The 56,956-nt window shown below is 71.7% G+C and carries 51 protein-coding genes and 1 pseudogene (2 of these 52 running past the window's edge); 33 read left to right on the plus strand and 19 right to left on the minus strand.

The window, feature by feature from the left end:
• The 3 genes in view from E9998_RS00850 to E9998_RS00860 are tightly spaced (at most 57 nt apart) and all read left to right on the plus strand, a layout consistent with a single transcriptional unit that may run on beyond the window.
• Positions 1–55, plus strand: partial view of a carboxypeptidase regulatory-like domain-containing protein gene (locus tag E9998_RS00850; protein WP_136527811.1) — the 3' portion only. 476 nt of this gene lie to the left of the window's left edge; the window shows 55 of its 531 coding nt (coding positions 477–531); the start codon falls outside the window, past its left edge; it ends in the stop codon at positions 53–55.
• Between the two features lie 10 nt (positions 56–65).
• Positions 66–2,579, plus strand: a complete 2,514-nt coding sequence (locus E9998_RS00855) for a CHAT domain-containing protein (RefSeq protein WP_136527812.1) — start codon at positions 66–68, stop codon at positions 2,577–2,579.
• Positions 2,580–2,636: 57 nt separating this feature from the next.
• Positions 2,637–3,857, plus strand: a complete 1,221-nt coding sequence (locus E9998_RS00860) for an MFS transporter (protein ID WP_136527813.1) — start codon at positions 2,637–2,639, stop codon at positions 3,855–3,857.
• A gap of 2 nt (positions 3,858–3,859) precedes the next feature.
• Here the strand turns inward: E9998_RS00860 and E9998_RS00865 are convergent, their stop codons facing one another.
• On the minus strand, positions 3,860–4,231 hold the full coding sequence (locus E9998_RS00865; RefSeq protein ID WP_136527814.1) for a MerR family transcriptional regulator: 372 nt from the start codon (positions 4,229–4,231) through the stop codon (positions 3,860–3,862).
• 56 nt (positions 4,232–4,287) lie between these two features.
• Here E9998_RS00865 and E9998_RS00870 point away from each other — a divergent pair, with 56 nt between their 5' ends.
• Together E9998_RS00870 and E9998_RS00875 are read left to right on the plus strand one after the other, a co-directional pair.
• Positions 4,288–5,403, plus strand: coding sequence for an alkene reductase (locus E9998_RS00870; protein WP_136527815.1), 1,116 nt, complete (start codon positions 4,288–4,290; stop codon positions 5,401–5,403).
• 9 nt (positions 5,404–5,412) lie between these two features.
• Positions 5,413–5,841, plus strand: a complete 429-nt coding sequence (locus tag E9998_RS00875) for a protein-tyrosine phosphatase family protein (RefSeq protein ID WP_136527816.1) — start codon at positions 5,413–5,415, stop codon at positions 5,839–5,841.
• Here E9998_RS00875 and E9998_RS00880 read toward each other — a convergent pair.
• Positions 5,838–6,965 (minus strand): Fic family protein, encoded by a 1,128-nt coding sequence (locus E9998_RS00880; protein WP_204745177.1) that lies wholly within the window; start codon positions 6,963–6,965, stop codon positions 5,838–5,840. The two genes, E9998_RS00875 and E9998_RS00880, sit on opposite strands and share 4 nt — an antisense overlap.
• A 309-nt stretch (positions 6,966–7,274) precedes the next feature.
• On the opposite strand from E9998_RS00880, the gene E9998_RS00885 reads away from it, so the two are divergent.
• The 9 genes from E9998_RS00885 (at position 7,275) to E9998_RS00925 (ending at position 17,090) form a co-directional block, all read left to right on the plus strand.
• Positions 7,275–8,000 carry a DUF4129 domain-containing protein gene (locus tag E9998_RS00885; RefSeq protein ID WP_136527817.1) on the plus strand — a complete coding sequence of 242 codons (726 nt, stop codon included), beginning with the start codon at positions 7,275–7,277 and terminating at the stop codon, positions 7,998–8,000.
• A complete protein-coding gene (locus tag E9998_RS00890) occupies positions 7,997–8,509 on the plus strand; it encodes a hypothetical protein (protein ID WP_136527818.1) in 513 nt (170 codons plus the stop codon). Before E9998_RS00885 ends, E9998_RS00890 begins: the two co-directional genes overlap by 4 nt.
• Positions 8,506–9,507 (plus strand): AAA family ATPase, encoded by a 1,002-nt coding sequence (locus tag E9998_RS00895; protein WP_136527819.1) that lies wholly within the window; start codon positions 8,506–8,508, stop codon positions 9,505–9,507. The genes E9998_RS00890 and E9998_RS00895 overlap by 4 nt, the downstream gene beginning before the upstream one ends.
• Positions 9,504–10,895 carry a DUF58 domain-containing protein gene (locus E9998_RS00900; RefSeq protein WP_136527820.1) on the plus strand — a complete coding sequence of 464 codons (1,392 nt, stop codon included), beginning with the start codon at positions 9,504–9,506 and terminating at the stop codon, positions 10,893–10,895. The genes E9998_RS00895 and E9998_RS00900 overlap by 4 nt, the downstream gene beginning before the upstream one ends.
• Positions 10,896–10,923: 28 nt before the next feature.
• A complete protein-coding gene (locus E9998_RS26630) occupies positions 10,924–11,550 on the plus strand; it encodes a hypothetical protein (RefSeq protein WP_136527821.1) in 627 nt (208 codons plus the stop codon).
• A 20-nt stretch (positions 11,551–11,570) separates the two neighbouring features.
• Complete coding sequence (locus E9998_RS00910; RefSeq protein WP_136527822.1) at positions 11,571–12,947, plus strand: NAD(P)/FAD-dependent oxidoreductase; 1,377 nt, start codon at positions 11,571–11,573, stop codon at positions 12,945–12,947.
• A 73-nt stretch (positions 12,948–13,020) separates the two neighbouring features.
• Entirely contained in the window at positions 13,021–13,710 is a 690-nt protein-coding gene (gene mtrA, locus E9998_RS00915) for an MtrAB system response regulator MtrA (RefSeq protein WP_030155693.1), read from the plus strand.
• Positions 13,711–13,756: 46 nt separating this feature from the next.
• Positions 13,757–15,382: an MtrAB system histidine kinase MtrB gene (mtrB, locus tag E9998_RS00920; RefSeq protein ID WP_204745178.1), complete on the plus strand. Its 1,626-nt coding sequence runs from the start codon at positions 13,757–13,759 to the stop codon at positions 15,380–15,382.
• The gene (locus E9998_RS00925; protein WP_136527823.1) at positions 15,366–17,090 is read left to right on the plus strand and encodes an LpqB family beta-propeller domain-containing protein; all 1,725 of its coding nucleotides are present in this window, start codon (positions 15,366–15,368) and stop codon (positions 17,088–17,090) included. The genes mtrB and E9998_RS00925 overlap by 17 nt, the downstream gene beginning before the upstream one ends.
• Positions 17,091–17,195: 105 nt before the next feature.
• Here the strand turns inward: E9998_RS00925 and E9998_RS00930 are convergent, their stop codons facing one another.
• Together E9998_RS00930 and E9998_RS00935 are read right to left on the minus strand one after the other, a co-directional pair.
• The gene (locus E9998_RS00930) at positions 17,196–17,423 is read right to left on the minus strand and encodes a DUF3107 domain-containing protein (RefSeq protein ID WP_136527824.1); all 228 of its coding nucleotides are present in this window, start codon (positions 17,421–17,423) and stop codon (positions 17,196–17,198) included.
• Positions 17,424–17,535: 112 nt separating this feature from the next.
• Positions 17,536–18,162 (minus strand): TetR/AcrR family transcriptional regulator, encoded by a 627-nt coding sequence (locus E9998_RS00935; RefSeq protein WP_136527825.1) that lies wholly within the window; start codon positions 18,160–18,162, stop codon positions 17,536–17,538.
• A gap of 176 nt (positions 18,163–18,338) precedes the next feature.
• Here E9998_RS00935 and E9998_RS00940 point away from each other — a divergent pair, with 176 nt between their 5' ends.
• The 5 genes from E9998_RS00940 to E9998_RS00960 all read left to right on the plus strand — a co-directional run bounded on the left by E9998_RS00940 (position 18,339) and on the right by E9998_RS00960 (position 24,601).
• On the plus strand, positions 18,339–20,363 hold the full coding sequence (locus tag E9998_RS00940) for a hypothetical protein (RefSeq protein WP_136527826.1): 2,025 nt from the start codon (positions 18,339–18,341) through the stop codon (positions 20,361–20,363).
• Positions 20,364–20,368: 5 nt separating this feature from the next.
• Positions 20,369–21,358 (plus strand): alpha/beta fold hydrolase, encoded by a 990-nt coding sequence (locus E9998_RS00945; protein ID WP_136527827.1) that lies wholly within the window; start codon positions 20,369–20,371, stop codon positions 21,356–21,358.
• A gap of 69 nt (positions 21,359–21,427) precedes the next feature.
• The gene (locus E9998_RS00950; RefSeq protein ID WP_136527828.1) at positions 21,428–22,267 is read left to right on the plus strand and encodes a DUF3152 domain-containing protein; all 840 of its coding nucleotides are present in this window, start codon (positions 21,428–21,430) and stop codon (positions 22,265–22,267) included.
• Between the two features lie 99 nt (positions 22,268–22,366).
• Positions 22,367–23,545, plus strand: a complete 1,179-nt coding sequence (gene moeZ, locus E9998_RS00955; RefSeq protein ID WP_136527829.1) for an adenylyltransferase/sulfurtransferase MoeZ — start codon at positions 22,367–22,369, stop codon at positions 23,543–23,545.
• A 153-nt stretch (positions 23,546–23,698) separates the two neighbouring features.
• Positions 23,699–24,601, plus strand: a complete 903-nt coding sequence (locus E9998_RS00960) for a serine hydrolase (protein ID WP_136527830.1) — start codon at positions 23,699–23,701, stop codon at positions 24,599–24,601.
• Positions 24,602–24,794: 193 nt separating this feature from the next.
• Here E9998_RS00960 and ahcY read toward each other — a convergent pair whose 3' ends face one another.
• The gene (ahcY, locus tag E9998_RS00965; RefSeq protein WP_136527831.1) at positions 24,795–26,258 is read right to left on the minus strand and encodes an adenosylhomocysteinase; all 1,464 of its coding nucleotides are present in this window, start codon (positions 26,256–26,258) and stop codon (positions 24,795–24,797) included.
• Positions 26,259–26,749: 491 nt separating this feature from the next.
• Here ahcY and E9998_RS00970 point away from each other — a divergent pair, with 491 nt between their 5' ends.
• Positions 26,750–27,778: a GNAT family N-acetyltransferase gene (locus E9998_RS00970; RefSeq protein WP_158299659.1), complete on the plus strand. Its 1,029-nt coding sequence runs from the start codon at positions 26,750–26,752 to the stop codon at positions 27,776–27,778.
• A 104-nt stretch (positions 27,779–27,882) separates the two neighbouring features.
• Positions 27,883–28,908 (plus strand): GNAT family N-acetyltransferase, encoded by a 1,026-nt coding sequence (locus E9998_RS00975; protein WP_158299660.1) that lies wholly within the window; start codon positions 27,883–27,885, stop codon positions 28,906–28,908.
• 57 nt (positions 28,909–28,965) lie between these two features.
• On the opposite strand, the gene manA is transcribed toward E9998_RS00975, so the two are convergent.
• The 5 genes from manA to E9998_RS01000 form a co-directional block, all read right to left on the minus strand.
• Entirely contained in the window at positions 28,966–30,132 is a 1,167-nt protein-coding gene (manA, locus tag E9998_RS00980; protein ID WP_136527834.1) for a mannose-6-phosphate isomerase, class I, read from the minus strand.
• Between the two features lie 176 nt (positions 30,133–30,308).
• Positions 30,309–31,502, minus strand: coding sequence for an SIS domain-containing protein (locus tag E9998_RS00985; RefSeq protein ID WP_136527835.1), 1,194 nt, complete (start codon positions 31,500–31,502; stop codon positions 30,309–30,311).
• Between the two features lie 123 nt (positions 31,503–31,625).
• Complete coding sequence (locus tag E9998_RS00990) at positions 31,626–31,808, minus strand: Trm112 family protein (RefSeq protein ID WP_136527836.1); 183 nt, start codon at positions 31,806–31,808, stop codon at positions 31,626–31,628.
• Positions 31,809–31,811: 3 nt separating this feature from the next.
• A complete protein-coding gene (locus E9998_RS00995) occupies positions 31,812–33,191 on the minus strand; it encodes a phosphomannomutase/phosphoglucomutase (RefSeq protein WP_192907023.1) in 1,380 nt (459 codons plus the stop codon).
• Between the two features lie 80 nt (positions 33,192–33,271).
• A complete protein-coding gene (locus E9998_RS01000; RefSeq protein ID WP_136527837.1) occupies positions 33,272–33,739 on the minus strand; it encodes a DUF3499 domain-containing protein in 468 nt (155 codons plus the stop codon).
• Between the two features lie 164 nt (positions 33,740–33,903).
• Between E9998_RS01000 and E9998_RS01005 the strand changes: the two genes are divergently transcribed.
• A complete protein-coding gene (locus E9998_RS01005; protein WP_136527838.1) occupies positions 33,904–34,335 on the plus strand; it encodes a metallopeptidase family protein in 432 nt (143 codons plus the stop codon).
• A 331-nt stretch (positions 34,336–34,666) separates the two neighbouring features.
• Here E9998_RS01005 and E9998_RS26925 read toward each other — a convergent pair.
• The 3 genes and pseudogenes from E9998_RS26925 to E9998_RS01020 all read right to left on the minus strand — a co-directional run.
• A pseudogene (locus E9998_RS26925) lies at positions 34,667–34,918 on the minus strand (WhiB family transcriptional regulator); the annotation flags it as partial.
• 353 nt (positions 34,919–35,271) lie between these two features.
• Positions 35,272–35,790, minus strand: coding sequence for a hypothetical protein (locus tag E9998_RS01015; protein ID WP_136527839.1), 519 nt, complete (start codon positions 35,788–35,790; stop codon positions 35,272–35,274).
• Between the two features lie 8 nt (positions 35,791–35,798).
• The gene (locus E9998_RS01020; protein WP_136527840.1) at positions 35,799–36,881 is read right to left on the minus strand and encodes a mannose-1-phosphate guanylyltransferase; all 1,083 of its coding nucleotides are present in this window, start codon (positions 36,879–36,881) and stop codon (positions 35,799–35,801) included.
• 317 nt (positions 36,882–37,198) lie between these two features.
• Between E9998_RS01020 and E9998_RS01025 the strand changes: the two genes are divergently transcribed.
• The gene (locus E9998_RS01025) at positions 37,199–37,606 is read left to right on the plus strand and encodes a hypothetical protein (RefSeq protein ID WP_136527841.1); all 408 of its coding nucleotides are present in this window, start codon (positions 37,199–37,201) and stop codon (positions 37,604–37,606) included.
• 188 nt (positions 37,607–37,794) lie between these two features.
• On the plus strand, positions 37,795–38,175 hold the full coding sequence (locus E9998_RS01030) for a hypothetical protein (RefSeq protein ID WP_136527842.1): 381 nt from the start codon (positions 37,795–37,797) through the stop codon (positions 38,173–38,175).
• Between the two features lie 46 nt (positions 38,176–38,221).
• On the opposite strand, the gene nucS is transcribed toward E9998_RS01030, so the two are convergent.
• Complete coding sequence (gene nucS / locus E9998_RS01035) at positions 38,222–38,887, minus strand: endonuclease NucS (protein ID WP_136527843.1); 666 nt, start codon at positions 38,885–38,887, stop codon at positions 38,222–38,224.
• A 134-nt stretch (positions 38,888–39,021) separates the two neighbouring features.
• On the opposite strand from nucS, the gene E9998_RS01040 reads away from it, so the two are divergent.
• A complete protein-coding gene (locus tag E9998_RS01040; RefSeq protein WP_192907024.1) occupies positions 39,022–39,345 on the plus strand; it encodes a cupin domain-containing protein in 324 nt (107 codons plus the stop codon).
• Positions 39,346–39,350: 5 nt separating this feature from the next.
• Here E9998_RS01040 and E9998_RS01045 read toward each other — a convergent pair whose 3' ends face one another.
• Positions 39,351–41,030 carry a glycoside hydrolase family 2 protein gene (locus E9998_RS01045; RefSeq protein ID WP_136527845.1) on the minus strand — a complete coding sequence of 560 codons (1,680 nt, stop codon included), beginning with the start codon at positions 41,028–41,030 and terminating at the stop codon, positions 39,351–39,353.
• Positions 41,031–41,375: 345 nt separating this feature from the next.
• On the opposite strand from E9998_RS01045, the gene E9998_RS01050 reads away from it, so the two are divergent.
• The gene (locus tag E9998_RS01050) at positions 41,376–42,488 is read left to right on the plus strand and encodes a polysaccharide deacetylase family protein (protein WP_158299661.1); all 1,113 of its coding nucleotides are present in this window, start codon (positions 41,376–41,378) and stop codon (positions 42,486–42,488) included.
• Positions 42,489–42,523: 35 nt separating this feature from the next.
• Here the strand turns inward: E9998_RS01050 and E9998_RS01055 are convergent, their stop codons facing one another.
• Positions 42,524–43,231 carry an ArsR/SmtB family transcription factor gene (locus tag E9998_RS01055; protein ID WP_136527847.1) on the minus strand — a complete coding sequence of 236 codons (708 nt, stop codon included), beginning with the start codon at positions 43,229–43,231 and terminating at the stop codon, positions 42,524–42,526.
• A 63-nt stretch (positions 43,232–43,294) separates the two neighbouring features.
• On the opposite strand from E9998_RS01055, the gene E9998_RS01060 reads away from it, so the two are divergent.
• On the plus strand, positions 43,295–44,062 hold the full coding sequence (locus E9998_RS01060) for a hypothetical protein (protein WP_192907025.1): 768 nt from the start codon (positions 43,295–43,297) through the stop codon (positions 44,060–44,062).
• Positions 44,059–44,838: an isocitrate lyase/PEP mutase family protein gene (locus tag E9998_RS01065; protein ID WP_136527848.1), complete on the plus strand. Its 780-nt coding sequence runs from the start codon at positions 44,059–44,061 to the stop codon at positions 44,836–44,838. The genes E9998_RS01060 and E9998_RS01065 overlap by 4 nt, the downstream gene beginning before the upstream one ends.
• Here E9998_RS01065 and E9998_RS01070 read toward each other — a convergent pair.
• Complete coding sequence (locus E9998_RS01070; protein ID WP_136527849.1) at positions 44,835–45,572, minus strand: SDR family oxidoreductase; 738 nt, start codon at positions 45,570–45,572, stop codon at positions 44,835–44,837. The genes E9998_RS01065 and E9998_RS01070 overlap by 4 nt on opposite strands.
• A 137-nt stretch (positions 45,573–45,709) precedes the next feature.
• Between E9998_RS01070 and E9998_RS01075 the strand changes: the two genes are divergently transcribed.
• Both E9998_RS01075 and E9998_RS01080 read left to right on the plus strand, forming a co-directional pair.
• A complete protein-coding gene (locus E9998_RS01075) occupies positions 45,710–48,985 on the plus strand; it encodes a DUF4132 domain-containing protein (protein ID WP_136527850.1) in 3,276 nt (1,091 codons plus the stop codon).
• Positions 48,986–49,149: 164 nt separating this feature from the next.
• A complete protein-coding gene (locus tag E9998_RS01080; protein WP_136527851.1) occupies positions 49,150–51,393 on the plus strand; it encodes a hypothetical protein in 2,244 nt (747 codons plus the stop codon).
• A gap of 21 nt (positions 51,394–51,414) precedes the next feature.
• On the opposite strand, the gene E9998_RS01085 is transcribed toward E9998_RS01080, so the two are convergent.
• Positions 51,415–52,344, minus strand: a complete 930-nt coding sequence (locus E9998_RS01085; protein WP_136527852.1) for an aldo/keto reductase — start codon at positions 52,342–52,344, stop codon at positions 51,415–51,417.
• A 2-nt stretch (positions 52,345–52,346) separates the two neighbouring features.
• Positions 52,347–53,591 carry an ROK family transcriptional regulator gene (locus E9998_RS01090; protein ID WP_136527853.1) on the minus strand — a complete coding sequence of 415 codons (1,245 nt, stop codon included), beginning with the start codon at positions 53,589–53,591 and terminating at the stop codon, positions 52,347–52,349.
• A 106-nt stretch (positions 53,592–53,697) separates the two neighbouring features.
• Here E9998_RS01090 and E9998_RS01095 point away from each other — a divergent pair, with 106 nt between their 5' ends.
• The 3 genes in view from E9998_RS01095 to E9998_RS01105 are tightly spaced (each overlapping or abutting the next) and all read left to right on the plus strand, a layout consistent with a single transcriptional unit that may run on beyond the window.
• Positions 53,698–54,795, plus strand: coding sequence for a Gfo/Idh/MocA family protein (locus E9998_RS01095; protein ID WP_136527854.1), 1,098 nt, complete (start codon positions 53,698–53,700; stop codon positions 54,793–54,795).
• Positions 54,792–56,291, plus strand: coding sequence for a sugar ABC transporter ATP-binding protein (locus tag E9998_RS01100; RefSeq protein WP_136527855.1), 1,500 nt, complete (start codon positions 54,792–54,794; stop codon positions 56,289–56,291). The genes E9998_RS01095 and E9998_RS01100 overlap by 4 nt, the downstream gene beginning before the upstream one ends.
• Positions 56,288–56,956 carry the 5' portion of an ABC transporter permease gene (locus E9998_RS01105; protein WP_136527856.1) on the plus strand. 372 nt of this gene lie beyond the right edge of the window, so only the first 669 of its 1,041 coding nucleotides appear in the window; it begins with the start codon at positions 56,288–56,290; its stop codon lies off the right edge, out of view. Before E9998_RS01100 ends, E9998_RS01105 begins: the two co-directional genes overlap by 4 nt.

The following is a 56,956-nucleotide window of genomic DNA, read 5'->3' on the forward strand; positions in this document are numbered from 1 at the left end:
GCTACAGCGGAATGGGCTCCCGGCGGTCGTCGTGACTCCGGCGGTTCGGCTGTAGCATATGAAGAATGCTCCAACGCGCTTGGCGACTCTTCTCACGCGGGTACCGCCTCCAGGCGCGGTGGCGCATCGCCGAAGCCGCCGAGGTTTTCGACCAGGCGCTTCGACTGCTCGACTGGAGCCCTGACGCACCGCCCCGACGCGGCACCGCCACGGCGCGACTCACCGCTCGAATCCTCATTTCGCGCGCGCTGACCCTGACGTACTCCGGCGAGGCCCCAGCGGGAATGGTGCTCCTCGACCGGGTAGACCGATTCGTGGACGAACAGGACCGAGGCCTGCTCACGCATCAACGGGCCATAATCCTTCAGCAGAACGGCAGGCTGCTGGAGGCGCTCGACTGCTTCGACCAGGCTGAACCGCTGCTCGCGGCCAACGGGCCCGACTGGTCGTATGCGGGCTTGTTCCTCAACCGGGCCAATACCCTTCGAGACCTGGGTGCACTCGGCAAGGGGCTGGAGAACGCCCGCAGGGCACGCGAGCTGTTCGCGCAGCTCGGACGCCGCCTCAACCAGGTGAAGGCGCAGCACGTCGAGGCGCTCCTACTGCTCGACCTCGGCGATGTGACGAAGGCGCTCGCGGCCTTCGAAGAGGTCCGGGCCGAATATCGCGAGCACGCTCCTGAACTCGAAGTCTTCGTCAACAGCGCCAACGCCGACGCGATGGCCTATGTCGGCATGTACCGACAGGCGATCGCGCACTGGGCAGAGGTCATCGCCGCGACCCGTCTCTCGGGAGACCTCCGGCAGGCGGCACTCGGCGAGTTCTGGCGCGCGGCGACCGCGTTCGAGGACAAGCGGATCGAGCAGGCCGCCGAATGGGCCGAACAGGCCATGGACTCGCTGTACCGGCAGGGCAACGAACCCATGGCCTTTCTCGCGCGCCTGCTCATCCTCCAGGGCGAGTTCGACACGGAGACCGAGGGCTCCGACTTCGCCGGCAAGGTCTCCCGGTTGTGCGACGCGCTGGAGCAGCGAGGCTGGTACCTCCGGCTCAACCAGGCCCGGATTCTCGCGTCCCGGGCCCGGATCCGCGTCGGCGACCTCGACGGCGTCGAAGCCGATCTCGGCGTCGAGCAGAACGGCCCCGGTTACGAAGTGCTCGCGGACGGGCTCGCTCGCCACCTCGCAAAGGCGGAGTTGGCCTCGGCGCAAGGCCGCGACCCGATGTCGGAGCTGCGCGCCGGCCTCGACCTGCTGGACGAGTACCGGGTCACCTTCGGGTCGGTCGAGTTCCAGGCGGGCGTGTCCGCGCTCGGCGTGCAGCTCTCGGCCCAGGGCGTGATCCGGGCGGTCGACAACGGCGATCCCGCCGAGATGCTGTGGTGGGCGGAGCGATCGCGGGCCCAGTCGCTGCGCATCCCGCCGGTGAAGTCCTCGTCCGACCCTGACGCGCGCGAGGCTCTAGGACGGCTTCGCCAAGCGCGCCAGGAACTCTGGGACCTACAGCTCGAAGGCGAGTCCGTGACCGACGCGCTCGACCGGGTGCGCCGCCTCGAAGCGGAGATCCGCGATCACGACCGCGCCACCCCCGGCCCCGGTGCGCAGGCCGAACGGATCTCCCCTGAGGCGATCCATGAACTGGCGTCCGCGCACGACACCGCGGTCGTGAACCTCTTCAGCGTGGGCGGGAAACTGCGGGCGGTGCTCGCGGGCGGCGACGGCCTGCGGCATACCGAGCTGCTGCCGTTCACCGAGGCCATCGAACTCGAACGGCGCCTCGGCGCGGACCTCGATGCGCTCGGGCGCACCTACAAGCTCCCGTCGAGGCTGCGGCTCAGCGTCGAGAGCTCGTTCCGCCGCAACGCCACCGCGCTCGCGGACGGCGCCTGGGGCGCCATCGCCGACTACGTCGGCGACCGGCAACTGGTGATCGTGCCGCACAGCCGCTTGGCCTGGGTGCCGTGGCCGATGCTGCCGCCGCTGCGAGGGCGGCCGCTCACCGTCTCACCTTCCGCCGAAGCGTGGTGGCGCGCCATGCAGCGGCCGCACGCGACGGGTCCGGCGATCATCGCGGCAGGGCCCGGACTCGTCCGGGCCGATGCCGAGATCGAAGCGGTCGCCGACTTCTACTCCGGCGCACAGCTCGTGCTGGCCGAGAAGTCCGATCCCGAGGCCGTGCTCCGCGCCCTCGACGGCGCCTCGGTGGCCCATCTCGCCGCGCACGGACACCATGAGCCCGACAACGTCCTGTTCTCCCGCTTGGACTTCGGGCTCGGGCCGCTGAACGCCTACGAGCTCCTCGGGCTCGACCAGCCGCCGAGCCACGTCGTCCTGTCCTCATGCGACCTCGGACGCTCCACCGTCGAGGTCGGCAACGAGACCCTCGGCTTCACCGCGGCGCTGCTCCACGCCGGCACCTCGACCGTGGTGTCGAGCCTGGCGAAAGTGCCCGACGACATGGCCGCCGAGATGATGGTCGAGTACCACCAGCGCTGCGTCGCCGGGGCCACGCCCGCCGAAGCCCTTGCCGCCGTAGGCGAGCACCGGCCGTGGCACCCGTTCGTCGCGTTCGGGGCCTAAGCTCGGGTACTCACCCCGAGAAAGGCCCGCCCATGAACGCCACCCCCGGCTGATCCCGTGTTCCGCAACGCCGACCACCGCCTCCTGTTCACCTCCGTCGCCGCGAGCCAGGTCGGGCTCCAGGTCGCCTACTTCTCGCTCTCGATCATCGCCGTCGTCGTCCTCGAACTGAGCGAGGCGCAGATCGGGCTCCTGTACGCCATGGACCAGATCGCCCTGGTCCTCTTCGGCCTGCTGGTCGGCGTCTGGGTGGACCGGTTGCGGGACAAGCCGATCATCGTCGTCAGCGAGACCCTCAGGGCCGCGGTGATGCTCACCGTGCCGATCGCGTGGGCGTTCGACGCGCTCACCGTCTGGCACGTGTTCGCCGCGATGTTCCTGCTCGGCCTGACCTCCGTGTTCTTCGACGTCGCGCAGGTCAGCTTCGTGCCCAGGCTGATCGACAACAAGAGCCTCACCAAGGGGAACTCGCGCATCCAGGGGATCAGGTCGGCCTCCGACACCGCCGGGCCGCTCGGGGCCGGGCCGCTGGTCGCGGTGCTGACGGCACCGGTGGCTATCGTCGCCTCGGTGGCGTCGTTCGCGGTGTCGGCCTTCGCGGTCGCGCGCATCCGCTACCGCGAGGAGGAGCCGGTGCGGCCCGAGAAGCCGCACCTGGGCGCCGAGATCGCGGCGGGGTTCAAGTTCATCTTCGGCGACGCGATCCTGCGGAACGTGGCCCTCGCGAGCGCCTGGTGCAACCTCTCGGTGGGGGCGTTCCAGGCGATGCTCATGGTCTTCCTCATCCGGGAGGCCGGGCAGTCGAGCCAGGTGGCCGGGTTCGTCCTGGCCGGTTCGGGCGTCGGCGGGATCCTCGGAGCGATGCTCGTCGGGCGGGTCTCGGCGAGGTTCGGGGTCGGGCCGGTCGCGATCGGGGCGCTCATGGTCTCGGGCCCGGGGATGGCGGTCGTGGCCGCGTCGGGCCCCGGCCTGGGCGCGGTGACGGCGTTCGCCGGACAGGTGCTGTTCGTCGCGGCGGTCGTGGTGTTCAACGTGAACGTCGTGAGCTACCGCCAGGCGGTGACCGAGGACGACATGCAGGGCCGCGTCGGCGCGACGCAGCGCGTGGTGTGCTGGGCGGCGCTGGCGGCCGGGTCGATCCTCGGCGGGCTCGCGGGGGAGTGGCTGGGGGCGCGGGCGGTGCTGGTGATCGCCGCGGTGATGCTCACCGCCGGATGCCTGCCGCTGCTGCGGACGCCGCTGCGGCGGTTGAAGGCCATCCCGGTGGAGGCCGCCTGACCTCAGGCCCGGTCGCCGGGGAGGCGAGCGGTGTCGATGACCTCGTCGAGGATCGCGCGGGTGCGGACCAGGTCGGCGATGGAGCGGTCGATGCGGTCGCGTTCGGCCTTGAGGTCGCGGGCGAGGGACTCGGTGGCGTGCTCGTTGGGGCCGCCGTCGAGGTCGTGCATGCACGGGAGGATGCCGTCGATGGTGCGGCTGTTGAGGCCCGCGGCGTAGAGGACCTGGATGCGCACGACCCGGTCGACGGCGCGTTCGGGATACTCGCGGTGGCCGCCGGGGGTGCGCTCGGCGGCGAGGAGGCCCTGCTCCTCGTAGTAGCGCAGGGAGCGCTCGCTGACGCCGGTGCGCCGGGCGAGTTCGCCGATCCTCATGAGCCGCCTCACAATCCATTGAACCTGACATCGGTGTCAGGTTCTACGGTAGCGCCATGACGAACACGACGGCCACGAGCCTCTTCGAACCCGCCCGCATCGGTGCCCTCGACCTTGCCAACCGCCTGGTCATGGCCCCCATGAGCCGCAACCGGGCACGGCCCGGGGGCGTGCCGACCCCGATCATGGCCGAGTACTACGCGCAGCGCGCCACCGCCGGGCTCATCGTGGCGGAGGCGAGCAGTCCCAGCCGCGTCGGCTACACCTACCCCGACATCCCCGGGATCTTCGACGACGCCCAGGTGGCCGGCTGGCGCCGCGTCACCGGCGCGGTCGCCGCCGCCGGGGGCCGGATGTTCCTCCAGATCGAGCACGGCGGGCGCATCGGCCACCCCGACAACAACGGCGGCCTGGTGCCGGTGGCGCCCTCCCCGATCGCGCTGCCCGGCGGCATCCACACCCCGACCGGGCACCGGGACGCGCCCGTGCCGCGCGAACTGACCATCGCGGACCTGCACGCCACCAGGGACGACTTCACCGCCGCGGCCCGCAACGCGATCCGCGCCGGCGCCGACGGCGTCGAGGTCCACGCCGCCAACGGCTACCTCCTCAACCAGTTCCTCGCCACGAGCACCAACCGCCGCATCGACGCCTACGGCGGCTCGGTCGCGGGCCGCGTCAGGTTCGTCGCCGAAGTGGCCGAGGCGGTGGCCGCCGCCGTCGGACCCGAGCGGACCGGCCTGCGGATCTCGCCGACCAACGCCATCAACGGCATCCACATGGACGACCCCGAGCGGCTCTTCCCGGCCCTGCTCGACGCGCTCGCCCCGATCGGCCTCGCCTACCTCCACATCGCCTACGCCGAGACCGCCTCGCCGCTCTTCGCGGACCTGCGCCGCCTCTGGCCGAGCGCCCTCATCGCGAACCCGAGCGCGGGCGACGGCCGCCCCTTCCACCCCGACGGCGGCCTGGCCGCCGCCGAACGGGCCCTGACCGCCGGCGCCGACCTCGTCGCCCTCGGGCGCCCGTTCATCGCCAACCCCGACCTGGCCGAGCGCCTGCGCACCGGCGCCCCGATCAACCCGATCCGCGAGGACGCGCCCCTGTACGGCGGCGTCGACGCACGCGGCTACACCGACTACCCGACCCTCGGAAAGGTTGCGGCGCAGTAGGGTCGAACCATGACCGACACCTGGGACCCGGCCGCGCCGGGCGTGATGCGCCTCCCCTCCGGGCGCCTCGTGCGCGGCCGCCCCCTCGCCCGCCCGCTCCCCGAGGGCCCCGCCCCCCAGTTCGCGCTCTACCTCCTCGGGAAGGAGCCCCCTGCGGTGCCTTGGGAGTCGGAGTGGATCCGCTGGCCGGACTTCCGCCTGCCGTCGGACAAGGGCGCGTTCCCCGCCGCCCTCGCCCGCGCCCTCGACCGCACCACCGCCGAACGCGTCGAATTCGCCTGCCACGGCGGCAACGGCCGCACCGGCACCGCCCTCGCCTGCCTGGCGATCCTCGACGGCCTCCCCGCCCCCGAAGCCCTCGCCTACGTCCGCACCAACTACGCTCGCACCGCGGTCGAAACCCCCGGCCAAAAGCGCTTCATCAAACGCTTCGGCTAGCGGCGACCGGTTCGATTCGTTCGGTCGCCCGTCTGCAAGAGCACTTCCATGACCGCCGACGCCTGGTATTGGTGACGGTATCTGCCGGTGAGCTTTTCCAGTACGCCCAGACTGACCAGCTGGGCCACAGCGTTGGCGACGCCCTGCGGGGTGGCTTTGTTGAGGCGTTTCGCCAGTGACGGAACGGTGAACCTCGGATACCCGATGAGGCTGCCGGTGATATCGCGGGTCAGGCCGCTCCGGGGGAACGCCTCCTGGACCAGATCCAGGTATTCGCGCTGAAGACCGAGCAGATCCTCCACTCGGAGCCGTGTGTCATCGGCCGCGGCCTCCAACCCGGAACTGAAGAGCCGGATCCAGGAGTCCCAGTCGCCTTTCGCCGAGACGTTGTAGAGACCTTCCTGGTATTCGTCGCGATGCGCTTCGAACCACGGCGAGACGCTCAGCAGTGGAAGCCGCAGAGCGCCATCGGTGATGAGCTGGAGAACGATCAGCATGCGTCCGATACGGCCGTTGCCGTCGGAGAAGGGGTGCAGCGTCTCGAACTGATAGTGGGCCATCGCCGCAGAGACCACCGGGTCGCGGTCGGCCCCGTCTCGGATCCAGTCGAGCAAGTCCTGGACGGCCGCACGCAACTCGATGCCCGGGGGCATGGGGATGAAGCGAGCCGATTCGATCGAAGAGCCGCCGTTGCCGATGGCGACCTGAACCGTCCTCAGACGACCTGGATCCCTCCGTTCGGACGCAGTGCCTATCACCAACGTCCGCTGTGATTCCTCCAGCAGGCTGAGCGTGATCGCATGCCCGTCGCTTATCAGCTCGAACGCGTGCTCAGCTGCGTAGACGTAGTTGAGCACTTCGACCAGGGCGGTCCCCATCGGGCCTGATTCATCCTCGCCGTCATCCTCAGCGAGTACCCGTTCCAACGGGGCGAACGTGCCTTCGAGGGCCGAGGTGCTCTGCGCCTCGCGGCGGAGGGTGGGCCTGCGCAGCAGTGCTGGGTTGGGGATCTGCAACGATGACTGGTCGAGGCGCCCGAGCGCCAGGTTCGCCCGGCCCACCGCCTGCCATGTGGTCTGGTGAAGATCCGCGGTGGCGGTCAGAGGTTCGGGGACGAACGCCATGTGTTGAATATCCTGCCGGTTCGTCCGTCCGTTCCCTATATTGGCGTCAAGTGTCCGGTCGGGCTTTGCGCGAATTCTTCGAGGTCCACATCTCAAATTCTAGGCGCGAGAGTTGAGATGTTGCGGAGCATCTCAACTCGGCTTGGCGTGTTCGCCAACATCTCAATTTTCGATGCCGAGATTTGAGATCTTCACGCTCGGAGTCCTGCATGCGCACCTGCGCCACGCGGGGTGGTAGGCGGTTTCTGGGCGGTTGGCATATGGTGGTGTCGCGCACCACCCCTCGCACCGCTCGCATTGAGGATCCCCATGACGCTTCCCGAACCGGCTCGGCGCGGGCCATCGAAGAGGTGGCTGCCCGTCATCGTGGTCGCGGCCGCGCTGCTCGTGGTGGGAATCGCCGCGCAGGGCGCGGGCGTCAGCTGGCGCGAGGCCGAACTCCCCGACGCGCCCGGCGAGCAGGAGTCAATGCCGCTGGAGTTCGAGAGCCCGATGGAGGAACTGCCCACGGGCGAACCGCGGGACACCGTCGAGGACGGATTCACCCTGCCGCCCTGGGTCTCCTGGCTCGTCCTCGGCCTGCTCATCGGCGTCCCGGCCTGCTTCGTGCTGCTGTTCCTGGTGCGCCGACTCGTCGACTGGCTCATGTTCGCCCCGCGGGTGAGCGGGGTCGCCGAACCCGAGACGCTGCACCTCCACCGCGACTTCGCGATCGTGGAGGACGCCGTCACCGCCGCGCTCGCCGAGATGGACCTCGGCGCCGACCCGCGCTCGGCCATCATCGCCTGTTGGGTGCACTTCGAGCAGGCCGCCGGCGCCGTCGGGATCGAACGCGAGAGCTCCGACACCCCCGCCGACCTCGTCAGGCGCCTCCTCGAACGCCATCAACTCGACGGCGAGGCGCTCCGGCGCCTCTCCGAGTCCTACCTGCGCGCCCGCTACTCCCCACGCGAAGTCGACGAGAGCGACCGCGACCAGGCCCGCGACGCGCTCCTGGCGCTCCGGTCCCAGCTCGGCGTCCGGGAGGGACGATGAAGGCGTTCCTCGCCCCGTTCGGGGCCCTCAAGCTCTGGCCCGCCATCGGCGCGGTCGCCCTCGCGCTCGGCTTCTGGGGCGTCGCGCGGCTCTCCGGCGTCGACTTCGCCGTCTGGCAGCTCATCGCGCTCGCGCTGGCGGCGCTCGCGGCGAACTCGGTCGTGAACGGGATGCGCGCCGACACCGTCCAGGCCCCCGAGCTGCGGGTGCGCACCGTGAACGACCCGAGTTGGCGGCCGTTCGTGGAGGTCAACCGCTGGGAGGACCGGCTCATCTTCGCCGAGGCCAAGCCCGGGCGCTTCGAGGAGTCCAAGGCCAGGCGCCACCTCGTGGAGATCGCCTCCGAGCGGCTTCGGCTGCGCCGCGGCCTCTCCCTGACCGACCATCCCGACCAGTGCCGGGAGGTCCTCGGCGAGCGCACCTTCGCGTTCCTGACCGGGCCCGCCCCCGACTGCCCCACCCCGCGCCAGCTCGACGAACACCTGCAAGCGATCGAGGAGATCTCATGACCGACGACACCCCGACCATCAGCCTCGACCAGGTCGCGCACCACGCCGGGGCGGTCCTCAAGTCCGTCCAGTCGGTCATCGTCGGCAAGGACGAGCCGCTGCGCCTGGTCCTCGCGGGCATCCTCGCGGGCGGCCACATCCTCCTCGAAGACCTCCCCGGCCTCGGCAAGACCCTCACCGCCCGCTGCTTCGCCCAGAGCCTCGGCCTCGACTTCCGGCGCCTCCAGTTCACCCCCGACCTGCTGCCCGCCGACGTCACCGGCTCCTTCCTCTACAACCAGAAGACCGGCGAGTTCGTCTACCGCAAGGGCCCGGTCCACACCAACCTCCTGCTCGCCGACGAGATCAACCGGACGCCGCCCAAGACCCAGTCCGCGCTCCTGGAAGCCATGCAGGAGCGCCAGGTCTCCGTCGAGGGCGAGACCCACCTCCTCCCCGAGCCGTTCACCGTCCTCGCCACCTCCAACCCCGTCGAGTTCGAGGGCACCTACCAGCTCCCCGAGGCGCAGCTCGACCGCTTCCTCCTGCGCGTCTCCTTCGGCTACCCGACCCCCGACGAGGAGTGGGAGGTCCTCCAGCGCCGCATCGCCCGCCGCGTCGAGCAGGTCGACCTCGCCCCCGTCATCGACGCGCCCACGCTCGTCGCCATGCAGCGGGCGCTGGAGAGCGTCACCGTCGAGGACTCGGTGGGCCGCTACATGGTCGCCATCACCGCCGCGACCCGCGGCCACGCCCAGGTCCAGGTCGGCGCCTCCCCGCGCGGGTCGCTCGCGCTGCTCCTGGCCTCGCGGGCCCTCGCCGTCCTCTCCGGGCGCGACTTCGTGACCCCTGACGACGTCAAGGGCGTCGCCGGCGCCGCCCTCGCCCACCGCATCACCCTCAAGCCCGAGCTGTGGATGCGCCGCATCGACCCGGCCGTCGTCGTCGCCGACATCTGCCGCGGCGTCGAGGCGCCCCAGACCGCCCAGGCCCCCACCTACGCCGTCCGGCCCCAATGACCCTCGCAGGCGACCCCGCGCTGAGCCTGCGCACCGACAACGCCAGGCCCGTCCGCCGCGCCGAGACCGAACCGCCCGTCACCTGGCGCCGCACCATGGCCTTGACGAGGGCCGTCGCCCTCGTCGCCGTGTGCCTCCTCGCGGCCGTCGCCGTCGGACGCGTCGACCTCGTGGTCCTGGCCGCGCCCTTCGCGATCGGCACCGCGCTCCTCCTCCAGCGCCGACCCGTCCGCCCGCCCGAGGCCCGCCTCGTCGCCCTCGACGACGAGACCTGCGCCGAAGGCGCGACCGCCGCCGCGAGCATCGTCGTCGCCAACCCCGAACCGGTCCCGATCACCACGCTCGTCACCGCCACCGCCGACCCCTGGATCGCCCTGCACACCGGCAAGGGCGACTTCGCCGAGGCGCTCGGCCCCGGCGTCGCCCGCGAGATGCGCGTCGCCGGACGCGCCCGCCGCTGGGGCGGCCACCACCTCGGGCCCGTCCACGTCCGGTCCATCGCCTGCGGCGGCCTCCTGGAGACCACCGTGCAGCGCCTGCCGGGCACCACCGTGTGGGTCCTGCCCGTCCCCGACTGGTTCGACTCCGCCGAATCCCTGCCGTTCGCCGACGGCGTCACCGGCGTCCACCGCTCCCGCCGCGGCGGCGACTCCGGCGAACTCGCCGAAGTGCGCCTCTACCAGCCCGGCGACCGGCTCCGGCGCATCGACTGGCGCACCTCCATGCGCACCAGGGACCTCTACGTCAACGCGACGCTGTCCGAACGCGACACCGACGTCACCCTCATCCTCGACCTCCAGGTCGAGGCCGGGGTCTCCGGCGGCGTCGCGCCCGCCGAAGGCGAACCGGCCGTGCCCGGCGAGGGCACCCCCTCCGTCGCCGACCTCACCGTCCGCGCCGCCGGGGCCGTCGCCTCCCACTACGCCCTCCAAGGCGACCGCGTCGCCTGCATCGAGTTCGGCGCCCGCGGCCGTCGGATGCGGGCCGGAGCCGGGCGCCGTCACGCCGCCGCGACCCTCCGCTGGCTCGCCTCCATCGAGATCCCCAACGACCCGCTGCCGCCCTCGCCCGAGATGGTCCGCCGCCAGATCGCCGGCCAGCGCAGCCTCAACGTCGTCTTCACGCCCCTGCTCACCGACCGCGCCCTCCAGCTCATCGCCGGCCTCGCCCGCGCCGGGCGGCCCGTCCTGTGCGTCGACACCCCCCCCCCGCACGTCGCCCCGCCCGCCCGCACCCATTGGACGCCCTACGCCGAGCGCCTGTGGCGCCTCTCGCGAGCCAACACGATCATGGAACTGCGCGACCTCGGCGTCGCCGTCGAACCCTGGCAGGGCTCGGCCTCCCTGGACAACGTCCTCGCCGAACTCAACCGGAGGCGCTACCGATGAGCCCCTGCACGACCTCTGCGAGCCGCAGATGAGCGACACCCGGCGCGGCCTCGTCCGGGCCCTCTCCGACGGCGCCCGCGAACGCCTCAAAGCCGGCCGCAGCGGCAGCGTCAGCTGGGCCCGCAGCGTCGCGGCCGCGCCCGTCCTGCTGCGCGCCACCGTCGCCCTGTCCCTGTTCGTCGCCGCCGAACTCGCCGTCCCCGCCGAGTGGGCCGCCTCCGGCCCCTACCTCGTGCCCGCCGTCCTCGTCTCCCTCGCCGCGGCCCTCCTGCCCGCCGGGATCGCCCCGCTCATCGCGATCCTGTTCGTCCTCGCCGCCCGCATCGTCAGCGGCGCCCTCGAACGCGCCGACGACGGCGCCGACCCCTCCCTGTGGACGACCGCCGCCCTCGCCTGCCTGCTCTACACCGCCCACGCCACGGCCGCCGTGGCGCAGCGCTTCCGGACGACTACCGCAATGGACGGTGAGATCATCCTCACCTGGGCGCGCCATCTGGGCCTCGTCCTCGCGTCGACAGTGGTCATCGCCGCGACCCTGGCCCTGTTCACCGCGTATTTCACCGGTCTGACCGCCGCCGTCGCGGTCGCCGCCGGGATCGTGGCCGCAGTCACGGTGATCTACGTCCTCGCGCGTTCGCTACACAAGGACCCCTGAGCAGGGCCAGAATTGAACACGTGAAACGTATTGTCGTGATAGGTGCCGGTCACGTCGGTTTTTACGTTGCCGAACGCTTGAGCAAGCTGCTGAAAGGCGACATCAAGCGCGGCCAAGTTGAACTGATGGTCATCGACCCCAACCAGCACATGACCTACCAGCCGTTCCTGCCCGAGGCGGCTGCCGGATCCATCTCCCCGCGACACGGTGTTGTGCCGCTCCGACAGGCCCTCAAGCACTGCACCATCCTCACCGGTGCCGTCACCGAGATCAAGCACGCCGAGCGCACGCTCACCGTGCAGCCTTTCGTCGGTCCCGCCCGCGAGGTCGAGTACGACGAGGTCATCGTCGCCCCCGGCTCCGTTTCCAGGCCGCTCCCCATCCCCGGCCTCGCCGACACCGCCATCGGCATCAAGTCGATGGGCGAGGCGATCTGGCTGCGCAACCACGTGCTCCAGCGCTTCGACATCGCCGCGACCACCGAGGACCCGGACGTGCGCCGCAAGGCGCTCACCTTCCTCACCGTCGGCGGCGGCTTCGCCGGCGCCGAGACCCTCGGCGAACTCGAAGACCTCACGGCGAACATCGTCAAGAACTACCCGATGCTCGACGCCTCCGAGATCAAGTGGTACCTCGTCGAGTACGCCAACAAGATCCTCCCCGAGGTCGGCCCCGAGATGGGCGCCTACGCCGCCCGCGAGCTCACCAAGCGCGGCGTCGACATCCGCCTCGGCACGACCCTGAAGTCCTGCGAGGGCGGCCACGTCGTCCTCACCGACGGCGAGGAGTTCGACTCCGACACCATCATCTGGACCGCCGGCGTCATGCCCCACCCGCTGCTCAAGCAGACCGACCTGCCGATCGGCCCCCGCGGCCACCTCGAATGCAACACGAGGCTCCAGGTCGCCAGCGGCGTCGAGGCCGGAAAGGACACCGTCGGCGAGGTCGTCGAAGGCGCCTGGGGCGCGGGCGACTCCACCCAGGTCCCCGACACCTCGGACTTCCCGATGGACTGGTGCACGCCCTCGGCGCAGCACGCCGTCCGACAGGCGAAGATCCTCGCCGACAACGTCTACGCCGAGCACGTCGGCCGCACGCTCACGCCGTACAAGCACAAGTACATCGGCTCGGTCGCCGGCCTCGGCCTGTACAAGGGCGTCGCCAACACCTACGGCTTCAAGGCCAAGGGCCTCCTCGCCTGGCTCATGCACCGCGGCTACCACCTGTCGCGCGTGCCCGGGACCGGCCGCAAGGGCCGCGTCCTCGCCGACTGGATCGTCGGCTTCTTCACCAAGCGCGAGATGGTCCAGCTCGGCGAGATCCAGGCCGGACGCGAACCGTTCGAAGCCATCGCCGCAGGCACCGACCCCGCACGGGCGGTCAAGTCCGTCGGATAGTCGTTACAGTTGGAGCACCACGGGTAGACACCCGTGGTGCTTCAGCCTTTAGCGAGGTGGAAAACTGGTGTCCATGAGAGCACGTGTACTCGTCGTTGACGACGACCCGGCGCTGGCGGAGATGCTTGGCATCATCCTCCGGACCGAAGGATTCACCCCCACGTTCGTCACCGACGGGGAGAAGGCCCTCGCCGCGTTCAAGGAGCACCGTCCCGACATCGTGCTGCTCGACCTCATGCTGCCCGGCATGAGCGGCATAGACGTCGCCAAGGCCATCCGAGGCGAGTCCGGCGTCCCCATCGTCATGCTCACCGCCAAGTCCGACACCGTGGACATCGTGCTCGGCCTCGAATCGGGCGCCGACGACTACATAGTGAAGCCCTTCAAGCCCAAGGAGCTGGTCGCCCGCATCCGCGCGCGCCTGCGCCGCGGCGACGACGTCACCCCCGAGCGCCTGGAGATCGGCAAGCCCGGCCTTCAGGTCCAGATCGACGTCCCCGCCCACCAGGTCACCCTCAACGGCGCCGAGGTCAAGCTGACCCCGCTGGAGTTCGACCTGCTCGTGGCCCTCGCCCGCAAGCCCCGCCAGGTCTTCACCCGGCAGGTGCTCCTGGAGCAGGTCTGGGGCTACCGCCACTCGGCCGACACCCGGCTGGTGAACGTGCACGTCCAGCGCCTGCGCGCCAAGATCGAGCCCGACCCCGAGCGCCCGCAGCTCATCCAGACCGTCCGCGGCGTCGGGTACAAGGCCGGCCTGGGCTAGTGCGCTAGTGGAGAAGGGCGACGGGGACCGGCCTCGAACGAGGCCGGTGTGGCTCAGGCGGCTCGGGCTGGGCGCCGCGCGCCTCGGCGGGCGCCTCTCGCGGCCCCTGGTCGACCGCTTCCGCGCCTCGCTCCAGCTGCGCGTCGTCTCCTCCACCCTCATCGCCTCCACGGTCCTCGTCCTCATCTTCAGCTTCGTCGTGGCCGGCTCGGTCACCTCGGGCCTGCTCTCCGAGGGCCGGGACACGGCCGTGGAGGAGACCACGAACGCGGTCGAGCGCGCCGCCGACCAGCTCTCCCCGTACGGCTCCTCGACCGACACGCGCCTGGGCGCGACCATGCAGCGGATCGTCAACGAGCTCGTCGAGGACCCGGTGTACGCGCCGGTCATCATGCTCCGCACCGTCGACGACGAGATCACCAAGACCAACCCGGTCGTCACCGAGGCCGAGCCCTCCGCCGCGCTCCAGTCCGCGGTCGGCGACCGCAAGGTCGCCATCGAGTACGCGGACTTCGCGCTCGACGGCGAGGAGTCCAAGCCCTACCTCGTGGTCGGCTCCTTCATCGACCTCAACATCGACTACGAGCTGTACGCGTTCTACCCGCTCGACTCCCAGCAGGACACGATCGGCCTGCTGCGCACGAACCTCGCGCTCGCCGGGGTCGCCCTCGTGCTCCTCCTCGGCGTCATCGCCGCCCTGGTCACCCGCCTGGTGGTGACGCCGGTGCGCGAGGCCGCCCGCACCTCGCAGCGCCTCGCCGCGGGCCTGCTCCACGAGCGCATGGAGGTGCGCGGCTCCGACGACCTCGCGCGGCTCGCCGGGTCGTTCAACCTCATGGCCGAGAACCTCCAGAGCCAGATCGGGCGCCTGGAGGAGATGTCGATGATGCAGCGGCGCTTCACCTCCGACGTCTCGCACGAGCTGCGGACCCCGCTCGCGACCATGCGCATGGCCGCCGACCTGCTCTACGACAACCGCGACGACTTCGACCCGGTCGCCAAGCGCTCCACCGAGCTGCTCCAGCACGAGATCGACCGCTTCGAGGACCTGCTCCAGGAACTCCTTGAGATCTCCCGCTTCGACTCGGGGTTCGCCTCGCTCGAAGTCGACGCCGTGGACGTCGGCCGCATCGCCGACGACGTCGTGGAGGGCCTCTCCCACCTCGCGGGCGAATGCGGCGTCGCCGTCACCGTCGCCAAGCCCGCGCGCCGCGTCATCGCCGAGGTCGACCCCCGCCGCGTCCAGCGCATCCTGCGCAACCTCGTCGCCAACGCCATCGAGCACGCCGAGGGCGGGCCCGTGGAGGTCACCGTTGCCGAGGGCGACACGGCGATGGCCGTCGCCGTCCGCGACCACGGCGTGGGCCTCAAACCCGGCCACGCCGACCGCGTCTTCGACCGGTTCTGGCGCGCCGACCCCTCCCGCAACCGCAAGACCGGTGGCACCGGCCTGGGCCTGGCGATCAGCCTGGAGGACGCGAAGCTCCACTCCGGCACGCTCCAGGCGACCGGCGCCCCCGGCGAGGGCACGCTCTTCGTGCTCACGCTCCCGCTCCAGTCCGGCAACCGCGTCATCACCTCGCCGATCCCGCTGCGCCTCGACCGGCCCGCGACCACCGCGCCCGCCGCGGCGCCCGACGACCAGGAGGCCCCGCATGCGCCGCAGGACTAGCCTCGCCGCCGCCGCTGCCTTCAGCGTGACCTGGGCCCTCGCCGCGTGCGGGATCCCCTCCGGCAAGTCCCCGGAGGTCATCGGCGACGCCCCTTCCGATTTCGACGCGGCCTCGGGCACGACCCCCGAGGAGTTCCTGCCGACCAACGACGCCGGCGAGACCGTCCAGAACTACCTCAAGGCCGCCGCGGGCGACGCCGAGGGCCGCAACGACCGCCTCCTCGCCTTCACCGAGGCCGAGCAGGAGTTCTCCGACGCCTCCTCCGGGATGGACCTGCTCGCCGACAAGTCGATCACCCTCGAATCCGAGGACTCGGTCTCGGCCGTGCTCGAAGTCACCGGCTCGATCGTTGGCCGGTACCTCCCCGACGGCTCCGTCCTCATGCACTCGGTCCCCCGCCAGTACGCCGAGAAGTTCATCCTCGAGCGCGAGGGCTTCTCCGAGGCCTGGGCGATCACCGAGAAGCCCGAGCAGGTCGTTCTCGACTACTCCTACTTCACGCAGTCGTACGAGCGGGCGCCCCTGTACTTCCAGGCGGGCCTCAAGGACCTGCTCGTGCCCGACCTCCGCTGGATCTACCGCGACCTCGAACCCGAGGCCGAGCGGCTGCTGCTGCTCGGCTGGCTCATCCAGGGGCCCTCGGACTTCACCTCCTTCTCCGCCCGCAACGCGATCCCCGAGGGCGCCTCCGCGAAGTCGCCGAACGTCGACGGCACCGTCCAGGTCGAGTTCGCGATCGGCGAGGAGCTCGACGGCGACACGGTCGAGGCCATCGCCGCCCAGGTCGCCTGGAGCCTCGGCCTGGAGAGCGAGTTCGCGCTCGTCATCGACGGCGAGAACGTGCGCGAAGGCTCGCTCGGCGACTGGCGCGACTGGAACGCCATCCCCAACGAGCTCCGGCTCCAGCAGAACGGTTACTTCATCGCCGACGAGCGGGTCTGGGAGTACACGACGGACCAGCAGGTCACCGACACCTCGACCGACCACCTCTGGGTCGGGTTCGGCGTCGACGGTCTCCGGCAGGTCGCGGTCGACGCCGGCGGGCAGATCGCCGCGATCGTCGCGGGCCCCGACGGGGACGTGCTCCAGGTCGGCGCCGTCGGCACCACCACCCGCGAGGTCACCGCCGAACTCGGCGGCGACCTCAGCGACCCGCAGTGGCTCGGCGCCGACGCGGTCCTGGTCATCGACGGCGGCATGCCCAAGGCCGTCTACCTCAACTCCGGATCGGTCCAGGAGCTCTCGGTCGGCACCGACGTCACCTCGATCGCGATCGCCGCCGACGGCCGCCGCCTCGCCTACGTCGAGGACGGCCTCGCCTGGGTCGCCGCGGTCAGCGTCGACGCCGACGGCAACATCCAGGCCAGCGCCCCCAAGCAGATCGGCCTGGACATCACCGAGGTCGCCGACGTGGCCTGGAGCTCCGAGAACTACCTGTGGATCGCCGGGCAGCGCGACAACGAGAAGCTCTTCCGCGTCGCCCTCGACAACTCCCGCACCGAGGTCCAGGACGGCATCGGCGGCCTCGTGATCGACCAGATCGCCGCCAACCCGGCCGACCCCGTCGAGTCGACCCTCAACCGCGGCGAACCGGTCCTCGTGGTCTCCGGCGGCATCCTCTACCGGGTGCAGAACGTCGGCCTCGACGCCGTCGTCGCCGACGACCAGCAGGTCCAGGCCACCGCGCCCTTCATGGTCCTGCAATAGCCGAAAGGCCCGGAGCGATGCTCCGGGCCTCGAAACGCAGCAGCTACGTAAGCTCAGGCGTCGACAGTGCTGCGCTTCAGTTCACGGCCCGACGCCTTCGCAGGCTCAGGCGTCGACAGTGAAGCCGACGGACCGCACGTTGGAGGCGACGACCTCGACGTAAGCGATCTTCTCGACGGGGATGTACACCTGCCGGCCCTTGTCGTCTTCGAGTCGCAGGACCCCGCCGCTCTCGACGGCCTGTTCGATCGTCTCGGACAGGTCCTTCGGCGACAGCTTGCTCTCCAACACCAGTTCGCGTGGGGCGTACTGGACACCGATCTTGACCTCCACGGGCCCTCCTCAATCGAAATGCTCTGACGGCTAGACGAGAGCAAGACTACTCGCGGCGACCACCCCGCACCGGGACGGCGCAGTGCGCCGAGAGCGAACGGCCGAGCCTCCGCTATGCGTGCTCGGGTTCGCCCTCTCGCGGGAAGTGCGAGATGCCGCGCCAGGCGAGGCTGCTCATGAGCTGCACGGCCTCGTCCTTGGGGATCACGCGGCCCGAGGCGATCCACTTCCGGGCCGCGACCTCGGCGGCGCCGACCAGGCCGGTGGCGAGGAGTTCGGCGCGGGCCTTGTCGACGTGGGCGTCGGCCATGATCGTGTCGGCCATCGCCGCCACGCAGTCGGCCTCCATGCGCATGACCCGCTCGGCGACCTCGGGGTCGTTGCGCTGGTCGGACTCGAATACCAGCCGGAACGCCTCGCCCTGCGCGTCCACGAAGTCGAAGTAGGCCCGCATCGCGCGGTTGACCCGCTCCTTGTTGTCCTCAGTAGACTCTATGGCGTCGCGCACCTGCCCGACCAGCTCGGCGGCCCGGCCGTCCAGCAGCGCCAGGTAGAGTTCCAGCTTCGACGTGAAGTGCTGGTAGAGCACGGGTTTGGAGACGCCCGCGTTCTCGGCGATGTCGTCCATGGAGGTGTTGTGGTAGCCCTTGGAGACGAAGACGCTCTGCGCGGCCTGAAGCAGCTGCGCCCGGCGCTCGCTCCTGGGCAGTCGGACCCGGCCCTCACCAGCGCTGTTCACTCCGGCACCTCTCCTCGCCTCATGTCGCCCATCCGTCAGTCGCGACGTCTTGCGACCTGAATGAAGTTTACGGAAACCTGGATACAGTCTCCCAGCGTACGGGGGCGACAAACGCGGGTTCGAGTCACTGGGCGCGCCACGGTACCTTGAGGGCGGGAATATGAAGGAGTTGTCTAGTGGTGTATGACCAGAACCGACCGGATGAGCCGCAGCGTCCGACCGGGGAGGAACGGCCCGCACGCAGGCGTATCGGCAGGTCTTGGGGCCCGCCCGCCGACGATGCTCCCGACGCCGCCGAGGAGGCCCGCCAAGGCGCGGGGCAGCCGCCCGAGCAGTACCGGTTCGACCCGGACCGCGGGAGGCGCCACCGCTACAGCGAGGACCCGACCGGGCAGGTCCCGAACGTCGAGATCGCCGAGACCGGGCCGATGGTCCCCGCCACCCGCCGCCCCTCGCCGGGCGAGCAGTTCGAGCCGATGCCGGCCGTGCCGCAGACACCCCAAGGCCCCCAAGGATTCCAAGGCGACCCTGCGGCGCAGGCGCAGTCCCAGCCGCAGTTGCAGTCGCCGTTCGCGCCGCCAGGCGTGAACCAAGGGCAGAGTGCGCCGCCAGGCGTGAACCAAGGGCAGAGTGCGCCGCCAGGCGCGAACCAGGGGCAGAGTGCGCCGCCGGCTGTGAACCCGGGGCACGGCGCCCCTCCCGGCGCCCCGCAGGAGTTCGGCGTTCCCGGCCCGAACCGCGAGTTCGCCGCCCCCGACCAGCACTTCAGTGCACCGCCCGTCCCGAACCAGGAGTACAGCGCCCCTCCCGTGCCGAACCAGGACTTCACCCCGCAGCCGCCCCAGGAGTTCGGCGTCCAGCCCGGCATGAACCAGAGCTTCGCGCCGCCGCCCGCGCCGAACCGCGGGTTCAACGGGACGCCCGTTGCGAACCAGGGCTTCCAGCCGCCGGTCCCGCCCCAGCAGGACTTCGGCGTGCCGCAGCAGCACCCCGGCTACAGCGCCCCGCCGATGCCCGGCGACTACCCGGTCCCGCCGCAGGGCCTCCGGCAGCCGGGCCCGAACCAGGAGTTCGCCCCGCCCGGACGCGCCCCCGAGTACAGCCCCCAGCCGGTCAGCGCCCCGCCGCAGGCCGACGCGGGCCCGAGCGCGCCCCCGCTGAACGCCGCCGCGTTCGCGCCGCCGCCGGTCCAGGAGCCGAGCGCGCCCCCGGCCCTCCGCGAATCGCCCCAGACCCAGGCGCCCTCCGCGCCCGACCGGCCCCAGCACACCGGCCCCATCGAGATCCCGCAGCCGCCGGTCCAGCAGACCCCGAGCGTGCCCGCCGCGCCGACGCCGCAGACCCCGGTCCCCGTCGCCGAGCAGCAGACCGACCAGTTCCCGATCGTCCAGCAGCCGCCGGTCACCGAGTTCTCGCCCGCCGCGGTCCCCAGCCCGCCCGTCACCGAGCAGGCCCCGCTGCGCACGCCCCCGGCCAACCGCCCGCCGATCGCCGAGCCCACCCCGCCGGCCTCGGTGGAGAAGAGCGGCCACCTGCCGAGCCCGGCCGTCCCCGACGACCCCGAGCCCGAACGCCTGGTCGACGCCGTCCGCCAGGTCCCCGGCGTCCGCGACGCCTTCCACGTGACCGGCCCCGACGGCGCCTCCAGCCTGCGGCTCGAACTCGAAGAGGGCGTCGACCCCGACGAGGTCCACCAGATCGTCTCGCGCGTCGTCGCCGAGCAGCGCGCCGTCGAACCCGGCCCGCAGTCCGCCGACGAGCCCGGCGACGAGGTCCACGCCCGCATCGAGGCCCCCGCCGCGGAGGTCGAGGTCGCCACCCTCGGGCCGATCGAGCTGCGCCGCGTCGAGATCGAGTCCGCGGGCCTGGAAGCCGAAGTGTGCGTGACCCTCGGGCTCGGCGGCGCCGAGTCCACCGGGAAGGTCGCCGTGCCGCCGATCGACTGGCACATCCAGCACGCCGCCGCGGCCGCCACGGTCGAGGCCCTGCGTCCCCGCCTGGGCGCCAGCGACATCCGCGTCGAGGTCGAGCACGCCTCGATCGTCCCCACCGGGCCGGTCAAGACCGCCGTGGTCGTCATCCTCTGGCTCGACGGCCAGTCCGTGCGCCGCCTCTCCGGCGCCGCCGTGGTCACCGCCGAGCGGTCCCGGGCGGTGGTTTCGGCTACATTGGGCGCGCTCGCCGCCGAGGTGTCACACTAGCTCCCATGAAACGGGCGCGGCTGGTGGACGCCGGCGGGATTCGCAATCCCCGCCGCCCGCACCCGCCGTGGCCCGGCATCGAGCACCGGCTCAGCCGCCGCCGCCTCTTCATCAGGCACACCCCGGCCACCGCGCCGGGCGCCGAGCCCGCCGTGTTCGTCCACGGGCTCGGCGGCTCGGCCCAGAACTGGACCGACCTCGCCGACGCCCTCGCCGACCGCGTCGCCGCCGACGCGATCGACCTGCCCGGCTTCGGCCACTCGGCCCCCGCCCCGCGCGTCACGATCCCCTTGCTCGCGCAGGACGTCGCCGCCTGGATCACCGAGTCCGGCCGCGGCCCCGTCCACCTCGCGGGCCACTCGCTCGGCGGCGCGGTCTCGGTCTACCTCGCCGCGACCCGCCCGAACCTCGTCCGCACCCTCACCCTCGTCTCCCCGGCGATGCCCTTCGCGAACCCGCGCCGCTCCCACCAGTCGCGCTACCTGCCGATGCTCGCCGTCCCGAACATGGCCTGGTTCGCCGACCGGCAGATGCGCTCGCGCACCCCCGAACAGGTCGTGGACGACATCATCCTCGGCACCTGGGCCGACCCCCGGCTCATGCACCCGCAGCGGCGCCGCGAGGCGATCGCCGAGGCCAGGCGCCGCCTCGCCACCCCTTGGAACAACCGCGCGTACATCCAGACCTACCGCGGCCTCATGGCCTCCTTCTTCCAGGCGTTCGTGCCCGGCACGCACTCGCTGTGGCGCCTCGCCGAGGAGATCGAATGCCCGACGCTCGTCGTGTGGGGCAAGCAGGACCGGGTCATCGACGTGCGCCAAGCGCCGCCGACCGCGCTGGCGATCCCCGACTCGCGGCTGCTGATCCTCGACGAGACGGGGCACGTGGCGATGATGGAGCGCCCGCAGGCGGTGGCGCGGGCGATGGCGGCGATGTTCGACGAGGTGCGCGCGGACCGGTCCGACGACGCGAGGGACGCCTTGTCCGCAATGTGAACTCGAACCGTGCCACACAATGTTCAGGGGTCGGCCTGCCGGTGCTCCAGCTGTCTTAGACTCGCCGGTGTGACCGAGGGACGGCTGGAACGCAACCGCAGGCTCCGCAGGAGGCGCCGCTTCGTGTTCCTCGCGATCCTGGTCGTGATGGCCGGCGCCGGCCTCTACTTCGCGGTGGGCGCCACCGACACCGAGAAGCCGCAGGCCCTCGACGACGACCAGCCGGTCGCCCCCGAGACCGTCGCGGCGCCCTCGCCCTCCGACGTCGTCCCCTCGCCCGAACCCGAGGAGGTCGTGCCGCCCCTGTACTTCTCGGGCACCGGCACCTGGACCTACGCCGACCCGGCCGACACGGGCGTGTTCGGCGCGTCGGGGGAACTGCTCAAGTACGACATCGCCGTCGAGAACGGCCTGGAGATCGACGTCGCGGGGTTCAGCGAGTTCGTGCACGAGACACTGGAGGACCCGCGGTCGTGGACGGCGGGCGGCGCGTGGCGCTTCCAGCAGGTCGGCGAGGGCGGCTCGGCCGACTTCACCGTCTACCTCGCCAGCCCCGAGCAGCGCTCGTACCTGTGCGGCTCGCAGAACACGACGGTCTCGTGCCGCAACGGCGACAGCGTCGTCATCAACTCGGCGCGCTGGCTCACCGGCGTCGAGCACTGGGACGGCACCCTCGACACCTACCGGCAGTACGCGGTGAACCACGAGGTCGGCCACCGGCTCGGCCACGGCCACGAGGTCTGCCCCGCCGACGGCGAGCTCTCGCCGGTGATGGCCCAGCAGACCTACCAGCTCGCCGGGTGCGTCGGGAACTCCTGGCCGTTCCCCGACGGCGAGACGTACGTGTCCGGCCCGGTCGGCGACTACAACGGGCCCGACCTCCCGCCGGACGACTTCGTCGACCGCTGACCTCCCAGGGAATGGGACGCGCCGTCCCATCGGCGTGAAGAACCGCACACCGCGCTTCCCGCTGGAATATCCACAGCGTGGACATGCATTATTGACGATATGAGTTTGCCGCCGCTGGTCGAACCAGCCTCCGAGCTGTCGGTCGACGAGGTGCGCCGCTATTCGCGCCACCTCATCATCCCCGACGTCGCCATGGACGGTCAGAAACGACTCAAGAACGCCAAGGTGCTCTGTGTGGGCGCCGGCGGCCTCGGGTCCCCCGCGCTCATGTACCTGGCCGCGGCCGGGGTCGGCACGATCGGCATCGCCGAGTTCGACACCGTCGACGAGTCGAACCTCCAGCGCCAGATCATCCACGGCCAGTCCGACATCGGCCGCCCCAAGTCCGAGTCCGCCGCCGCCTCGATCCGCGAGATCAACCCGTACGTCGAGGTCGTCATCCACAACACGGTGCTCGACAACGACAACGTGTTCGAGGTCTTCGAGCCGTACGACCTCATCATCGACGGCACCGACAACTTCGCGACCCGCTATATGGTCAACGACGCGGCCGTCCTCATGGGCAAGCCGTACGTGTGGGGCTCGATCTACCGCTTCGACGGCCAGGCCAGCGTGTTCTGGGCCGACCAGGGCCCGTGCTACCGCTGCCTCTACCCCGAGCCCCCGCCGCCGGGCATGGTCCCCAGCTGCGCCGAGGGCGGCGTCCTCGGCGTGCTGTGCGCCTCGATCGGCGCGATCCAGACCACTGAGGCGATCAAGCTGCTCACCGGCATCGGCGACCCGCTCGTCGGCTCGCTCATGGTCTACGACGCGCTGGAGATGACCTACCGCAAGATCAAGGTCCGCAAGGACCCGGGCTGCGCGGTCTGCGGTCCGAACGCCACGATCAAAGAGCTCATCGACTACGAGGAGTTCTGCGGGACGATCACCGACGAGGCCGTCGAGGCCGCGATCGGCTCGACCATCACCGCGCGTGAGCTCGAGCAGTGGATCAAGGAGGGCCGCGACATCGACCTCATCGACGTGCGCGAGCCCGCCGAGTACGAGATCGTGCGCATCCCCGGCTCGCGGCTGATCCCCAAGGGCGACATCGTCTCCGGTGCCGCTCTGGCGGACCTGCCGACCGAGCGCCAGGCCGTGTTCTACTGCAAGGCGGGCGTGCGCTCGGCCGAGGCACTGGCCGCGGCGAAGGCCGCCGGGCTGAAGAACGCCGTGCACGTCCAGGGCGGCGTGATCGGCTGGATCAACCAGGTCGACCCGAGCCTCCCGAGCTACTAGTCACCTGCTGAAAAGGCGTGCGGCCCTAGGGCTGCACGCCTTTTCGCATGGTTCGGGTTGCCTGCGTCCCCGATGAGATTTACGACAGGATCTTTCACCGGATTCCCGCTCTGCGCCGTTGACCGCGAGTGTCGGATTCCTTAGCCTTGCTTGATGATTCGGCAAGCGAGCAACATTCCGGACCGATTCCGCCCCTCCCGGCGCACCGTGCTCCGCGTCGGCGTCCCCGCGGCGGCCGTCGTGGCGGTCGGCGCGTCCTACGCGGGCGTCGCCGCCTACGCGGACGAAGGCCTCGGCTCCCTCTTCGGCGAGTCGGCCGAGGAGAAGCGCGGGCGGCTCCAGGCCGAACTCACCGAGCGCCTGGACCAGTACTTGGCGGGCACCGGGACGCAGGTGGAGGCCTCGGTCGCCGTCGAGCGCGGCGAGGTGCGCCTCGACTACAACCCCGACCAGACCCACATCACCGCCTCGATCGTCAAGGTCGAGCTCCTCGCGATGGTCCAGCAGTACTGGGGTTCGGTCGAGGCGATCCCCGCCGACCACCGGGAGCTGCTGGAGCTCATGATGACCGAGTCCGACAACGGCGCGACGACGACGCTGTACAACTACCTCGGCGGTGCGGAGGCGCTCGCGGCGGCGCACGAGCGCTTCGGCCTGGAGGACACCACGGTCGACTCGCAGGGCCGCTGGGGCGTCGGCTGGTCGAGTGCCTCGGACCAGCTGCTGCTGACCGACCTCGCCCTCTTCGAGGGCGTGCTCTCCGCCGAGCAGGTCGACCTCGGCCGCGAGCTCATGGGCTCGGTGATCGAGGAGCAGGCCTGGGGCGTGTCCGCCGCGGCCACCGAGGAGGAGTCGGTCTGGCTCAAGAACGGCTGGGACGTCGAGTCGCAGCTCGGCGGCCTGTGGGTCGTCAACTCCGTCGGCGTCCTCGGCGGCGACGGCGACGACCCGGTGACCCTGGCGATCCTCACCAGCGGCGCCGTCGACGAGACCGAGGGCATCCCGATCGTGGAGGAGATCGCCCGCATCACCCGCGAAGTGGTCGAACTCGACTGACCCGAAGCGGCGCAACGACACCGGCATCCTCCGGATCGCACCCGCCCCACGACCCGCCCGGCTCGATTGCTCCGCGGTCGAGCCGAGTGGGATCTTCACGGCCTCGTTTGCACGCCACGCGCTCCGCACCGCTCGCCCGCACGGCGAAGGCCCGGTCCCCAGTGGACCGGGCCTCGATGCCTACGGGATCTCGCTAGTAGCGGTAGTGGTCGGGCTTGTAGGGGCCTTCGACCGGGACGCCGATGTAGTCGGCCTGCTTCTTCGAGAGCGTGGTGAGCTTGACGCCGAGGGCGTCCAGGTGCAGGCGGGCGACCTCTTCGTCGAGGTGCTTCGGCAGCGTGTAGACGCCGATCGGGTACTGGTCGAGCCTGGTGTGGAGCTCCATCTGGGCGAGCACCTGGTTGGTGAAGCTGTTGCTCATCACGAAGCTGGGGTGCCCGGTGGCGTTGCCGAGGTTGAGCAGGCGGCCCTCGCTGAGCACGATGATCGAGTGGCCGGCGGCGCCGTCGGCGCCCGCGAACTGCCATTCGTGGACTTGCGGCTTGACTTCGAGCTTCTTGATGCCCGGCTCGTTCGCGAGGCCGGCCATGTCGATCTCGTTGTCGAAGTGGCCGATGTTGCCGACGATCGCCTGGTGCTTCATCCGCCGCATGTGGTCGATCGAGATGATGTCGCGGTTGCCGGTCGTGGTGATGAAGATGTCCGCGTACTCGACCGCGTCCTCCAGCGTCAGCACCTGGTAGCCGTCCATGGCCGCCTGGAGCGCGCAGATCGGGTCGACCTCGGTGACGATGACGCGGGCGCCCTGGCCGCGCAGCGCCTCGGCCGAGCCCTTGCCGACGTCGCCGTAGCCGCAGACCACGACGGTCTTGCCGCCGATGAGCACGTCGGTGGCCCGGTTGATCCCGTCGGGGAGCGAGTGGCGCACGCCGTACTTGTTGTCGAACTTCGACTTGGTCACCGAGTCGTTCACGTTGATCGCCGGGAACGGCAGGCGCCCTTCGCGTTCGAGCTCGTAGAGCCGGTGCACGCCGGTCGTGGTCTCCTCGGTGACGCCCTTGACCGCGGCCGACTTGCGGGTGAAGCGGGTCGGGTCCTCCTTGAGCGAGCGGGCCAGCAGCGCGAGCACCACGGCCTCCTCCTCGCTCTCGGCGGTGGACGCGTCCGGTACGGCGCCCGCGGCCTCGTGCCGGGCGCCGTTGACCACGAGCATCGTGGCGTCGCCGCCGTCGTCGAGGATGAGGTTCGGCTCCTCGGTGCCCCAGTCGAGCGCCCGCTCGGTGCACCACCAGTACTCCTCCAGCGTCTCGCCCTTCCAGGCGAACACCGGGACGCCCTGCGGCGCTTCGGGAGTGCCGTGCGGGCCGACGGCGATCGCGGCGGCGGCGTGGTCCTGCGTGGAGAAGATGTTGCACGAGGCCCAGCGGACCCGCGCGCCGAGCGCCGTGAGCGTCTCGATGAGGACCGCGGTCTGGATCGTCATGTGCAGCGACCCGGTGATGCGGGCGCCGTCGAGCGGCCGGGACGCGCCGTAGCGCTCGCGCAGGGCCATGAGGCCGGGCATCTCGTGTTCGGCCAGGCGGATCTCGTGGCGGCCGAAGTCGGCCAGCTTGAGGTCGGCAACCTTGTAGTCGTCGGCTCGCAGCGTGTTCGTCATGCCTGAAATGCTACGCGCCGCGCCCGGCGGCCCCGCCGAACGGCACCGTGGCAGCCGCCACCGAACCGATCGCCGCACCGGGCCCGCGACACGCCGAAGCGGCGGCGAAACCGCACGTGAAGGGGCCTGCGACACGGCGTATGGCGAGGCCCACCAAAAAATTCTGGAGACAACCCGAGTTTCTGCTTGACACTGCTGAGGCGGTGGGTAATATTGCAGATACGCAGCGTCACGGAGATGAAGCGAACAGTACGGATCCACAGGGTCCCGAACGATCACCGTGGCGCCGGGGAATACCAAACCGGGGGGAGTGCCGGGCGGTCTGGGGTGGCCGCCCGGCACATTTATGTCCGCGTCCGACTTCGGTCGGGCGCGGACATTTCTTCTTCCCTCGCGAACCTCCCGGTGCCGCAGGGCCTCTCGCGGCCCGGCCCGCCGCTCCTCCTAATTCGATTGCGCGCGACGCGCGAGTACGGGACGGTACAGGGAACATGAGTGACATTGAGATGCTTCCGATCGATCCGCTCGACGCCGACCTCGTCAGCGCCTGGATCGCCATGCAGAACGCCGCCGTCGCGCACGACATGCCCGGTGACGAGACGGTCAGTCCCGCCCACCAGCGCCTGCGACTGCTCCTTCATCCCGCCTCGGTCGCGGTCGAGCGCTACGCGGCACGCGTCGACGGCCTGGTCGTCGGCGGCTACGAGCTGGTGCTCTTCCTCAAGGACAACCAGCACCTCGCCAACCTCGAACTCCAGGTCCACCCCGAGCACCGGCGCCGCGGCGTCGGCTCCGCACTGCTCGCGCACGCCGAGGCCCGCGCCGCAGCGCACGGGAGGGACACGGTGCTCACGGGCGTCATCGACTCCGTCGACGGCGCCGCCCCCGTGGACCACTCGGGCCAGGCCTTCGCCGCCGCGCGCGGCTACAAGAACGTCGACAACGAGATCCACCGGCGCAACGACCTCTTCGCGGTCGAGGACGACGACCTGGCGCGGCTGTATGTCGAGGCCTGGGAGAAGGCCGCCGGGTACGAGCTCGTCCAGTGGGTCAACCATGCGCCCGAGGACCTGGTGGAGGGCATCGCGGCCATGCGCGCGCGCATGTACACCGACCCGCCGATGGGCGAGGAACTCGACATCCGGCCGGCCGTGTACGACGCCGAGCGCGTCCGCGACGAGGAGCGCGTGCGCGCCGACCGGGGCGAACTCCAGCTCGCCGCCGCCGTCCGCCACGTCGAGTCCGGCGAGATCGCCGGGCTCACCGACCTGCTCGTCTGGCCCGGCCAGGAGGACCACGCCGGACAGAACGACACCATCGTGGACCCGGCCCACCGCGGCCACCGCCTCGGCACGATCCTCAAGATCGCCAACCAGCGCCTCCTGCGCTCCTACCGGCCGAGGCTCCGGTACGTGCACACCTGGAACGCCGAGGTCAACTCCCACATGATCGCGATCAACGAGGCCGTCGGCTACCGGCCCCTGTGCCGCGACATCGACGTCCAGAAGAAGCTCGCCTGACCCGCGATTCCCGCGTTGCAGCAGGAACGGCCCGACCGCCCGGCGGTCGGGCCACCTCGTTTAATCGATTGCCATCCATGCGCGGGTTCGGGATCGTCGGAGTCATGCACACCCCTCTCGAAATCCTCCCCGTCGACCCGGGCGACACCGACGCGTGGATCGCCATGCGCCACGCCGTCGAACGCCACGACGCCCCCGGTGAACCGTTGACCAACCCGGCCCTGACTCGGCTCGGCCTGCTCTCGAGGGGCGAGTACCACCGCTTCGAACGCCTCCTCGCCCGCGTCGGCGACGAGATCGTGGGCGACCTCGGACTCGAACTGGCGCTTCAGGACAACCAGCACCTCGTCGAGGTGCACCTGCGCGTCCACCCCGAACACCGCCGCCGCGGCGTCGGCACCGCGCTGCTCGCGCACGCCGAGCGCCGCGCCGCCGAACTGGGCCGCGACACGCTCGTCGGCTACACCTCCGACCACGTCGAAGGCGGCGCCGACTTCGACCGGTCCGGCCCCCCGTTCGCCCTCGCCCGCGGCTACGAGGTAGTCGACCAGGACCTCCACAACCGGTGCGACCTCGACGCCGTCGGCGAGGAGGTCCTGACGCGCCGGTTCGAGGAGGCCTGGACGCACGCGGCCGGATACGAACTCGTGCAGAGCACGGCGTCCGCCGTCGCCGACGACCTGGTGGAGGGCATCGCGTACCTGTGCGAGCGGATGTACACCGACATGCCGCTGGGCGAGGCGCTCGATCTCCGGCCCGCCGACGTCGACGCCGCGCGCATCCGCGAGTACGAGCGCTCGCGGGCGGCGAGCGGCCAGTCCCAGGTCATCAGCGCCGTGCGGCACGTCGCGACCGGCGTCGTGGTCGGCTACACGTTCATCCGCGTCGATCCCGGCGAGGAGCGCCACGCCTGGCAGGACGACACGATCGTCCTGCCCGAGCACCGGGGCCACCGGCTGGGCCTGATCCTCAAGATCGCCAACCAGCGGCAGCTGCGGCGCTTCCGCCCGCAGATGCGGTACGTCCACACCTGGAACGCCGAGGCCAACGGCCCGATGGTCGACATCAACACCGCAATCGGGTACTGGCCCTTGAACCGGGTCCTGGTGGTGCAGAAGAAGCTCGCCTGACGACCGCACGGGAACGGCCCGACCGCAGAGCGGTCGGGCCGTCGGTGCTTTCGGCGTTCAGGCGCTGGCGATGAAGAGTTCGCCTTCGCCCCAGGCGGTGAGGGCGCCGGAGGTGCCGGTGGAGAAGGCGGCGCGGCCGGGGGAGAAGGCGGTCTCGCCCTCGTCGTCGGCCACGGTGACCGAGCCGCCGGTGCTCAGGCAGATGCGGGGGCCGTCGATCGCGAGGGTCTGCGGCGCGCCGGTGAGTTCGACCCGCCGGAGGGCGAAGTCGTCGATGGGGACCGGCCAGGACCGGACCGGACCGCTGTCCTCGACGGCCGCGCGCGGCTCGTCGATCGCCTCGAAGTCGAGGACGCGCAGCAGTTCGGGCACGTCGACGCGCTTGTTGGTGAGGCCGCCGCGCAGCACGTTGTCGCTGGCGGCCATGATCTCCACGCCGAAGCCCTTGAGGTAGGCGTGCAGGTTCCCGGCGGGCATGTAGACGCCTTCGCCGGGCTGGAGCGTGATGTGGTTGAGCAGCAGGCTGACCAGGACGCCGGGGTCGTCGGGGTAGTCGCGCGCGAGGGTCACGAGGTCGGCGGCGTCGCCCGCGGCGAGGCCCGAGGGGCCGTCGAGTTCCGAGGCGGCCTTGGCGGCGGCGTCGATGACGGCGCGACACTCGTCGCGGTCGAGGCCGAGGAGGTCGGTCACGGCCCTGCGCAGTCCGGCGGCGGGGTCGCGGAGGGTCCGCACGAGGCCTTCGAGTTCGGGCACGGCGAGCGCCTCGATGCCCTCGGCGGCGGCGAGCGGGTCGCGGAAGCCGCACAAGGCCCGGAACTCGGTGAGCGCGACGAGCAGTTCGGGCTTGTGGTTGTCGTCCACGTAGTTGCGGTAGGCCGAGTCGATGCCGATGCGCAGTTCCCGCTGGTGGCCGGACTGGGCCTGGCGCAGGTTCGGGTGCGCCTGGAGCGAGAGCGGCTTGCCGGCGGCGAGGAGCTTGAGCAGGAACGGCAGGCGCGGGCCGAAGCGCTCGTACACGCGCCGCCCGAGCATGTCGGCGGGCGCCGAGGCGATCGCGTCGTCCAGGGGCCGCCCGTCGTGGAGCGTCGAGGGGGCGCTGTGGTGGGCGCCGAGCCATTCCTCGGCCTCGGGCAGGTCCGCGGGGGTCTCCCTGCCCTGAAGCCCTGCGATGTCGGTCTGCGATCCCCACGCGTAGTTGCGGATGACGCCGTAGAGCCCCTGCACCGCCGCTCCTCACTGTTCCTGTCGAAGGATTCAACTCTAACGGTTGGGCCCGCGCGTCCCGCTACCCCGGCCCGCCTCGCGCGCACGGGCGTCCAGACGGCTCCGGCCGGGCCGCCGCCGCGGCCCGGCCGGTCACCGGGTGTCGGTTCGCGGCGCGCAAGAGGCGCCGCGGGGCGCTATTCGGCGCCGAGTGTGAGGTCTTTCATCTCCGAGACGGCGGGGACGCGCATCGGGTCGAGCCCGTGGGCGAGCGCGAGGTACACGGAGGCGAAGTCGGGGACGGCGATGAGCGAGGCGAGCCGTTCGAGGGCGCAGCCGCCCTCGGCGGGCAGGACGTCGCAGCGGACGCCGCGGCGCAGCGCGAGGTCGGCGACCGCGTCGGCCCGGCGGGTGTCGGGCTTGGGCGTGGAGTCGTCGCCGTCGAGGCCGTCGTCGCGCATGAGCACGATCCGCAGGCGCGTCAGCTCGTCGGCCTCGGGGTCGGCGAAGATGTCCTTCTGGCCTTCGGCGAGCGAGCCGAAGACGCCGTCGAGGAGGCCGACGCGGCCGCGCCCGACCTCGCCGAGTTCGCCGGAGACGACCGGGTAGCGGGAGTTCGCGGCGAGCATGTCGCCGAAGCGGCGCGCGGCGACGCCCGCGAGCGGGCTGGAGCCCCACACGACCGGGATGGACCCGGCGAGGTTCATCGCGAGCGACTTGGCGGGGTTGACGTAGGCGTCGGCGTCCGGGCGGCACCGCTCGGCGTCCTCGTCGAGGCGGCGGGCGGTCTCGGCGATGTCGGCCTCCACGAGGCTGACGAGGCCGAGTTCCCTGGCGGCCATGAGGACCGGGACGGTGAGCGCCCACAGGCTCAGGCGCGCGGGGGCGCGGCGGGGCACGGCCACGAAGGAGGCGCGTGCGCGTTCGGCGAGGGCCTGGAGCTCGGAGTCGGGGGCGCCGATGGCGACCAGGCGCGCGCCGCGGCGGGCGGCGGCCTCGGCGGCGGCGAGCGCCTCGGGGCTGCGGCCGGAGGCCGAGACGGCGATGACGACGTCGGCGGCGCCGACCCAGCCGGGGACGCCGGCGGAGCGGTGGCCGAGGATCGGCACGGGGCAGCGGGGGCCCGCGACCGTGGCGAGGATGTCGCCGGTGCGGGCGGCGGTGCCGACGCCCGCGACGACGACCGCGCGGGGGCGGCCCTCCTCGGCGAGCGCGCCCAGGCCGGCGTCGGCGGCGATCGAGGCGGACTCGCGCAGCTGCGGCCCGGCCGAGGCGAGCGCCCAGAGGGCGCCGCCGGGCCTGACCGCGTCGCTCAGGTCGCCTTCGATGCGGTGCTCGTCGGGCAGCCGGTCGCCGCTGATGCCGGCGACCCCGTCGTCCTCAAGACCCATGCTGTGTTCCTCCTTGGCCTGTGGCCCTTCGGTCCGCACTCGGTGCGTCCCTTGGCGGTTCGCTTCGGTTGCCGGGGAGCGGGGCGGTCGGCGGGCCTCCTGGGCCGCGGCGTCCGCGCCCGGTCAGTCGAGGGGTGCCGCGCCGTCGAGGAGCATCACGGGGATGCCGTCCTCGACGCGGAAGACCTTCGCGCACTCGGAGCAGACGAGCGCGGCGGCCTCCCGGTCGTACGCGAGCGGGGCGTGGTGCGGCTCGGGGCAGCGCAGCAGTTCGAGGAGCACGGGCTTGGGCGCGGTGGCGGGCATGGGCTAGTTCCTTACGGTGCGGAGGATGTCGTCGCGCAGCCGTTCCATCGAGGACCGGTCGGGGCCTTCGACGTTGAGACGCAGCAGCGGTTCGGTGTTGGAGGGGCGCAGGTTCGCCCAGGAGCCGTCTTCGAGCGAGACGGTGAGGCCGTCGAGTCGGTCGGTCGAGACCCCTTCCCTCGCACTGTACTGCGCGGCGACCTCTTCGATCTTCGCGTGCGGGTCGGCGACCTTGGAGTTGATCTCGCCGGAGGGCGTGTAGCGCACGAACGCCGCGGCGAGCTCCTTGGCGTCGCGGTCGCCTTCGCCGACGGCCGAGAGGACGTGCATCGCCGCGAGCATGCCGGTGTCGGCGAACCAGAAGTCCTTGAAGTAGTAGTGCGCGGAGTGCTCGCCGCCGAACACCGCGTCCTCCGCGGCCATGTCGGCCTTGATGTAGGAGTGGCCGACGCGGGTGCGCAGGGGGCGGCCGCCGTGCTCGGCGACGATCTCGGGGACGGCCTTCGAGGTGATCAGATTGTGGCAGATCGCCGCCCCGGGGTGTTTGGCGAGCTCGCGAGTGGCGATGAGCGCGGTGATCGCGGACGGCGTGATCGGCTCGCCGTCGGCGTCCACGACGAAGCAGCGGTCGGCGTCGCCGTCGAAGGCCAGGCCGAGGTCGGCGCCGACCTCCTTGACGCGGGCCTGGAGGTCCACGATGTTCGCCGGTTCGAGCGGGTTCGCCTCGTGGTTGGGGAAGGAGCCGTCGAGCTCGAAGTACATCGGGACGATGTCGAGCGGGAGACCCGGAAGGATTTCGTCGCCGAGGACGGCGGGGACGGTGTGGCCGCCCATGCCGTTGCCCGCGTCGACGACGATCTTGAGCGGGCGGATCTCGGAGAGGTCGACGAGGTCGCGCATGTGCCCGGCGTAGGCGGCGAGGAAGTCCTCGCTCGTGACGGTGCCGGGGGTCTCGGCCTCGGGAGCGGGTTCGCCGTCGAGGATCGCCTGGGCCTTGTCGCGGATGTCGGCGAGGCCGGTGTCGAGGCCGATGGGACGCGCGCCGGGGAGGCACAGCTTCAGGCCGTTGTACTCGGCGGGGTTGTGGCTGGCGGTCAGCATCGCGCCGGCGACGTCGCGCTTGCCGGCGATGAAGTACAGCATGTCGGTGGAGCAGAGCCCGGCCGCGATGACGTCGGCGCCCGCGCGGGTCGCGCCGCGCGCGAAGGCCTCGGCGAAGCCGGGGCCCGAGTCGCGCATGTCGTGGCCCACGGCCCAGGTCCGCTCGCCGGTGACGGCGACCGCGGCGGCGCCTATGGCCTCCACGACCTCGGGGGTGAGCTGCGAACCGACGAGTCCGCGCACGTCGTAGGCCTTCACGAAATCGCTGAGTCTGGAAGCCACTCAGATGCCGCCTTTCCGGTGTTGCGGGTCCGGTCGGGGAGCGTCTGGCAGCACCGCTAGAGGCCGCCCCAGTGACGAGACTAGCGCTGCGGGTCCTCGTCCCCGGACACCACCCGGAGGTGACGCCGGGCACCGAACTGCGGGCCCGCGGGCCGGTGCCCTTGGTGCGGAGCCGGTTCGGCCTCGGCGAGCCTGCGGCTCGCGCGCGCGGCGGCGTCCGCCGCGTCGTCGACGCCCAGGCCCGTCAGCGTGCCCTGGTTCGCGTCGGGGCGGTCGCCGACGGCGGCCTCCCTGACGGCGTTGGCAAGCGCGACCAGGTCGTCGTCGGTGGGCATGGGGACCGCGTAGTCGCCCTGGTGGCGGACCAGCTCCCAGCCGTGGGGCACGGTCAGCCGCCTGGCGTGCGCGTCGCACAGGTCGTAGCTGTGGGGCTCCCGCGCCGTCGAGAGCGGGCCGACCACAGCGGTCGAATCCGAGTAGATATATGTCAAAGTGGCCACCGCAGGCTGGCGGCAGCCGTTCCGGGAGCAACGCCGATCCGACCTCACCCCACGAAACTACCACTCGCGGAGGTGAAGTCAGCGGCGCTGAGCAGTGGTACGGGGCCGATTCGCGGCGCGGCGCCCGCGGGCGGGGAGCGGCGGGCCGATTCGGGGGGCACCGGGCGACCTCGCGGACCCGGATCGTCCGCCGTTGACGCTAAGGTGGCCCAATGCGCAGAGATCGACACGGACGGGGCATGCGGGGCCCGCTCGCGCCCGGCGCGCTGCCGTTGCGGCGCACTCCCGTCGAGGATTTCGACGCGCTGGTGATGGAGGCGGTGGTCGCGATCGAGCGGCGGCTCGCCGAGGCGCTCGGCGCGCAGTTCACCGACCTGCGGCACATCGAGTTCGCCGTGGACGAGGTGCCGCCCGAGCCGCGCTCGTACGACGCGGACGTGGTCGAGGACCGCGGGGTCGCGCTCTCGAAGCTGTACCCCTCGCAGCCGGGCACGGTCGCGGCCTCGCCGCGGATCGTCCTGTACCGCAGGCCCATCGAGCTGCGCGGCGAGAGCCGCCCGGAGATCGAGGCGCTGGTGCGCCAGGTGCTGTCCGAGCAGCTCGCGTCCCTGCTCAACCTGCCCCCCGAGGACCTGGAGCCCTGACACGCGAAAGGGCGGGACTCCGCTGTCCCGCCCTCTCCGCCGCGTGGGCGTTGTCGTTCGCTCGTAGGGATGTTCGCTAAGCGGCCACCGGGATGCGCTCCTGCGCGGCCGGTTCGGCGACCAGGTCGCCGATCGGGTCGCCCAGGCGGGCGCCGATCAGCTCGTCCATGAGGCCGACGGGGCCTCCGGGGCCCGAGCCGACCAGGACCGGCTCGGCGTGGCGCTGCTCGGCCGCGAAGACGACCTCGGTCGTCAGCGCGGGGTTGATCATCGGGCTCGGCAGGCACACCACCACGGGCAGCCGCTCGCTGCGCCGGCGTGCCGCCTCGCGGGCCTGGCGTTTGATCTTGCGGCGCTCCCGCTCCGAGAGTCCGCCCCAGATGCCGAACCGCTCGTCGTGGTCGAGCGCGTAATTCAGACAGTTCTCTTTGACCTCGCATCGCGCGCAGATGCGTTTCGCATCCCGCGTGGAGCCCCCTTTTTCGGGGAAGAACGCCTCCGGATCGGTCTGCGCGCACAGTGCGCGAGCCTGCCACTCCGGAACGTTACCCAACAGGTCGGCCAAGTAGTCACGGCCGTCCATATACGTCCGCCTCCTCGTTCGCGCACCGGTCGAACCGGTGCTCCCCCCTTGCAATCACTTGCACTGCATCGGTCTGCGCGGACCGGCGGGCGGACGCGTCCCCTCCCCTGAAACGCGTACGGCCCTGCCGCGGGCGTGCCGTTCGCCCGCTCGGTGATCAGTCCTGTGTCGCAACCCGGTGCCCGCGGGCGGCCTGTAGATGGGGCCGCGCCGCCTGACTCATCTCTATGGACGATGAGTCTTCATCGCTATTCGATAACGGTTCGATATCAGACGATAGCGCACAGTGATCTGGCTGACGGAAGGACCCCTCAGACTCACGCTTGTGGGGGACTTGCCTTGACAGCGGCGACCTAATGGTCTCCGTCGTCGCCGCGGCCCTCCGCCTGGGAGGCCCGCTCGCGGATCCCGCTCCACCCGGTGGACAGCAGGCCGATGACGGCCAGTGCCAACCACACCGCGTCCAGCAGCAGGCGTTCCACCGCCGCACGGGTGTCGATGAAGACCTGTCCCTCCTCCGCCAGTTGCCCGACGTCGTCGAAACCGTACCGAGCCGCCGACATCGCCAGCAGCACTCCGATAACGAGGTAGAGGACGTAGACGAGACGGGTAAGGCGGCCTATCACCCGTCCGGGGCGGGTCGCGGGGGCCAGCAGCGCCGCGGCGGCCGGGAGGACGACCGGGACGAAGGAGAAGAGCGTGCCGCGCGCCTCGTCGGTGAAGCCGATCCCGGCGGCGCGGCTGAGCGTGTCGTCGCGCGGGTCTAGGCCGACGCCGAAGAGCCACTGGGACAGGGCGACCGCGATGTAGACCGCCGCGCAGGCGAGCAGGACGGCGGCGACGGCGGATCGGTGGCGCGTGGCGAGCTGCATGGGCGCCATTAGACCAGATCGGTCCTGTTCGCCTGCTTGAGTTCCTCGACGAGTGCCTTGACCTCCTGCGCGCGGTCCCTGGGGCACACCAGGAGCGCGTCGGGGGTGTCGACGATGATGAGGTCGTCCACGCCGTGGGCGGCCACGAGGCGCCCGGCGGCCGGGACGACCACGTTGCGCTTGGACTCGGTCAGCAGCGTCTCGCCGGTGCCGCGCACGACGACGTTGCCGGTCTTGTCGGCGGCCTTGAGGACCTGGCCGAGGGTGTCGTAGTCGCCCACGTCGTGCCAGTCGAAGTCGCCGGGGACGACGCCGACCTTGCCGGCGGCGGCGGCCGGCTCCATGACCGCGTAGTCGATCGAGATCCGGTCGAGGGTCGGCCACAGCTGCGCGAACAGGGCCTCGCGGCCGGTGGAGTCCCACGCGGCAGCGAGGGTGCGGACCGCGTCGTGGAGGGCGGGGCGGTGGCGGGCGAGCTGGTCGAGGAAGACGTCCACGCGCCACACGAACATGCCCGCGTTCCACAGGTAGTTCCCGGCCGAGACGTACTCGACCGCCGAGACCTGGTCGGGCTTCTCGACGAAGGCCTCCAGCTGGTAGCCGGGGCCGACCGGCGCGCCCAGGCGCAGGTAGCCGAAGCCGGTGTCGGGGCCGGACGGGTTGATGCCGATCGTCATGAGCAGGCCGGTCGAGGCGAGCTCCATCGCCTTGCGGACGGTCTTGGCGAAGGCCTCGCCGTCGAGCACGAGGTGGTCGGCGGCGAAGGAGCCCATGATCGCGGACGGGTCGCGCTCGGCGATGACGGCGGCGGCGAGGCCGATCGCCGCGGCCGAGTCCCTGGGGGAGGGTTCGACCAGGATGTTGTCGCCGGGGACGTCGGGCAGCTGCCTGGCCACGTCCACGGCGTGCGCCGCGCCGGTCACCACGTACACGCGGTCGGGGTCGGACAGGAGCCGGACCCGTTCCACCGTCGATTGGAGCAGCGAGGAGTCCGTACCGGTCAAGGGCAGCAGGAACTTGGGTCGTTGCGCGCGAGACAGGGGCCAGAGCCGGGTTCCGGAACCGCCTGCGGGGACCACCGCGTGAAGCATGCCAATAGTCTTGCACGCCGCTTCTACGTGCCCGTTCACACCTTCGTCGGGCGGTTCGCGCGTAAAGCGACGGTTGCCGACGCGTGAAGGTCGGGTCACGATCGGCCCGCGCGTCCCCGATCCGGGCCCGGCGGCGGCGGGACCGATACGGCAAATCACTGCTTTATGGACAGTTCGTGTCGATGCAGTGCCTGGTCCCGGCCCTGCTCTCGGTGACGGCGACCGCACCGGGGGCCGCACAGTTGGCGTCGGTCGCTTAGACTGACCGGGGTTCCGCCCGAACGAACCCGTCCCCGATCTTCCCTAGGAGTCCTCTCGTGGCCTACCCGCCCCCGGCGCCCTACCCGCAGCCCATGCCCACGCCCCAGGGCAACGGCTTCGGCGTCACCGGTCTCGTCACCGGCATCATCGGCGCCGTCTTCGCGTTCATCCCGGTCGTCAACGTCTTCATCGCGGTGCCCCTGGGCATCATCGCGATCATCTTCGGCATCATCGGCCTCGTCAAGGCCGGCTCGCGCGGCGGCAAGGGCAAGGGGACCGGCGGCACCGGCCTCGTGCTCGGCCTCATCGCCGTGATCGGCACCTTCGCGATCAACGTCATGGTCTTCAACGCGGCCAGCGACTACGTCGACGAGGAGTGGCAGAAGGCCTGCGACGAAGCCGGTCTGACCGACGAGGAGTGCGGCGACTGGGACGACTGGGAGACCGACTTCGAGACGCCCTGACCTGAGTCTTCGAGGGGCCGCGGCGGATGCCGCGGCCCTTTTCGTTCCCCCGGAGGCGAAGTCGCCCCGAAGCCCGGCCCGCGCCGACTCGATCGGTAAACACCCCGGCGGGCGTTCGCACCTTGACCCTAGAATCAGAGTCGTCTTGCCCGAATCGATCCGTTCAACGACTCCCAAGGAGCACTTCCGTGGCTTATCCTCCCGCCCCCGCGCCCATCCCCGAACCCCTTCCCGCCAAGCAGGGCAACGGCTTCGCCGTCGCCGCCCTCGTGCTCGGCCTCGTCGGCCTGATCGTCTTCTCGTGGATTCCGGGCATCAACCTCTTCACGGGCCTGCCCCTCGGCGTGCTCGCGCTGATCTTCGGCATCATCGCCGTCGTCAAGTCCGGCTCTCGCGGCGGCAAGGGCAAGGGCGCCGGCATCGCCGGCATCATCCTCGGCGTGTTGACCCTCGCCGCCAGCGTCGTGATCTACGTGGTGCTCCTCCAGATCGCCAAGGACCTGTGCGACGACCCGTCCACCGCCGAGTACAACACCCAGAGCTGCATCGACATCAGGGAATCCCTGTAAGCGAACGGCGAAGGGCCGCGGCGGATGCCGCGGCCCTTTTCGTTCCTCAGAACAGTCGCGGCTGGGTCTGGTCGACGGCGCCGCGGAGGTCGTCGTAGTCGAGGACGACGCAGCGGATGCCGCGGTCCTCGGCCAGGACCCTCGCCTGCGGCTTGATGGCCTGGGCGGCGAAGACGCCGTCGACCGGCGCCAGCAGCGGGTCGCGGTTGAGCAGCTCCAGGTACCGCGTCAACTGCTCCACCCCGTCGATCTCCCCGCGCCGCTTGATTTCGACGGCCACGTTCCTGCCATCGGAGTCGCGGCACATCAGGTCCACCGGCCCGATCGCGGTCGGGTACTCGCGGCGGACGAGCGACCACCCCTTCCCCAGCGGCGCCGTGTCCGCCGCGAGCAGCTCCTGAAGGTGCGCCTCCACGCCGTCCTTCTGAAGCCCCGGGTCGACCCCCAGCTCATGGCTGGAGTCGTGGAAGACCTCCTCGATCGTGATCTTCAACTGGTCCCCGGACTTCTTCGAGGTGACGGTCCACTCGGTGGCGCCTTCGACGACGGTGCACGGCGGCGTCATCCAGTTGAGCGGCTTGTACGACCCGCCGTCGGCGTGCACCAGCACACTGCCGTCGGCCTTCCAGATGATCAAACGGGTAGCCATGGGCAGATGAGCAGAAAGCCGGCCAGTGTAGTCAACCTGGCACCGAGCCACCAACAAACGCATGCCCAGCACCCTACCCGCGGGCCGTCGGACCCCACCCGAGGCGGCCCGCCGGGTGATCGCGCCCCGGGTCGGCGATTCGGTGCGGGCGGGGGTGGGGGCGGTTAGTCTCGGGGCGGATCGAGGGGGCGGTGGACGTGGATGACCTGAACGAACTCGCGGGGGACCATCTCAATCGGGCCCGTGCCGCTGCGCACGGGCGCAGTGCGGTGCTCGTGCTGCATGACGGGCCGTTGCGGCAGAGTCTCATCGCGCTGGTGAGCGGGACGGCGCTGTCGGAGCACGAGGCGCCCGACGCGGGATCGCTGCTGGTGATGCGCGGGCGCGTGCGGCTCGAATCGGCGGGCGGTGAGGTGGAGGTCGGCGAGGGTGAGCTCGCCGCGATCCCTCGCGAACGGCACGGGCTGACCGCGCTGGCCGACTCGGTGGTCCTGCTGACGACGGTCACCAGCATCGACTGACGTGGTCAGGAGCGGTCGCGGAAGAGGGCTCGGATGGTGCGGTAGGCCTGTTTGGGGCGGCGGTACTCGTCCAGGATGCCTTTGTCGTTGATGCTGCGGGGGCGTTTGAGGAGCATGTCCTTGTGGGCGGTGGTGCGGAAGTCGGCGAGGAGCCAGATGGCGAGGCCGGCGTAGCGGTCGGGGGCGGCGAGGAGGTGGCGGGCGGTGGCTTCGAGGAGGTCGGACTGGTACTGCTCGGTCCACATGCCGTTGTGGGGGTCGGTCCAGCCGGGGACGGCGCCGGCGCCGATCTCGGAGATGATGAGGGGCTTGGCGCCGTGGCCGGTGCGTTCGAGGTGGTCGGCGATGCGGTCGAGCTCGCGGGGGACCTCGTCGAGGCCGCCGAAGTACCAGCCGGGGTAGGTGTTGACGGAGACGACGTCGGCGAGGTCGAGGCAGACGTCGTCGTAGACGTTGAGGGTCGCGTAGGTGACGGGCCGGGACGGGTCGAGTTCCTTGAGGCGGCCCAGGAGCGACTCGTAGGCGGGCCGCGCGGCCGGGTCGTAACTGGGGCACTCGTTGAGGATGCCCCACAGCACGATCGAGGGGTGGTTCGCCGCCGCGGCGACCATCTCGTCGAGGTGGTCGCGCTGGGCCGCGAGGAAATCCGGGTCCTGGAGCAGCGCCACCGGGTACTGCCAGCCGATGGTCTCGCTCCAGACGCACACGCCGTACTCGTCGCACAGGTCGAGGAACATCGGGTCCTGCGGGTAGTGGCTGCCGCGCACGAAGTTGCATCCGAGGTCGCGGATCTGTTGGAGGTCGTTGAGCAGCAGCGGGAGCGGCTGCGTGTGGCCGAACTGCGGGTGCGACTCGTGCCGGTTGAAGCCCAGGAGCGTCAGGGGTTCGCCGTTGACGGTGACGCGCCCGTTCGCGGTTCCGATCTCGCGCAGGCCGAAGCGTTCGCGCATGTCGTCCTCGCCCAGGCGCACGGCGACCGTGTGCAGCGCGGGGTCGGCGGGGGACCAGGGCCGGGCGCCCGGGACGGTGAATGTCCGCTCGATCCGGCCTGAGGTGTCGAGTCGCAGGGTCTCGGCGGTGAGGACTCGGCCGTCGTACTCGATCTCCAGTGGGGCCGTGGCGGGCTCGTCGGAGCGGTAGTCGACGCGCACCGTGAACCGTCCTTCATGGACGTCGTCGGTGGTGACACGCAGCCCTTCGATCCACGTCGATGGCAGCGAGTGCAGTTCGGCGCCCCTGGCGATGCCGCCGAAGTGGTACCAGTCGAAGTGCTCCATGTGCAGCGGCGAGCGCGGGCCGATCCGGTTGTCCACCAGGACGACGAGCACGGCGGTGCCGGCCTCGGCGTGCGGGACGTCGGCGTGGAAGGCGGTGAAGCCGCCCGCGTGCTCGCGGATCGGGGCGCCGTCCCAGTGGACGCGGCACCAGTGGTGGACGCCGTCGAAGGCGAGGCGCTGCCGGCCGGGGCGGGTGACGGGGACGCGGAGCCGGTAGGCGGCGAGGCCGCGCCGTCCGGCGTGGTCGGGGGTGGCGTCGAAGCAGCCGGGGACGGCCATGATCGCGTCGAAGTCGATGTCACCCAGGTCGATCGAGTCGGGGTCGACGTCGCCGAGGAAGGCGAACTCCCACACGCCCGCCAGGTCCCGTACCGCTCGCCGCTCGTGGACCGTGAATCGCCGCGCCATCGCCGCCTCCTCGTCGCTTCCCGGAAGGATAGCGTTTTCCATTGCCGGTCCGCCACTCCGAGGGACCCTCGGCCGTTCGCCGCCCGCTCGTCGGCCGTTCCCCGGCCGATCGGCTATAAATCGATACTCATGGATATTTAGTGGGCGCGGTCCGCTTGTGGAGGCGTTGCGGGGGCCGGATAATTCGAGCTGTTCCTGTTCACCGCGGAACATCGCTCCACCGTCATCCCCTCATGACAATCCGGGCCCTCGCCCCTCCGTCGACGCCGAATGATGCGCCGTACCCTCCGGACCGCCGGCACCCTCAGCCCGCCGCGTCCGGACGACATCCCAAGGAGGGCAACCATGCGAAGCCGCATGAGGACGCTCATCGCCACCCTGTCCGCGTTCGTCGTCGCCGTCGGCACCGCCGCCGTGGTGGTCGCCGCCGCGGCGCCCGCGCAGGCGCAGAACTGCAACGGCTACGTCGCCCTGACCTACGACGACGGGCCCAACCCGGGCACCACCACCAGCCTGCTCAACGCCCTGACCTCCAACGGGCTGCGCGCGACCTTCTTCAACACCGGCCAGCGCGCCTCCCAGAACCCGTCGCTGGCGAGGGCGCAGGTCGACGCGGGCATGTGGGTCGCGAACCACTCGTGGTCGCACCCGCACATGACGCAGTTGTCCTCCGCGCAGATGGCCCAGGAGATCTCCAGCACCCAGCAGGCGATCCAGCAGGCCACCGGGGTCACCCCGAAGCTGTTCCGGCCCCCGTACGGCGAGACCAACGCGACGTTGAAGTCCGTCGAGGCCCAGTACGGGCTCACCGAGGTCATCTGGAGCGTCGACTCGCAGGACTGGAACGGCGCCAGCACCGCCCAGATCGTGGCCGCCGCCCGCAACCTCCAGAACGGCGGCGTGATCCTCATGCACGACGCCTACCAGAACACCATCAACGCGGTGCCGCAGATCGCGGCCGACCTGCGTTCGCGGGGCCTGTGCGCGGGCATGATCTCCACGAGCACCGGCCGCGCCGTCGCCCCCGACTCCGGCAACCCCGGCGGCGGCGACCCGACGACCCCCGGCAACCCCGGAGGCACCGGCACCGACCTGCTGCGCAGCAACTCTGCGGGCAAGTGCATCGACGTCCCGAACGGCTCCACCGCCTCGGGCACGAGGGTCCAGCTCTACACCTGCTACGAGGGTGCGAACCAGCAGTTCACCTACACCGGTTCGCAAGAGCTGCGGGTCCTCGGCGTCTGCCTGACTGCGCCGTCGGGCACCAACGGCGCGCAGGTGCAGCTCTCGGCGTGCAACAACTCGAACGGTCAGAAGTGGACGTTCGGCTCGGACGGGACGATCCGCAGTGTCGGCTACTCCAGCGTGTGCCTCGACGTGTACAGCTCCTCGAACGGCGCCCCGGTGCAGTTGTACTCCTGCCACAACAACACCAACCAGAAGTGGACCCGCGTCTGACGCGACCGCTCCGGCCGGCCTCCGGGCCGGCCGGCTCAGGCCAGCGCGTCGGCGTCCTCGATACCGAGGTGCGCGCCGAGTGCGGTCACGCCGTCCGCGGTGAGCCGCACGGCCCTTCCCGTGCCGACGCGGCGGATCCAAGCCAGGTCGAGGAACGCGCGGCACACTTCGGCGCCCGCCCGGCCCGCCAGGTGCGGGCGCCGCTCGGTCCAGTCCAGGCACGCGCGCGCCGCCGGTCGCCGCGAGCGCGGCCATGAGTCCGGACCGGCGCCGAGCACCGTGTCCATCCACTCGGCGCCCTTGGTGCTCAAGGTGAAACCGCCCTCGATGTAGCCGCGCGCGAGCATCGCGTCGGTGACGGCGACGCCGAGTCGCCCGGCGAGGTGGTCGTAGCAGGTGCGTCCGCGCGCCAGTGCCGCCGAGGCGGTGGCGGCCCGGAGCCCGGTCGCGGCCGGGGCGGGCGGCAGGTGTCCGGCGAGGTCCTCGATCAGGGCGGCGGCCCGCCGGTCGGCGAGGCGCACGTACCGGTGGCGCCCCTGCCGCTCCTGCGCGCAGAGTCCGGAGGCGACGAGTCGGTCGAGGTGGCCGCTGGCGGTGGAGGGCGCGACGGCGGCGCGGCGGGCGAGTTCGCCTGCGGTCCAGGCGCGGCCGTCGAGGAGGAGCAGGCAGAACGTCGCCCGGGTCGGGTCGGCCAGCAGCGCCGCCAGCCCGGCGAGGCGGGCGCCCTGCGCGCGGTCGGTCATGGCCCCATTGTTCCCCGCGACGCTTCGGCGGGTGCCGAACGGTTCGGGCCCTACGGTCCTTCCATGGACTCGCTCGCTCTGCTCACCGATCCGGCGTTCGCGCCGCCCCCGGCCCCTGACGGGCCTCCCGGGTCGCTCGCCTGGCTGCGCCACGGCGTCGCCAGGTTCGCTTCCGGGCCCGCGCACCGGCGCCGCCGTGACCTCGCTTTGGAAGCGTTGGCGCCCTTGGACTCCAAGGATCTGCGGGTGCGGGCTCGCGAGGGTGCGGCGGCGGTGCTCGCGGCCGCGGTCGGCCCGGTCGACGTCATGGACTGGATCGCCCGTGACGTCCCGGTCGGCGTGCTCGCCGCGGCGCTGGGCGCGCCCGGCGCCGATCCGGGACTGGTCCGGACCGTCGCCGCCGCCTACCCGGTCGGCGATTCGTCCCCGGCCGCCGACGCCGCGGTGGTCGCGCTCGTGGACGCGTTCGGCGGCGTCGCGGACGAGGCGTCCGCCGCCCGGATCGGCCTGCTGGTGCAGACCTGCGAGGCCACGGCGGCGCTGATCGGGAACACGTTGCGCGCGAAGACCGCAGCGCGGGTCGCCGCGGTTCTGGGGACCGATCCGCCCGTCCTGGCGACCTTCCGGCAGGGCCCGGACGGCGTGCGCGTGCGTGTCGACCTGGCCGCGCTGCCGTTCGGCGCCGGTGCCCACGCCTGCCCCGGCCGCGACCAGGCCCTGGCGCTCGCTACGGGAGTCTGCGAAGCCTTGCGGCACAAACATGTACTGCGGATCGAGGAGGAGCCGCACCCGACCTTGCGGATGCCCTCGGTCCTGGAGGTGGCGCCGTGAGCGACCGCGTCGAGGACTTCCGCGCCGCGCATGTGCCCGGTCGGCCGCTGCTGCTGCCGAACGCCTGGGACGGCGCCTCGGCCGCGGCCCTGTTCGCGGCCGGCTTCGCCGCGATCGGCACCACGAGCCTCGGCGTGGCCGCCGCCGCGGGCCTGCCGGACGGCACCGGCGCGGCCCGCGGGCGCACCGTCGAACTCGCCCGCCTCCTCGCGCCCCTCGGCGCCGTCACCGTCGACATCGAGGCCGGGTTCGGCTCGGACCCGGGCGAGGTCGCCGACCTCGCCGAGGAGCTGGCCGGGTTCGGCGTCGTCGGCGTCAACCTGGAGGACGGGCGGCCCGACGGGACCCTGGCCGACCCCGATCGCCATGCGGCGCTGGTCGCAGCGGTCAAAGCCCGCTGTCCGCGCCTGTTCCTGAACGCCCGCACCGACGCCTACTGGCTCGGCGCGCCCGGCCCGCTGCCGGTCTCGATCGAACGGGCCGCCGTCTACATCGGATCGGGAGCCGACGGCGTCTTCGTGCCCGGAGCCACCGATCCGGCCGACATCGCGGTGCTCACCGCGCGGATCGGCGCCCCGGTGAACCTCCTGTTCTCGCCCGCCGGACCGGATCTGCGCGCGCTCGCCGCGCTCGGGGCCGCCCGCGTCAGCACCGGCTCGCTCCTGTTCCGCGCCGCCCTCGGCGCGGCCGTGCGCGCCGCCGAGGACGTGGCGGCCGGGCGTCCGGTCGCCGTCGAGGTGCCGTCCTATGAGGAGGTGCAGCGGCTCACGGCCTAGTCCATGTTGTGGCCGCCGTTGACGGTGAGGCGCTGGCCGGTGATGAAGGAGGCGTCGTCGGAGGCGAGGTAGGCGACGGCCGCCGCGACGTCGGCGGGGACGCCGATGCGGCGGACGGCGACGTCGCGAACGTAGCCGGCGAGGTCCTGCTCGGTCAGTTCGCCGTGGCGCTCCACGGGGATCCAGCCGGGGGCGACGAGGTTGACGGTGACGCCGTGGACGCCGAGCTCCTTCGCCCAGGTGCGGGTGAGGCCCCACTGGGCGCCCTTGGCGGCGGTGTACGCCGACATGTTCTCCAGGGAGCGTTCGAACACGTCGGAGCCGATCTGGACGACCCGGCCGCGTCCGGCCGCGCGCATGTCGGGCAGGAACGCCTGCACCAGGAGGGTCGGGCTCTTGACGAAGAACACGAGCTGGTCGAGGTGGTCCTGCCATGTCACGTCGGTCATCGGCTTCTCGGGCTGGGGCCCGGTCGCGTTGCACACCAGCACTTCCACGGGTCCGAGCGTGGCGCGGACGCGTGCGGCGAGGTCGGTGACGGCGGCTTCGTCGGTGATGTCGGCGCCGAAGGCCTCGGCCGTCCCGCCCGCCTCGCGGATGCCCGCGACGACCCGTTCGGCCTGCTCGCGGTTCGACGCGTAGTTGACGGCGACGGCGAAGCCGTCCGCGGCGAGGCGGGCGGCGATGTGCGCGCCCAGCCCACGGGACGCGCCGGTCACGAGTGCGACGGTCATTGGTTCCCCCTTCGGCGGCGCGGCCCTCGCGCCGTCGGCAAGCATTCCAGCCCGATCCGCCGACCGCACCCCGGCGTCCAGGTGGTGGAACACGCCGCCGGGCGGCCGGTGTCGTACGGGCTTCCTATGCTCGGGGCGTGAACCGAACCGACACCTCCTCGCAGCCCGAGCGCATCGAACTCCCCGATTCCTGGAACGCGCACCTCCTCGCCCGCCGCGACCGCGGCGCCGAACCGGTCGCGGTCGACGCCGACGCGCCGCGTCGCCTCGCCGAGCTCTACGCCAAGTGGGCCTGGCAGACCGACCGGATCACGGCCGCGGTCGAGCACCCCGACCACATCGCGGCGATCGCGGCCGCGGCCGAGGGCCGGCCCGACCCGCTGGGCGCGGCCCTGCGCGCCAGGATCTTCTTGGAGGCGAGGCCGCGCATCGGCGCGGGCCACACGGCGCTGCTGCGGGACGCCTGGGCCGCCGAGCACGGCATCGCGTTCGCCGCACAGGCCACATTGGAACTCATGTCGTTCCAGATGTACTGGCGCGCGAAGTCGAACTACAACGAGGACACCCTCTCGGTCCGCGAGGTCGCCCTGGTGAGCCTCGCCCACTACGACGGGGTCGCCCATTTCGCCGAGCCCATGCGCGCCCTGCTCGCGGGGCTTCCCGACGCCGAGCACGCCGCCGCCCGCGACGCGCTCGCCGCGCGCCGGAGCGACGAACTGCGCCGCTTCCTCACCGCCGTCCTCATGCCCGACCAGGCCGACTGGGTCATGGACGCCTGCGACGTCTACGCAGCCGAGACGCACGCCGATTACGGGTGCGGCATCCTGTGGTCGATCATGTCCACCAAGGAGCACTTGGAGCGCAGCCGCATCCGCCGGCTCGTGCGGCACTGGAACAGCGCGCAGGCGCTCGCGATCGCCGCGGACGCCCTCGGCCTCGACGTCCTGCCGATCCTCCGACCGATCCTCTCCGGGGAGCAGGACGCGCACGCCGAGCTGCGCGACCACACCTACGAGCTGCTCAGCCGGATGCCCTCCGACGAGGCGCTCGCCCACCTCCTCGGCGACCTCGGCAACCCGCACGCGATGGTCGCCGCCCGCGCCGCCGTCAAGCGGTTCCCCGACCGCGCCTTGGGGGTCCTCTCCCGCATCGTCGCCGAGACGACCGGTCCCGGGCAGGCCCGCCTCGCGGGGTTCGCGAAGGCCACGGGCCTGCTGGAGCCGGGCCCCGGCCGCGACGCGGCCGACCAGGCGCGCGTCGCCGAACTCCTCGCCGCGACCCGCCGCCACCCCGTGGCGGCGGCTCCGGCCGTGTTCACGACCCCGCCGTGGGAGTCCTTCGCGCGCATCAAGGCGGGCGCCGCGATCGCCCTCACCGCGCCCGATGTGGACGAACTGCGGTGGGAGGAGGGCGAGCGCGAGGCGTGGAGGGAGGCCGTGGACGAGGACTCCTGGCTGCGCAGTCCCACGGTGTGGCAGCGCAGCGGCTACACCGAGCCGGGCAACTACCTGTTCGTGGAGTACCTCGCCTTCGGCCCCGAGGAGGGCGCCCGGATCGACGTCGGCAAGTGGGACGGCGAGGTCCGCAACTCCTCGCCGGGGACGATCCTCGCACTCCTGTCCCGCCACGGCGAGGCCGTCGCCTCGCACGTCCTCGCACTCGTCAAGAAGAAGCCCTCGTACCGGAAAACCCTGCTGCCCTTCGTGAACGTCGACGCCGCGCGCCTGGCCGCCGATTGGGCCGCGCGTTCGCGCACCGACCGGGCGATGGGACGCCGGTGGCTCGACCGCCACGCCGCCGACGCCGCATCGCTGCTCGTCCCCGACGCGGTGGGCAAGCCCGGCCGCCCCCGCCAGGTCGCCGAGGAGGCCCTGCGGCATCTCGCCGAGACCGACCGCGAAATGGTGCTCAAGGCCGCCGCCGCGTACGGCGGACCCGCCGCCGCGGCGGTCGAGGCGTCCCTCGACGCCGACCCGCTCGACCCGCGCGTCGCCCGCATCCCCAAGGCGCCCGCATGGGCCGACCCGGCGATGCTCCCGCAGCTCCTGTCCGTCGGCCGTGAGACCGCGCTCCCCGACGAGGCCCTGCGGACCCTGTTGTCCGCCTTGATCCTCGACGACCCCGAACGTCCCTACCCGGGCGTCGAGGTCCTCGCGGCCGAGTGCGACCCGGCGTCCCTCGCGGGCCTGTCCTGGAGCCTGTTCGAACTGTGGACCGCCTCGGGCTCGCCCTCCAAGGACGGCTGGGCCATGGACCAGCTCGGCCGGTTCGCCGATGAGGACGCGGTGCGCCGCCTGACCGCGCTCATCCGCGAATGGCCCGGCAAGAGCCAGGCCCGCAGGTCGGTGCGCGGCCTGGAGATCCTCGGCCGGATCGGCACCGAGACCTCCCTGCGCGCCGTGCACTCCATCGCCGGGAACGGGAAGTTCAAGTCGCTCAAGAAGACCGCCTCGGCGCAGATCGAGGTGATCGCCGAGCGGCTCGAACTCTCACTGGACGAGCTCGCCGACCGCCTCGTGCCCGACTTCGGGCTCGACGCCGACGCGGCCACCGTCCTGGACTACGGCCCCCGCTCGTTCACCATCGCCTTCGACGAAGGCCTCAAGCCGTTCGTGCTGGACGACAAGGGCAAGCGCCGCGCGAGCGCCCCGAAGCCCGCCGCGGCCGACGACGCCGAACTGGCCCAGGCCGCCTACGAGCGTTTCGCGGCCCTCCGCAAGGACCTCAAGACCACCTCGGCCGAGCAGGTCAAGCGCCTGGAGGCCGCGATGGTGGCCGGACGCACGTGGTCCTATGAGGACTTTCGGCGCTTCATGGTCGACCACGCCCTCATGTGGCAGCTCGCGAGCCGACTCGTCTGGCAGGCCGAGGAGGGCGGCGCCCACGTCTCCTTCCGCCTTGCAGAGGACCGCACTCTCGCCGACGCCGAGGACGAGCCGATCGAGCTCGCGGACACCGCCCGCGTCCGCCTCGCGCACCCGGTCACCCTCGGCGCCGAAGCCGTGGAGGCCTGGGCGACCGTGTTCGCCGACTACGAGATCCTCCAGCCCTTCGACCAGCTCGCCCGGAAGGTCTACGTGCTGCTCGACGAGGAGCGCGCCACCGGCCGCCTGGAGCGCTTCGAGCACAACAAGGTCGGCGCGGGCCCGATCGTAGGGCTCCTCAAACGTGGCTGGAAGTTCGGACACCCCAAGGGCCACACCAGCGGACGCAGCGTCTACCGCGACATCGACGGCGCCGTGAACCTCATCATCGACACCGAGCCGGGCGTCTACCCCGGCTACGACCCCGGCGGGGAGCAGACCGTCGCGATCCACCTCAGGGGGATCGACAGCGTCGACCTCGGCGCCCTCGACCCCGTCGCGGTCTCCGAGGCGCTCCACACCGTGGCGCGCCTGACCCGCACGGTGTGACCTGATCGCGACGACGGGGCCGGACGCGACGCGTCCGGCCCCGACTCCCGCGAATAGTCATGGGTGGAACGCACGTTTTAGGGTGGTCCGCGGCGCGCCGAGGACCAGCCCGGCCGCCGTCGCCGCACTCGACCGGGAGCGGACGCCGTGACCGGAGGAGACCCATGAGCCACCCCGAACCACACCTGTGGGCCGCGTTCGAGTCCGCGCTCGCAGTGGAGGACTACGAGATACGGCAGGCGCGGCTCGAAGACGTGGTGGACGGCGCCCGATCCGGCGGCCACGCCCGCCTCGCCTTCGTCGCCCGGCAGGCCCTCGCCGACGCCTACGCCGTAGGGCGCCAATGGCACAGGGTGTTCCCCCTGTTCGCCGAGTGCCTTGCCGAACACGACTCCCGCACGCGCGAGTTCGACCCGCTCGAAGAGGCCGCGCTGCGCTCCTGGTACTGCCGGACGATCCAGACCATGGCCGAGTTCCCGGCCATCGACATGGACCGGATACACGCGGCGCTCGACGACGTCGAACAGCGCTACCGGGCCGCGGGCGACGACCTCCGGAACGTGCACGCCACCCGCCGCTCCGTCGCCCACATCGCCGCCGACTGGGAGCGCGAGGAGCACAGCTACCGGCAGTGGCTCGCCGCGGGCGGACCTGACCGCGGGCACCTGTGGGACTTCGCGCTGCAAGTCGCCCGGCTCACCGGTCGCGGCGACGACGCGGCCGCGTACGCACTGGCCGCACCGGTGCTCGAGGGCACGAGGACCTTCGACGAGCGCCCGGTCCCGGTGCAGGCCGACATGCTGCTGCCCCTCATGCGGCTCGGACGGCACGCCGAGGCGCGCCGCGCGTTCCGGCTCGCCCGCCGCGCGATCTCGCGCGACGTCTACCGCTACGAATACAGCGGCAAACTCATCGAGTTCTGCGCCCTCACAGGGAATCTCGACGCGGGCCTCGACACGCTCAGCCGGATGATGTGGGGCTTCCCGACCCTGAACCGGCCGACCGGGAAACGGGACTTCGCCGCCGCCACGGCGGTGCTCATGCGCGAGATGGTCGCGGCCGGCCGCGGCGAGGAGCCCATCGGCTGGGCGAAGCAGGGTGAGGACGAGTACGTCGACGCCGCGCGGCTCCTCGACCGCATGAGCGGCGTCGCACTCGACCTCGCGGCCCAGTTCGACGCCCGCAACGGCACTGCGGCCCAGAGCGACCGCGTCCGCGCCCGCCTCGCCGCGCCGCCGTTCGCACAGATCCGGATGAGCGCCGCCTACCACCCGTTCACCGCCGTCATCCCCAAGGGACTGTCCCCCGAGGAGATACTGTCCCGGGCCGAACGGCACCTCGAACGCGATCAGCGCACCTCGACCGCCGATCACCTCATGGCACTCGGGCAACCGCCCGAACACCTCGCCGCCCGCCACGCGCACCTGAAAGCGCTCTTGGGCGGCGGCCCGGACAAGGGCCCCGCGCTGCACGAGGCGGCCGGGCTGCACCAGGCCGACGAGGACTGGGTCCGCGTCGCGCTCTGCCTGTGCGACGCCGCGGTCTGGATGGCCGACAACGGCAGCCTCGACGAAGCGGTCCCCGTGGTCACCGGTATGCGCGACATGCTGCGCAAACTGCCGGAGCCCCGGGCGATCGCGCTCGCGGAGTTCGCGTTCGCCAACGTCATGACCGGTCTGGACTCCGAAGCGGTCGACGCCGCGCTGGCCCGCGCCGCCGAGGACGCCGCCGAATCCGGCGACCCTTACGTCGTCGCCCTCGTCGCGGGCCACCGCGTGCACCGGGCGGTGAAACGGCAGGCACCGCCCGAAGAGGTCCTCGCGCTGGCGTCGGCGATGCGCGACGCCGCGCTGGACGCCGACTGGCCCGCCCAGGCGGTGCACGCGTTCTCCTACCTCGAAGCGGCCCATGCCGAAGCGGGCACCACGGCCGCCTACCGCCGCGAGACGGACGAGCGGATCGCCGAATGCAACGCCGACACGCCGCCGCTGGTGCGGTCGGGCTTCGGCCTCGCCCAGGCCCGGGGCCTGATCGAAGCGGGCCGCGAGGCGGAGGCCGTGCCCGCGCTGGAGCTGATGATCGCGGCGGAGCGCCCCAGCGGGGTGCCCGCCATGCACTGGCACTGGCTCGCCAAGGGGTACTTCGCGGCGGGCCTCCTTGAAGACGCGGTCGACGCCGGGGAGGTCAAGGCCGCGATCCTGGACGAGCTGCGGGACCGCGGCGTGCTCGACCCGCCCTCGGCCGCCGACGCGAACCGCAGGCTCCTCGTGGAGTGCTACCGGCGGCTGGGCGACGTCGAAGGCGCCGTGGAGCACCTGAAGGTCTTGAGCCGCAACACCGACGACGCGGCGCTCCAGGACTACGTGCGAGACCAGGTCGACCAGATCCGCCGCGCCGGCGGGGTCTGACGGGCCCGGCGCGCCGGACGGCTACAGCGTCGCGGCCGGGACGAGCGACTCCAGTTCCTCCCAGAGCGATTCGGGGATCTCGACGGCGAGGAGGTCGAGCGTCTGCGCGACCCGCTCGGGCCGCGAGACGCCGACCACTGTGGAGTCCACAAGGGGTGAACGGGTCGAGAACTGGAGGGCCGCCGCCGCGAGCGGCACCCCGGCCGCCTCGCAGGCCTGCGCCATCGCGAAGGCCGCGTCGGCGAATGCCCGGTCGCGCTCGCCGTAGCAGTACTTCGGCTGCTGCGCGGGGCCTTTGGCGAGCATCCCGCCGCCGTAGGGCGCGGCGTTGAGGACGCCGAGGCCGTCGGCGCGGGCCTGCTCGAACAGGGCGCGGGCGTCGCGGTTGAGCAGGGTGAACCGGTTGTGGTTGAGGACCACGTCGAACTCGCCGGTCGCCAGGTACCGCTCGGTGACCTCGATCGAGCCGGAGGCGACGGCGAGGTGGTCGGCGACCCCGGCGTCCCGCAGGGCCACGAGCGCTTCGAGCGCGCCGCCGGGCGCGAAGCCGTCCTCGCGCATGAACTCGGGGTCGTGGAGGGCCAGGATCGGCAGGCGGTCGACGCCGAGGCGCTCCAGGCTCTCCTCGACCGAGGCGCGCACGCGGGCGCCGGAGTAGTCCCGCGTCCTCGGGTCGGGGTCCACTTTGGTCTGGAGGATGAAGCCCTCGGGGAGCCCGCCCCTCCTGCGGATCGCCTCGCCCACGCGGCGTTCGGCGAGGCCGTCCTCGCCGTAGCCGTTGGAGGTGTCGAGGAAGTTGACCTCACTGTCGAAGACGGCGGCGACCGTGGCCTGCGCGCGTTCGTCGTCCACTTCGTAGTCGTAGACGCCGGTCATGTTCGCCAGCGGGCTGGTGCCGATGCACAGGGGGCTGACCTTGAGGCCGGTGCGTCCGAGGGTGTTGCGCTGCATGTTCATCCGTTCCGGGTGGAGACTTCGGCGCCGCTTGCGCCGCTTGCGGCGCCTGCGGGTAGTGCGTCGAGGCGGGCGGGGTCGAGGGCGTGCTCGATGACCATGACACCGGCGCCGATCGCGCCGCTCGACTCGCCGGTGCGGGCCGCGGCGATGCGCAGGTGCCTGGTGGCCAAGGGAAGCGAGCGCTGGTAGATGACCTCGCGCACGCCCGCGATGAGGTGGTCCCCGGCGAGGGCGAGCGACCCGCCGATGACGATGATCGAGGGGTTGAAGAAGTTGACGGCCCCGGCGAGGACCTCGCCGATGTCGCGCCCGGCCTGGCGGATGCGCCGCAGGGCCGGGACAGACCCGGCGCGGGCGAGCTCGACCACGTCGAGCGACCCGCCCGCCGCGATCCCCTCCCCGGCCAGGCCCGCGGCGATGGCCGCGCCCGAGGCCACCGCTTCGAGGCAGCCGGTGTTGCCGCAGCGGCAGTGCGCGTCGTCGGCCCCGGCCACGCGGATGTGCCCCATGTCCCCGGCGGCGCCCTGCGCGCCGCGGTAGACCTGCCCCGAGGCGATGATGCCGCAGCCGATGCCGGTGGCGGCCTTGATGAACAGCAGGTGCTCGTACTCGGGCCAGGCGGTGAAGTGCTCGCCGAGGGCCATGATGTTGACGTCGTTGTCGACCAGGACCGGCACCGGGAAGTGCCCGCGCACGTAGGAGGGCACGTCGAAGCCGTCCCAGCCGGGCATGATCGGCGGGTTCACGGCGCGGCCGGTGGAGTGCTCGACGGGCCCGGGCAGGCCGATGCCGATGCCGAGGAGGTCGCCGAGCGGGCGGTCGGCCTCGGCGAGCAGCAGGTGCGCGTGCTCGATCGCCCAGTCCAGGACCGCCTTGGGGCCCAAGGCGATGTCGAGGTCGGCGTTGACGGCGGCGAGCACGCTCCCGGCGAGGTCGGTGACGGCCAGGCGCGCGTGGGTGGCGCCGAGGTCGGCGCCGATGACGATGCGGGCGGCGGGGTTGAACGCGAAGGTGGCGGGGGGCCTGCCGCCGGTCGAGGCGGTCTCGCCGGTGGGGGCGATGAGCCCGGCGGCCAGGAGCGCGTCGATGCGCCCGGCGACGGTGGAGCGGGCGAGGCCGGTGAGGGCGGCCAGTTCCGAGCGGGTCCGGGGCACGCCGTCGCGCAGGAGCTGGAGCAGCGTCCCGGCGCCGGCGGCGGTCGCGGCGACGGGGCGGCGCGGCGTCCCGGAGTCATCTGTCACCGCACTAGTGAATCACACGGGTTTAGACGGTCAGGTGTCATAACTGTTTCATAACGCGAGCAACTTTTGCTTGTGCTCCGTCATAAGTCTGCCCTACGGTCGTCATATGGCTCAAGTCACGATCTCCAGACCGACGACCTACCGGGCCGCCATCATCGGCACCGGCTTCATGGGACGCGTCCACTCCCACGCCATCGCCGTGGCCGGGGGATCGGTCGCCGGGATCGCCGGCTCGACCCCCGAGCGGGCCCGCGAGGCCGCCGAAGCCCTACGCGCCGAAGCGGTCTTCGACGACCTCGGCGCCCTCATCGACGCCGCCGACGTCGTCCACGTCTGCGTCCCCAACCACCTCCACGCCCCGATCGCCCTGGCCGCCATAGCGGCCGGGAAGCACGTCGTCTGCGAGAAGCCCCTCGCCACCGACGTCGCCGCCGCCGCGGCCATGACGGAGGCCGCCGCGGACGCGGGCGTCGTGGCCGCCGTCCCCTTCGTCTACCGCTTCCACCCGATGGTCCGCGAGGCCCGCGCCCGCGTCGCCGCCGGCCAGGTCGGGCGCCTCACGCTCGCCCACGGCTCCTACCTCCAGGACTGGCTCCTGCGGCCCGGCGACGACAACTGGCGCGTCGACGCCGACAAGGGCGGGGCGCTGCGCGCCTTCGGCGACATCGGCTCCCACTGGTGCGACCTCCTCGAATTCGTCACCGGCGACCGCATCACCGCCGTCAACGCCCAGCTCGCCACCGCCAACCGCCGCCGCTCCGGCCGCGACGTGTCCACCGAGGACATCGTCACGCTCCAGTTCACCACCGCCGCGGGCATGATCGGCTCCACCGTCGTCAGCCAGGTCTCCGCCGGACGCAAGAACCGCCTCCTGCTCGAGATCTCGGGCACCGAGGCCACCCTCGCCTTCGACCAGGAGCGTCCCGAGACCCTCTGGGTCGGCGGCCGCGAGGGCAACGCCGACCTCATGCGCGACCCCGAGCACCTCAGCCCCGACGCCGCCCGCCTCGCCACCGTCCCCGCCGGACACGCCCAGGGCTACCAGGACTGCTTCAACGCCTTCGTGGCCGACACCCGCGCCGCCATCGCCGGAGCGGCCCCCGACGGCCTGCCGGTCTTCGCCGACGGCCTCCGCGCCGCCCGCATCGCCGCCGCCGTCGAGGCCTCCGCCCGCACCCGCGACTGGGCGGAGGTGGACCGATGACCGCACCGCCCGTGCTCGATGCGCGCGGCATCGACAAGGCCTTCCTCGGCGTCCCCGTGCTCTCCTCTGTGGACCTCCGTATCGAGCAGGGCGAGGTCCACGCACTGGTGGGGGAGAACGGCGCGGGCAAGTCCACCCTGATGAAGATCCTCGCCGGCGTTCACACCGCCGACGCCGGGACGATCGAACTCGGCGGCCGCGCCGTCTCCTTCACCCACCCCCTCCAGGCCCAGCGCGCCGGAGTCGCCACCGTCTTCCAGGAGTTCAACCTCCTGCCCGAACTCACCGTCGCCGAGAACGTCCACCTCGGACGCGAACCGCGCCGCCGCGGCCGCATCGACCGGCGCGCCATGGCCGCCGCCACCGCGGACCTCCTCGCCGACCTCGGTGTGGACGATCTCGCCCCCGCCGCGAAGGTCGGCTCGCTCTCGGTCGCCCACCAGCAGATCACCGAGATCGCCAAGGCCCTCTCCCAGGGCGCCGACCTCATCTGCATGGACGAGCCCACCGCCGCGCTCGCCGACGCCGAGGTCGCGCTCCTCTACCGCCTCGTCGAACGCCTGCGGGAGAAGGGCGTCGCCGTCCTCTACGTCTCCCACCGCCTCCGCGAGATCTTCGACCTGTGCGACCGCATCACCGTCCTCAAGGACGGGCGCCTCGTCCAGTGCGTCGACACCGCCGACATCACCCCCGACGACCTCGTCACCGCGATGGTCGGGCGCCGCATCGAGGCCGCCTTCCCCGAACGCCTGCCCGGCACTGAGACCGGCGACGTGCGCCTCAAGGTCACCGGCGGCGGCAACGCCCGGATCGACGGCGTCGACCTCGAAGTGCGCGCCGGCGAGATCGTCGGCCTCGCCGGACTCCAGGGCTCGGGCCGCACCGAGATCGCCGAAGCCGTCTTCGGCATCAGGCCCTTCACCCGCGGCACCGTCGCCGTCGACGGCGACGTCCGGCGCATCACCTCCCCCCGCAAGGCCATCAAGGCCGGACTCGCCCTCGTCACCGAGGACCGCAAGGCCGAAGGCCTTGCCCTCAACCAGTCCGTGCGCGCCAACGCCCGCATGGTCCTCGACGCCAACGCGCACCTGCGCTCGCGGCGCCGCCTCGACCGCATCCCGCAGATCCTCTCGGGCCTCGACCTCGTCTCCCGCGGCGACGACCAGGAAGTCCGCTACCTCTCCGGCGGCAATCAGCAGAAGGTCGTCGTCGCCAAATGGCTCGCCGCCGAACCCGGCGTCATCGTCCTCGACGAGCCCACCCGCGGCATCGACGTCGGCGCCAAGCACCGCCTGTACACCCAGATCCGCGCCCTCGCCGCCGAAGGACTCGCGGTCCTCCTCATCGCCTCCGAGCTCATCGAGGTCATCGGCCTCGCCGACCGCATCGTGGTCCTCCACGAGGGACGGATCGCCGGCGAGCTCCCCGGCGGCGCCACCGAGCAGGAGGTCATGGCCTACGCGACCGGACGCCGGAGCACGGAGGACCCCGCATGACCGCGATCGCCACCGCCTGGCACCGGCTCACCGCCCGCCTCGCCGCCCTCGGCACCACCGCGCTCATTTACCTCGCCCTCGCCGGGGTCCTCGTCCTCGGCGGCGCCGCGGTCGCGATCGACGGCGCCGACAAGGGCGCCAACCTCTTCGCCACCGCCAACCTCGTCGACATGCTCACCCGCACCAGCCTCACCGGGTTCCTCGCCATCGGCATGACCCTCGTGATCCTGTGCCGCTCACTCGACCTCTCCGTCGGCTACACCGCCGCCCTCTCCAGCCTCGTCGCCGCGACCACGATGGACGGACGGCCCGAGAACATCCCCGTCGCGATCGGCGCGGTCCTGCTCGTCTCGGGTCTCATCGGCGCCGCCAACGGCGCGATCGTTGCCTTCCTGCGCGTCAACCCCTTCATCGCCACCCTCGGCACCGGGCTCATCATCAAGGGCTACCTCGACACCGAGTACAAGGGACCGGCCGGGGACGTCCCTGAGCTGTTCCAGCAGTTCGGATACACGCGCATCGGCTTCATCCCCGTCTCGGCGCTCGTCATGCTCGCGCTCGCGGGCGCGGCCGTGTGGTTCCTGCGCTCGACCCGCACCGGCCACCACATGTACGCCGTCGGCGGCGACGCCGAGGTCGCGCGCATGTCGGGCATCCGCACCGAC

It is taken from the genome of Glycomyces paridis, assembly GCF_004912155.1.
Lineage (GTDB): Bacteria > Actinomycetota > Actinomycetes > Mycobacteriales > Micromonosporaceae > Glycomyces > Glycomyces paridis.

Excerpts from the sequence above, each read along its gene's own strand:
- E9998_RS00880 (WP_204745177.1), bottom strand. The coding sequence starts at position 6,965 with ATGGCGTTCGTCCCCGAACCTCTGACCGCCACCGCGGATCTTCACCAG.
- mtrA (WP_030155693.1), top strand. The coding sequence starts at position 13,021 with ATGAGAGCACGTGTACTCGTCGTTGACGACGACCCGGCGCTGGCGGAG.
- E9998_RS00870 (WP_136527815.1), top strand. The coding sequence starts at position 4,288 with ATGACGAACACGACGGCCACGAGCCTCTTCGAACCCGCCCGCATCGGT.
- nucS (WP_136527843.1), bottom strand. The coding sequence starts at position 38,887 with ATGCGTTTGTTGGTGGCTCGGTGCCAGGTTGACTACACTGGCCGGCTT.
- E9998_RS00885 (WP_136527817.1), top strand. The coding sequence starts at position 7,275 with ATGACGCTTCCCGAACCGGCTCGGCGCGGGCCATCGAAGAGGTGGCTG.
- E9998_RS26630 (WP_136527821.1), top strand. The coding sequence starts at position 10,924 with ATGAGCGACACCCGGCGCGGCCTCGTCCGGGCCCTCTCCGACGGCGCC.
- E9998_RS00970 (WP_158299659.1), top strand. The coding sequence starts at position 26,750 with ATGAGTGACATTGAGATGCTTCCGATCGATCCGCTCGACGCCGACCTC.
- E9998_RS00985 (WP_136527835.1), bottom strand. The coding sequence starts at position 31,502 with ATGGGTCTTGAGGACGACGGGGTCGCCGGCATCAGCGGCGACCGGCTG.
- E9998_RS00925 (WP_136527823.1), top strand. The coding sequence starts at position 15,366 with ATGCGCCGCAGGACTAGCCTCGCCGCCGCCGCTGCCTTCAGCGTGACC.
- E9998_RS00895 (WP_136527819.1), top strand. The coding sequence starts at position 8,506 with ATGACCGACGACACCCCGACCATCAGCCTCGACCAGGTCGCGCACCAC.
- E9998_RS01020 (WP_136527840.1), bottom strand. The coding sequence starts at position 36,881 with ATGCTTCACGCGGTGGTCCCCGCAGGCGGTTCCGGAACCCGGCTCTGG.
- E9998_RS00945 (WP_136527827.1), top strand. The coding sequence starts at position 20,369 with ATGAAACGGGCGCGGCTGGTGGACGCCGGCGGGATTCGCAATCCCCGC.
- E9998_RS00855 (WP_136527812.1), top strand. The coding sequence starts at position 66 with ATGCTCCAACGCGCTTGGCGACTCTTCTCACGCGGGTACCGCCTCCAG.
- E9998_RS00890 (WP_136527818.1), top strand. The coding sequence starts at position 7,997 with ATGAAGGCGTTCCTCGCCCCGTTCGGGGCCCTCAAGCTCTGGCCCGCC.
- E9998_RS01095 (WP_136527854.1), top strand. The coding sequence starts at position 53,698 with ATGGCTCAAGTCACGATCTCCAGACCGACGACCTACCGGGCCGCCATC.
- E9998_RS01080 (WP_136527851.1), top strand. The coding sequence starts at position 49,150 with ATGAGCCACCCCGAACCACACCTGTGGGCCGCGTTCGAGTCCGCGCTC.
- E9998_RS01050 (WP_158299661.1), top strand. The coding sequence starts at position 41,376 with ATGCGAAGCCGCATGAGGACGCTCATCGCCACCCTGTCCGCGTTCGTC.
- E9998_RS01045 (WP_136527845.1), bottom strand. The coding sequence starts at position 41,030 with ATGGCGCGGCGATTCACGGTCCACGAGCGGCGAGCGGTACGGGACCTG.
- E9998_RS01070 (WP_136527849.1), bottom strand. The coding sequence starts at position 45,572 with ATGACCGTCGCACTCGTGACCGGCGCGTCCCGTGGGCTGGGCGCGCAC.
- ahcY (WP_136527831.1), bottom strand. The coding sequence starts at position 26,258 with ATGACGAACACGCTGCGAGCCGACGACTACAAGGTTGCCGACCTCAAG.
- E9998_RS01055 (WP_136527847.1), bottom strand. The coding sequence starts at position 43,231 with ATGACCGACCGCGCGCAGGGCGCCCGCCTCGCCGGGCTGGCGGCGCTG.
- E9998_RS00900 (WP_136527820.1), top strand. The coding sequence starts at position 9,504 with ATGACCCTCGCAGGCGACCCCGCGCTGAGCCTGCGCACCGACAACGCC.
- E9998_RS00960 (WP_136527830.1), top strand. The coding sequence starts at position 23,699 with ATGATTCGGCAAGCGAGCAACATTCCGGACCGATTCCGCCCCTCCCGG.
- E9998_RS01060 (WP_192907025.1), top strand. The coding sequence starts at position 43,295 with ATGGACTCGCTCGCTCTGCTCACCGATCCGGCGTTCGCGCCGCCCCCG.
- E9998_RS00990 (WP_136527836.1), bottom strand. The coding sequence starts at position 31,808 with ATGCCCGCCACCGCGCCCAAGCCCGTGCTCCTCGAACTGCTGCGCTGC.
- E9998_RS01005 (WP_136527838.1), top strand. The coding sequence starts at position 33,904 with ATGCGCAGAGATCGACACGGACGGGGCATGCGGGGCCCGCTCGCGCCC.
- E9998_RS01085 (WP_136527852.1), bottom strand. The coding sequence starts at position 52,344 with ATGCAGCGCAACACCCTCGGACGCACCGGCCTCAAGGTCAGCCCCCTG.
- E9998_RS01100 (WP_136527855.1), top strand. The coding sequence starts at position 54,792 with ATGACCGCACCGCCCGTGCTCGATGCGCGCGGCATCGACAAGGCCTTC.
- E9998_RS00975 (WP_158299660.1), top strand. The coding sequence starts at position 27,883 with ATGCACACCCCTCTCGAAATCCTCCCCGTCGACCCGGGCGACACCGAC.
- E9998_RS00865 (WP_136527814.1), bottom strand. The coding sequence starts at position 4,231 with ATGAGGATCGGCGAACTCGCCCGGCGCACCGGCGTCAGCGAGCGCTCC.
- E9998_RS01015 (WP_136527839.1), bottom strand. The coding sequence starts at position 35,790 with ATGCAGCTCGCCACGCGCCACCGATCCGCCGTCGCCGCCGTCCTGCTC.
- moeZ (WP_136527829.1), top strand. The coding sequence starts at position 22,367 with ATGAGTTTGCCGCCGCTGGTCGAACCAGCCTCCGAGCTGTCGGTCGAC.
- E9998_RS00875 (WP_136527816.1), top strand. The coding sequence starts at position 5,413 with ATGACCGACACCTGGGACCCGGCCGCGCCGGGCGTGATGCGCCTCCCC.